Annotated in this window: 53 protein-coding genes (2 of these 53 running past the window's edge); 36 read left to right on the forward strand and 17 right to left on the reverse strand. The window is 64.0% G+C overall.

Going from position 1 to position 57671, the window contains the following annotated elements:
- The 8 genes from carB to ACIPV6_RS01740 form a co-directional block, all read left to right on the forward strand.
- A protein-coding gene (gene carB, locus ACIPV6_RS01705) for a carbamoyl-phosphate synthase large subunit (RefSeq protein WP_400269237.1) crosses the window boundary here: on the forward strand, window positions 1-54 show its 3' end. It extends 3255 nt beyond the left edge of the window; only the last 54 of its 3309 coding nucleotides appear in the window; its start codon lies off the left edge, out of view; it ends in the stop codon at window positions 52-54.
- Window positions 47-916, forward strand: coding sequence for an orotidine-5'-phosphate decarboxylase (pyrF, locus tag ACIPV6_RS01710; protein ID WP_400269238.1), 870 nt, complete (start codon window positions 47-49; stop codon window positions 914-916). The genes carB and pyrF overlap by 8 nt, the downstream gene beginning before the upstream one ends.
- A 70-nt stretch (window positions 917-986) precedes the next feature.
- The gene (gene mihF, locus ACIPV6_RS01715) at window positions 987-1313 is read left to right on the forward strand and encodes an integration host factor, actinobacterial type (RefSeq protein ID WP_400269239.1); all 327 of its coding nucleotides are present in this window, start codon (window positions 987-989) and stop codon (window positions 1311-1313) included.
- A 21-nt stretch (window positions 1314-1334) separates the two neighbouring features.
- Window positions 1335-1907 (forward strand): guanylate kinase, encoded by a 573-nt coding sequence (gene gmk / locus ACIPV6_RS01720; protein WP_400269240.1) that lies wholly within the window; start codon window positions 1335-1337, stop codon window positions 1905-1907.
- Between the two features lie 39 nt (window positions 1908-1946).
- The gene (rpoZ, locus tag ACIPV6_RS01725) at window positions 1947-2207 is read left to right on the forward strand and encodes a DNA-directed RNA polymerase subunit omega (protein ID WP_017197559.1); all 261 of its coding nucleotides are present in this window, start codon (window positions 1947-1949) and stop codon (window positions 2205-2207) included.
- A gap of 27 nt (window positions 2208-2234) precedes the next feature.
- Window positions 2235-3482 (forward strand): bifunctional phosphopantothenoylcysteine decarboxylase/phosphopantothenate--cysteine ligase CoaBC, encoded by a 1248-nt coding sequence (coaBC, locus tag ACIPV6_RS01730; RefSeq protein ID WP_400269241.1) that lies wholly within the window; start codon window positions 2235-2237, stop codon window positions 3480-3482.
- Window positions 3483-3570: 88 nt separating this feature from the next.
- A complete protein-coding gene (metK, locus tag ACIPV6_RS01735; RefSeq protein WP_400269242.1) occupies window positions 3571-4800 on the forward strand; it encodes a methionine adenosyltransferase in 1230 nt (409 codons plus the stop codon).
- Between the two features lie 147 nt (window positions 4801-4947).
- Window positions 4948-7029, forward strand: coding sequence for a primosomal protein N' (locus ACIPV6_RS01740; RefSeq protein WP_400269243.1), 2082 nt, complete (start codon window positions 4948-4950; stop codon window positions 7027-7029).
- On the opposite strand, the gene map is transcribed toward ACIPV6_RS01740, so the two are convergent.
- From map to ACIPV6_RS01765, 5 genes are read right to left on the reverse strand one after another with little or no spacing between them, the layout of a single operon-like run.
- Window positions 7026-7811: a type I methionyl aminopeptidase gene (map, locus tag ACIPV6_RS01745; protein ID WP_400269244.1), complete on the reverse strand. Its 786-nt coding sequence runs from the start codon at window positions 7809-7811 to the stop codon at window positions 7026-7028. The two genes, ACIPV6_RS01740 and map, sit on opposite strands and share 4 nt — an antisense overlap.
- Complete coding sequence (locus ACIPV6_RS01750; RefSeq protein ID WP_400269245.1) at window positions 7808-8911, reverse strand: glycosyltransferase family 4 protein; 1104 nt, start codon at window positions 8909-8911, stop codon at window positions 7808-7810. Before ACIPV6_RS01750 ends, map begins: the two co-directional genes overlap by 4 nt.
- A complete protein-coding gene (locus tag ACIPV6_RS01755) occupies window positions 8908-9852 on the reverse strand; it encodes an alpha/beta fold hydrolase (RefSeq protein ID WP_400269246.1) in 945 nt (314 codons plus the stop codon). Before ACIPV6_RS01755 ends, ACIPV6_RS01750 begins: the two co-directional genes overlap by 4 nt.
- A 10-nt stretch (window positions 9853-9862) precedes the next feature.
- Window positions 9863-10744, reverse strand: coding sequence for an aldo/keto reductase (locus ACIPV6_RS01760; RefSeq protein ID WP_400269247.1), 882 nt, complete (start codon window positions 10742-10744; stop codon window positions 9863-9865).
- Between the two features lie 34 nt (window positions 10745-10778).
- Window positions 10779-11741, reverse strand: coding sequence for a sugar-binding transcriptional regulator (locus ACIPV6_RS01765; RefSeq protein WP_400269248.1), 963 nt, complete (start codon window positions 11739-11741; stop codon window positions 10779-10781).
- A gap of 122 nt (window positions 11742-11863) precedes the next feature.
- On the opposite strand from ACIPV6_RS01765, the gene ACIPV6_RS01770 reads away from it, so the two are divergent.
- The 8 genes from ACIPV6_RS01770 (at window position 11864) to holA (ending at window position 23533) form a co-directional block, all read left to right on the forward strand.
- Window positions 11864-13648 carry a glycerol-3-phosphate dehydrogenase/oxidase gene (locus ACIPV6_RS01770; protein ID WP_400269249.1) on the forward strand — a complete coding sequence of 595 codons (1785 nt, stop codon included), beginning with the start codon at window positions 11864-11866 and terminating at the stop codon, window positions 13646-13648.
- 93 nt (window positions 13649-13741) lie between these two features.
- Entirely contained in the window at window positions 13742-14494 is a 753-nt protein-coding gene (locus ACIPV6_RS01775; protein ID WP_400269250.1) for an MIP/aquaporin family protein, read from the forward strand.
- Between the two features lie 54 nt (window positions 14495-14548).
- Window positions 14549-16063: a glycerol kinase GlpK gene (glpK, locus tag ACIPV6_RS01780; RefSeq protein ID WP_400269251.1), complete on the forward strand. Its 1515-nt coding sequence runs from the start codon at window positions 14549-14551 to the stop codon at window positions 16061-16063.
- 317 nt (window positions 16064-16380) lie between these two features.
- Window positions 16381-18909 (forward strand): leucine--tRNA ligase, encoded by a 2529-nt coding sequence (leuS, locus tag ACIPV6_RS01785; RefSeq protein WP_400269252.1) that lies wholly within the window; start codon window positions 16381-16383, stop codon window positions 18907-18909.
- 8 nt (window positions 18910-18917) lie between these two features.
- Window positions 18918-19952, forward strand: coding sequence for a DegV family protein (locus ACIPV6_RS01790; RefSeq protein WP_400269253.1), 1035 nt, complete (start codon window positions 18918-18920; stop codon window positions 19950-19952).
- Window positions 19953-20017: 65 nt separating this feature from the next.
- Entirely contained in the window at window positions 20018-20836 is an 819-nt protein-coding gene (locus tag ACIPV6_RS01795) for a helix-hairpin-helix domain-containing protein (RefSeq protein WP_400269254.1), read from the forward strand.
- Entirely contained in the window at window positions 20829-22598 is a 1770-nt protein-coding gene (locus ACIPV6_RS01800) for a ComEC/Rec2 family competence protein (RefSeq protein WP_400269255.1), read from the forward strand. Before ACIPV6_RS01795 ends, ACIPV6_RS01800 begins: the two co-directional genes overlap by 8 nt.
- Entirely contained in the window at window positions 22517-23533 is a 1017-nt protein-coding gene (gene holA, locus ACIPV6_RS01805) for a DNA polymerase III subunit delta (protein ID WP_400269256.1), read from the forward strand. Before ACIPV6_RS01800 ends, holA begins: the two co-directional genes overlap by 82 nt.
- Before the next feature lie 114 nt (window positions 23534-23647).
- Here the strand turns inward: holA and rpsT are convergent, their stop codons facing one another.
- Both rpsT and ACIPV6_RS01815 read right to left on the reverse strand, forming a co-directional pair.
- Window positions 23648-23908: a 30S ribosomal protein S20 gene (gene rpsT, locus ACIPV6_RS01810; RefSeq protein WP_347107561.1), complete on the reverse strand. Its 261-nt coding sequence runs from the start codon at window positions 23906-23908 to the stop codon at window positions 23648-23650.
- A 167-nt stretch (window positions 23909-24075) separates the two neighbouring features.
- Window positions 24076-24630: a type II toxin-antitoxin system PemK/MazF family toxin gene (locus ACIPV6_RS01815; RefSeq protein ID WP_400269257.1), complete on the reverse strand. Its 555-nt coding sequence runs from the start codon at window positions 24628-24630 to the stop codon at window positions 24076-24078.
- A 160-nt stretch (window positions 24631-24790) separates the two neighbouring features.
- Between ACIPV6_RS01815 and lepA the strand changes: the two genes are divergently transcribed.
- Both lepA and hemW read left to right on the forward strand, forming a co-directional pair.
- On the forward strand, window positions 24791-26644 hold the full coding sequence (gene lepA / locus ACIPV6_RS01820) for a translation elongation factor 4 (protein ID WP_400269258.1): 1854 nt from the start codon (window positions 24791-24793) through the stop codon (window positions 26642-26644).
- Window positions 26645-27874: a radical SAM family heme chaperone HemW gene (gene hemW / locus ACIPV6_RS01825; RefSeq protein WP_400269259.1), complete on the forward strand. Its 1230-nt coding sequence runs from the start codon at window positions 26645-26647 to the stop codon at window positions 27872-27874. It abuts the gene before it with no gap.
- Window positions 27875-27886: 12 nt separating this feature from the next.
- Here the strand turns inward: hemW and ACIPV6_RS01830 are convergent, their stop codons facing one another.
- Together ACIPV6_RS01830 and ACIPV6_RS01835 are read right to left on the reverse strand one after the other, a co-directional pair.
- On the reverse strand, window positions 27887-28300 hold the full coding sequence (locus ACIPV6_RS01830; protein ID WP_387437228.1) for a DUF4870 domain-containing protein: 414 nt from the start codon (window positions 28298-28300) through the stop codon (window positions 27887-27889).
- 104 nt (window positions 28301-28404) lie between these two features.
- Window positions 28405-29256 carry a DUF3097 domain-containing protein gene (locus ACIPV6_RS01835; RefSeq protein ID WP_400269260.1) on the reverse strand — a complete coding sequence of 284 codons (852 nt, stop codon included), beginning with the start codon at window positions 29254-29256 and terminating at the stop codon, window positions 28405-28407.
- A gap of 216 nt (window positions 29257-29472) precedes the next feature.
- Here ACIPV6_RS01835 and hrcA point away from each other — a divergent pair, with 216 nt between their 5' ends.
- The 3 genes from hrcA to ACIPV6_RS01850 are packed head-to-tail and all read left to right on the forward strand — an operon-like array spanning window position 29473 to window position 32447.
- Complete coding sequence (gene hrcA / locus ACIPV6_RS01840; RefSeq protein ID WP_400269261.1) at window positions 29473-30480, forward strand: heat-inducible transcriptional repressor HrcA; 1008 nt, start codon at window positions 29473-29475, stop codon at window positions 30478-30480.
- Between the two features lie 51 nt (window positions 30481-30531).
- Window positions 30532-31662: a molecular chaperone DnaJ gene (gene dnaJ, locus ACIPV6_RS01845; protein ID WP_400269262.1), complete on the forward strand. Its 1131-nt coding sequence runs from the start codon at window positions 30532-30534 to the stop codon at window positions 31660-31662.
- Window positions 31663-31664: 2 nt separating this feature from the next.
- On the forward strand, window positions 31665-32447 hold the full coding sequence (locus ACIPV6_RS01850; protein ID WP_400269263.1) for a 16S rRNA (uracil(1498)-N(3))-methyltransferase: 783 nt from the start codon (window positions 31665-31667) through the stop codon (window positions 32445-32447).
- 10 nt (window positions 32448-32457) lie between these two features.
- On the opposite strand, the gene ACIPV6_RS01855 is transcribed toward ACIPV6_RS01850, so the two are convergent.
- A complete protein-coding gene (locus ACIPV6_RS01855) occupies window positions 32458-33324 on the reverse strand; it encodes a GerMN domain-containing protein (protein WP_400269513.1) in 867 nt (288 codons plus the stop codon).
- 424 nt (window positions 33325-33748) lie between these two features.
- On the opposite strand from ACIPV6_RS01855, the gene ACIPV6_RS01860 reads away from it, so the two are divergent.
- The 5 genes from ACIPV6_RS01860 to ACIPV6_RS01880 all read left to right on the forward strand — a co-directional run bounded on the left by ACIPV6_RS01860 (window position 33749) and on the right by ACIPV6_RS01880 (window position 39250).
- Window positions 33749-34831 (forward strand): PhoH family protein, encoded by a 1083-nt coding sequence (locus ACIPV6_RS01860; protein ID WP_400269264.1) that lies wholly within the window; start codon window positions 33749-33751, stop codon window positions 34829-34831.
- The gene (gene ybeY, locus ACIPV6_RS01865) at window positions 34828-35301 is read left to right on the forward strand and encodes an rRNA maturation RNase YbeY (RefSeq protein WP_400269265.1); all 474 of its coding nucleotides are present in this window, start codon (window positions 34828-34830) and stop codon (window positions 35299-35301) included. Before ACIPV6_RS01860 ends, ybeY begins: the two co-directional genes overlap by 4 nt.
- Window positions 35298-36629, forward strand: a complete 1332-nt coding sequence (locus ACIPV6_RS01870; RefSeq protein ID WP_400269266.1) for a hemolysin family protein — start codon at window positions 35298-35300, stop codon at window positions 36627-36629. The genes ybeY and ACIPV6_RS01870 overlap by 4 nt, the downstream gene beginning before the upstream one ends.
- Complete coding sequence (gene era, locus ACIPV6_RS01875; RefSeq protein WP_400269267.1) at window positions 36613-37575, forward strand: GTPase Era; 963 nt, start codon at window positions 36613-36615, stop codon at window positions 37573-37575. Before ACIPV6_RS01870 ends, era begins: the two co-directional genes overlap by 17 nt.
- A gap of 196 nt (window positions 37576-37771) precedes the next feature.
- Window positions 37772-39250, forward strand: coding sequence for an LCP family protein (locus tag ACIPV6_RS01880; RefSeq protein ID WP_400269268.1), 1479 nt, complete (start codon window positions 37772-37774; stop codon window positions 39248-39250).
- 66 nt (window positions 39251-39316) lie between these two features.
- On the opposite strand, the gene ACIPV6_RS01885 is transcribed toward ACIPV6_RS01880, so the two are convergent.
- Window positions 39317-41269, reverse strand: coding sequence for a M13 family metallopeptidase (locus tag ACIPV6_RS01885; protein ID WP_400269269.1), 1953 nt, complete (start codon window positions 41267-41269; stop codon window positions 39317-39319).
- Between the two features lie 250 nt (window positions 41270-41519).
- Here ACIPV6_RS01885 and leuA point away from each other — a divergent pair, with 250 nt between their 5' ends.
- The 3 genes from leuA (at window position 41520) to ACIPV6_RS01900 (ending at window position 44922) form a co-directional block, all read left to right on the forward strand.
- On the forward strand, window positions 41520-43259 hold the full coding sequence (gene leuA, locus ACIPV6_RS01890; protein WP_400269270.1) for a 2-isopropylmalate synthase: 1740 nt from the start codon (window positions 41520-41522) through the stop codon (window positions 43257-43259).
- Between the two features lie 68 nt (window positions 43260-43327).
- The gene (gene recO, locus ACIPV6_RS01895; RefSeq protein WP_400269271.1) at window positions 43328-44098 is read left to right on the forward strand and encodes a DNA repair protein RecO; all 771 of its coding nucleotides are present in this window, start codon (window positions 43328-43330) and stop codon (window positions 44096-44098) included.
- Window positions 44099-44100: 2 nt separating this feature from the next.
- Window positions 44101-44922, forward strand: a complete 822-nt coding sequence (locus tag ACIPV6_RS01900) for an isoprenyl transferase (protein WP_400269272.1) — start codon at window positions 44101-44103, stop codon at window positions 44920-44922.
- Between the two features lie 15 nt (window positions 44923-44937).
- Here the strand turns inward: ACIPV6_RS01900 and ACIPV6_RS01905 are convergent, their stop codons facing one another.
- Genes ACIPV6_RS01905 through ACIPV6_RS01915 form a run of 3 tightly spaced genes read right to left on the reverse strand, consistent with a single transcriptional unit; the run spans window position 44938 to window position 48722 of the window.
- Entirely contained in the window at window positions 44938-46011 is a 1074-nt protein-coding gene (locus ACIPV6_RS01905) for an alpha/beta hydrolase (RefSeq protein WP_400269273.1), read from the reverse strand.
- On the reverse strand, window positions 46008-47033 hold the full coding sequence (locus tag ACIPV6_RS01910; protein WP_400269274.1) for an alpha/beta hydrolase: 1026 nt from the start codon (window positions 47031-47033) through the stop codon (window positions 46008-46010). The genes ACIPV6_RS01905 and ACIPV6_RS01910 overlap by 4 nt, the downstream gene beginning before the upstream one ends.
- 9 nt (window positions 47034-47042) lie before the next feature.
- Window positions 47043-48722 (reverse strand): FAD-binding dehydrogenase, encoded by a 1680-nt coding sequence (locus ACIPV6_RS01915; protein WP_400269275.1) that lies wholly within the window; start codon window positions 48720-48722, stop codon window positions 47043-47045.
- A gap of 67 nt (window positions 48723-48789) precedes the next feature.
- Here ACIPV6_RS01915 and ACIPV6_RS01920 point away from each other — a divergent pair, with 67 nt between their 5' ends.
- Window positions 48790-49866: a quinone-dependent dihydroorotate dehydrogenase gene (locus ACIPV6_RS01920; protein ID WP_400269276.1), complete on the forward strand. Its 1077-nt coding sequence runs from the start codon at window positions 48790-48792 to the stop codon at window positions 49864-49866.
- Between the two features lie 89 nt (window positions 49867-49955).
- Here the strand turns inward: ACIPV6_RS01920 and ACIPV6_RS01925 are convergent, their stop codons facing one another.
- On the reverse strand, window positions 49956-50549 hold the full coding sequence (locus ACIPV6_RS01925; RefSeq protein WP_397321692.1) for a DUF3043 domain-containing protein: 594 nt from the start codon (window positions 50547-50549) through the stop codon (window positions 49956-49958).
- Between the two features lie 113 nt (window positions 50550-50662).
- Here ACIPV6_RS01925 and ACIPV6_RS01930 point away from each other — a divergent pair, with 113 nt between their 5' ends.
- The 5 genes from ACIPV6_RS01930 to ACIPV6_RS01950 all read left to right on the forward strand — a co-directional run bounded on the left by ACIPV6_RS01930 (window position 50663) and on the right by ACIPV6_RS01950 (window position 55828).
- On the forward strand, window positions 50663-52117 hold the full coding sequence (locus ACIPV6_RS01930; protein WP_400269277.1) for a dipeptidase: 1455 nt from the start codon (window positions 50663-50665) through the stop codon (window positions 52115-52117).
- A 138-nt stretch (window positions 52118-52255) separates the two neighbouring features.
- Window positions 52256-52645, forward strand: coding sequence for a HesB/IscA family protein (locus ACIPV6_RS01935; RefSeq protein WP_387437248.1), 390 nt, complete (start codon window positions 52256-52258; stop codon window positions 52643-52645).
- A 183-nt stretch (window positions 52646-52828) separates the two neighbouring features.
- On the forward strand, window positions 52829-53698 hold the full coding sequence (gene coxB / locus ACIPV6_RS01940; protein ID WP_397321694.1) for a cytochrome c oxidase subunit II: 870 nt from the start codon (window positions 52829-52831) through the stop codon (window positions 53696-53698).
- A 10-nt stretch (window positions 53699-53708) separates the two neighbouring features.
- On the forward strand, window positions 53709-55430 hold the full coding sequence (gene ctaD / locus ACIPV6_RS01945) for a cytochrome c oxidase subunit I (protein ID WP_387437250.1): 1722 nt from the start codon (window positions 53709-53711) through the stop codon (window positions 55428-55430).
- Window positions 55427-55828 (forward strand): cytochrome c oxidase subunit 4, encoded by a 402-nt coding sequence (locus ACIPV6_RS01950; RefSeq protein ID WP_400269278.1) that lies wholly within the window; start codon window positions 55427-55429, stop codon window positions 55826-55828. Before ctaD ends, ACIPV6_RS01950 begins: the two co-directional genes overlap by 4 nt.
- 110 nt (window positions 55829-55938) lie before the next feature.
- Here ACIPV6_RS01950 and ACIPV6_RS01955 read toward each other — a convergent pair whose 3' ends face one another.
- A complete protein-coding gene (locus ACIPV6_RS01955) occupies window positions 55939-56232 on the reverse strand; it encodes an HPr family phosphocarrier protein (RefSeq protein ID WP_400269279.1) in 294 nt (97 codons plus the stop codon).
- 160 nt (window positions 56233-56392) lie between these two features.
- Here ACIPV6_RS01955 and ACIPV6_RS01960 point away from each other — a divergent pair, with 160 nt between their 5' ends.
- Window positions 56393-57181 carry a GntR family transcriptional regulator gene (locus ACIPV6_RS01960; protein ID WP_397321697.1) on the forward strand — a complete coding sequence of 263 codons (789 nt, stop codon included), beginning with the start codon at window positions 56393-56395 and terminating at the stop codon, window positions 57179-57181.
- A gap of 98 nt (window positions 57182-57279) precedes the next feature.
- On the opposite strand, the gene ACIPV6_RS01965 is transcribed toward ACIPV6_RS01960, so the two are convergent.
- Window positions 57280-57671, reverse strand: partial view of a cytochrome bc complex cytochrome b subunit gene (locus ACIPV6_RS01965; RefSeq protein WP_400269280.1) — the 3' end only. The gene runs 1282 nt beyond the window's last position; the window shows 392 of its 1674 coding nt (coding positions 1283-1674); the start codon falls outside the window, past its right edge; its stop codon occupies window positions 57280-57282.

A 57671-nucleotide genomic window follows, 5' to 3' on the forward strand; every position in this document is an offset into this window, starting at 1 on the left:
CTGCAGGAGCATGCGACCAACCTGGCTGCTTCCTATGAGGCCGCCCATGCCTGAGTCCGGCGTAACACCCGAACAACAGTCTGTCCGGGAGCCGTTCGGCTCCCGGCTGGCTGCGGCCATGGACACCTGCGGGCCGTTGTGCGTGGGCATTGACCCGCACCCGCAGTTGCTGGCGGACTGGGGACTGAACGACGACGCCGCCGGGCTGGAACGCTTTTCCCTCACGGTGGTGGAGGCGGTGGCTTCCCTCGCTGCCGCGGTCAAGCCGCAGGTGGCGCTGTACGAGCGTCACGGATCCGCCGGCATGGCAGTCCTGGAACGCACCCTGGCGGCCGCTGCGGAGGCCGGAGTCTTGAGCATCGCCGACGCCAAGCGCGGAGACATCGGCTCCACCATGGCAGCGTACGCGGATGCCTGGCTCCGTGACGGCTCCTCCCTGGCAGCCGATTCAGTCACGTTGAGCCCCTACCTGGGCTTTGAGTCCTTGCGGCCTGCCCTGGATCTCGCGGCCGAGTACGGCAGGGGAGTGTTCGTGCTTGCCCTGACGTCGAATCCGGAAGGCAAGAGCGTCCAGCATGTTGGCGGAGATGACTCGGTAGCCCGGCGGATTATTGCTGCGGCTGCTGAAGAAAATGCACGCTACGCGGGTGCGCTGGGATCGGTTGGCCTTGTGGTTGGCGCCACGATCGGTTCCGCCCTTGAGGATCTCGGAATCGATCTTGGGCCTGTCAGGGGTGCGATCCTCGCCCCCGGCCTTGGTGCCCAGGGAGCCACCCCGGCGGACCTGCGCGCAACCTTCGGTTCTGCTTACCCGGCGGTCCTTGCAACGTCCAGCCGCGGAATCCTCGCAGCCGGACCCACAGTGGCTGCCTTGCGGGCCGCAACAGAGGAAACCCTGGGCGGCTTGCGCGCCTAGGCTGCTGCCGGTAGGTTCAGCATCAGTCGCGTGATCCGTGTCACAGTTCCTTTTGAACGGGAGTTTGGCCATGGCTTTGAAAGAACTCACCCCGCAGGAGCGTTCCGACGCTTTGGAAAAAGCTGCCAAGGCACGGGCTACCCGTGCCGCAGCCAAGGAACGGCTCAAGCGGGGTGAGGTCAGCATCGCCGAACTGATCTCATCGGGCGCCACGGATGAGGCCATAGCGCGGATGCGTGTCATCGAGCTGCTTGAGGCACTCCCGGGCATTGGCCCTGTCCGGGCCGCCGCGATCATGGCCGATATAGGTATTGCGGGATCGCGGCGGATCAGGGGCCTGGGAATTCACCAGGCCCGCGCGCTGGTAGATTTTATGGATACCCAACAAAGCGATTGACGCATCTCCCCGAAGGAATCCGTGAGCACGAAACCTGGACTGACTGTCCTTGCAGGCCCAACTGCTGTTGGCAAGGGAACCGTATCCACCTACATCAGGGACAACTATCCAGAGGTTTGGCTGTCAGTATCAGCCACCACCCGCGCGGCCCGGCCCGGCGAGAAGGATGGCGTCCACTACTTCTTCAAGTCCGCCGAGGAGTTCGATTCCCTCATCGCGGACGGTGAATTGCTGGAGTGGGCAGTGGTCCACGGACACAACCGCTACGGCACATTGCGCAGCACCGTCAACGCCGCCATCGCCGAGGGCAAGTCTGTTCTCTTGGAGATCGACCTCCAGGGTGCACGCCAGGTCAAGAAAGCCGTACCGGATGCCAATTTCGTCTTCCTGGCACCCCCGAGCTGGGACGAAATGGTCCGGCGCCTGGTGGGCCGCGGCACCGAAACTCCCGACGAACAGCAGCGCAGGCTGGAAACCGCTAAACTGGAACTTGCTGCTGAACCGGAGTTTGACCACACCGTCATCAATGACGACGTTCGCCGGGCAGCGGACGAGCTTGTTTCACTCATGGGGCTTACCCCGCACCAGCGCTAAGCGCTTGCACTTGTCGGCCCGCTAGAATTTGGAGATTTCGTGTCCACGAACCTTGAAGGCATCATCAACCCGCCGATCGACTCGCTGCTTGAGGCTGCCGATTCCAAGTACGGCCTGGTGATCTTCGGCGCCAAGCGTGCCCGTCAGATCAACGCCTACTACGCCCAGCTCCACGAGGGCCTCTTCGAGTACGTCGGCCCCTTGGTCGACACCAAGCTGAACGAGAAGTCGCTCTCCATCGCCCTGCGCGAGATCAACGAAGGCCTCCTGGTCTCCACCCCGATCGAGCCCGCAGAGTAAGACAGACTGCCTGTTGACGGAGGTCACGTGCGCATAGTCCTCGGAGTCGGGGGAGGGATCGCAGCCTACAAGGTTGCATCGCTCCTCCGGCTTTTTACTGAAGCCGGCCACAAGGTAACCGTCATCCCAACGGAGGCAGCCACCCGATTTGTGGGCGTGGCCACCTGGGAGGCGCTCTCCGGCAATCCCGTCAGCAACAGCGTTTTCGACGATGTCGAGAAGGTCAACCATGTCAGGCTCGGCCACGAAGCCGATCTGATCGTCGTTGCACCGGCTACCGCCGACCTCCTGGCCAAGGCGGCAACGGGACAGGCGGGGGACCTCCTGACGAACACCCTCCTGATGGCCCATGGCCCGGTCCTCTTCGCGCCGGCCATGCACACGGAAATGTGGCAGCATGCAGCCACGCAGGCGAACGTCGAAACCCTGCGAAGCCGTGGCGTGACCGTCCTGGAGCCAGCCAGCGGCCGGCTCACCGGAGCGGACTCCGGCCCTGGAAGGCTGCCGGAGCCGGAGGCGATCTTTGATGCCGCCATGGCGCTTGCAGGCACTGAGGCGTCAGCTGCCGCGCGTGTCGGAGCTGGTCCTTTGTCAGGACGGGTCGTCACCATTTCTGCCGGCGGTACCCGCGAAGCGCTTGACCCCGTCCGGTTCCTCGGAAACCGTTCCTCGGGCAAGCAGGGCGCGGCCTTGGCTGCCGCTGCCCTTGGGGCCGGTGCCACTGTGAGATTCCTCGCAGCGCACATGGACGTCGAGCCGCCTGCCGGCGTCGAACTGGTCCGCGTCGAGTCGGCCCTGGAACTGCGCGAGGCGGCGCTTCAAGCGGCAGCTGATTCCGACGTCGTCATCATGGCAGCTGCCGTTGCGGACTTCCGCCCCGCGGATGTTTCGGACACCAAAATCAAGAAAGTCGACGGCGAGGATGCCCCGCTGGTGCGCCTGGTGCGCAATCCGGACATCCTCCATGAACTCGTGGAACGGCGCAATGCCGCGGGTGGCCGGCAACTCATCGTAGGTTTCGCCGCGGAAACAGGCGACGCCCAAGGCGATGTCCTGGAGCATGCCACCGCCAAGCTCAAACGCAAGGGCTGTGACCTCCTTGTGGTCAACCAAGTGGGCGTGGGCAGGGTCTTTGGACAGGATGACAATTCCGTGGTCATCCTCTCCGGCCACGGGGCCGAACCCCAATCGGCCTCCGGCTCCAAGGCCGATGTCGCGTCCGCCGTCGTCGACCGCGTCGGCGCGGAACTGGCCAAGGTGTTTCCCGCACCCTAGCTGCCGGCGACGCAAGCCGAAGCAAAGAACACTTAGCATAGGGACACACGGCAAATGCCTCCGCCCCGTAACCCAGTAAGGTGGTCGAGTGACTTTACCGCTTCACCATGAACACCATGGCACCCCGTCCAAGCTCCGGCTCTTCACTTCCGAGTCGGTCACCGAGGGACACCCGGACAAGATCTGCGACCAGATCAGCGACTCCATCCTTGACGCGCTGCTGGCTGCAGACCCCGAGTCGCGCGTGGCCGTTGAAACCATGGCCACCACCGGCCTGGTGCACGTGGCGGGTGAGGTCACCACCGACGCCTACGTGGAGATTCCGCAGATTGTCCGCGAGACCATCCTCGGCATCGGCTACGACTCTTCTGCCAATGGCTTCGATGGCGCACGGTGTGGCGTTTCCGTTTCAATCGGCCAGCAGTCCAACGACATCGCCGGGGGCGTGTTCAACTCGCTGGAGGCCCGTGAAGGGCGCCAGGAAGACGACTATGACCTTCAAGGCGCCGGCGACCAGGGCATCATGTTCGGCTATGCAAGCGACGAGACCGCCTCCTACATGCCAACGCCCATCTGGCTGGCGCACCGCCTGTCCGAGCGGCTTACCGAGGTCCGCAAGAGCGGTGAACTCGCATACTTGCGGCCCGATGGCAAGACCCAGGTCACTGTAGGGTACGACGGCGACCGGCCGGTTTCCGTTGAAACGGTGGTCATTTCAAGCCAGCACGCAGAGGATGCGAGCCTGGAACAGTTGCGTGCCGATCTGGCAAGCCACGTCATCGATCCTGTCCTGGCGGCATCCAACCTTGACCTCTCCCGTGCGGCGAACATCCTGAACCCTGCCGGCGCCTTCGTGATCGGCGGACCCGTGGGTGACGCCGGATTGACCGGGCGCAAGATCATCGTTGACACCTACGGCGGATTCTCCCGCCACGGCGGCGGTGCCTTCTCCGGCAAGGACCCGTCCAAGGTGGACCGTTCCGCGGCGTACGCCATGCGCTGGGTCGCGAAGAACGTGGTGGCCGCGGGCCTTGCCAAACGCGCCGAAATCCAGATCGCCTACGCGATCGGGCAGGCGCGGCCGGTTGGTACCTACGTGGAGACCTTCGGCACGGAGACTGTCGATCCCGCACGAATCAGCGAGGCCATCAACGAGATCTTCGACCTCCGCCCGCGTGCGATCATCGACGCCTTGGACCTCAAGCGCCCTATCTACGCCAAGACGGCAGCCCACGGCCACTTCGGTCGCGACGAGCCTGACTTCACGTGGGAACGCCTGGACCGTGTAGCGGACCTCAAGGAGTTCTTCAACGCCTGACCTCCGGCGCCGACGCTGATTGCCTTAATGTCGGTGGCCCGTGATTGGCTTGAGCCAGAGATGCCCGCAGTGGGTCGATCCCACTGCGGGCATCCTGCGTTTGACCGGCCGACAGGCAGAACTGACCACAGGATGGAGGTGGAGTACATGGCGGAACAGGATATCCAGCCGTCCTTGCTGCAGCCTTCGTTGCTGCAGGGCTTTCCGGCGAAGCCAGCAGTCAAGGGGCCGCCACTCGCCGCCGTTGACCCGGTGGCGCAGGTGGTCCTGGAGTCTCCCTTGCCGCACCTGGACCGGACCTTCGACTACGCCGTTCCCATCGAGCTCGCAGGGACGGCCGTCCCCGGTGTGCGGGTCAAGGTGAAGTTCAACGGGCAGGAACTGAATGGCTATGTTGCCGAAAGGCGGCAAGTCTCCGACGCGGGGCATGGGCTGATCCCCCTCCACAAGGTGGTGTCACCGGTGGCGGTGATGACACCGGCCATCAGCCGCCTCGCCGCCGCGGTGGCTGCCCGCTATGCCGGAACCCTCAGCGACGTCCTGCGGACGGCTATCCCGCCACGGGTAGCGAAGGTGGAGAAGGAAGCTTTGGAGAGCCCGGAGCAGGATGTCACCGCAACCGCCCCGGTAGTGGACGCCCGGTCTTGGACCTCCTACACCAACGGGACGCCGTTCCTGCGGCACCTGGCCGCGGGCGGCACGCCCAAGGCCGTGCTGACCGCGCTCCAGGGCTTCGGTCAGGATGGTTGGCCGGCCATGCTGGCCTCGGCCGTGGCTGCTGTCCGCAGTTCCGGCCGCGGCGCCGTGGTGGTAGTTCCGGACTACCGGGACCTGGAGCGACTGGAAGCGGCGCTGGCGGAGGTCTTGCCCGCCACCGATATTGCACGTTTGACCGCCGACGACGGTCCAACGCCACGGTACCGGAACTTCTTGAGGCTTCTGGCGGGCCAGGCGGGAGTGGCCATCGGAACCCGCTCGGCCGCCTACGCTCCAGTGCGCAATCCCGGGTTGATGGTGTGTTGGGACGATGGCGATGACCTGCATATCGATCAACGGGCGCCGTACGCGCACACGCGCGAGATCCTGTTGCTGCGCTCGGAACAGGAAGATACCGCCTGCTTGCTGGCATCGCATAGCCGCAGCACCGAGCTGCAACGGCTCGTGGAGCTTCAGTGGGCGGTGCCCATCGAGGCCCCGCGGGGAGCCATCCGCGCCACGGCGCCGCGGGTCCTTAACACCGCAGACAGCTTCGAGCAGGAACGCGACCCCTTGGCGCGGGTTGCCCGCCTTCCCGGGGCGGCCTGGAAAGCCGCGAAGGAAGGCCTGGAACGGGGCCCGGTCCTGATCCAGGTGGCCCGGGCAGGCTACGCTCCGTCCCTGGTGTGCCAAACGTGCCGCGAGCCTGCCCGTTGCAATGTATGCCAAGGCCCTTTGGCAACATCCAGCGGCTCAGCCCTGCCGGCCTGCCGCTGGTGTTCAACCCCGGCTCCGCAGTGGCGTTGTGCGCACTGTAACGGCGTCCACCTGAGGCGCGGTGCCACGGGTGTCATCCGGACCGCCGAAGAACTTGGCAGGGCCTTTCCCGGGCACGCAGTCATTACCTCATCCGGCGAACACATCAAGGCAACCGTGCCGGGATCGCCCGCTTTGGTTGTGGCCACAGTGGGTGCCGAACCGGTAGCCCAGGACGGTTACGCGGCGGCGTTGCTCCTCGACGGGAATTCCCTGTTGCGCCGCGAAAACCTGCGGTCCGGCGAGGACACGGTTCGCCGGTGGTTCAACGCGGCCGCCCTGGTGCGTCCAGCGGGCCAAGGAGGACTGGTAGTCATCACCGCCGACGACACCACGGCTACAGGGGCCCTGCTCCGATGGGATGCTCCGGGTTACGCGTCCCGTGAACTTGCCCTGAGGAAAGAGCTGCAGTTGCCTCCGGCAGTGCGGGTGGCTTCAGTCACCGGCCCTCGGACTGACGTCGTGTCTTTTTCGGAAACACTGGCCGCCGCGCTCAATCGGGCAACAGATTCCTTGCGGAGCGTTGGTCCTGCCCCGGTGCAGCTGAACGGCGCCGGTGCATCGGAGCCCGACGCCGATGTCCGCACGCTTTTCTTCATCCCGTATGGTGAAGCTGCCGTAGTCACCCAGGCGATGCGCGCGGTCAAGGCCGCCAACGCCGCCAAGCGCATGCATGGGCCAGTCCAGTTGCGGCTTGACGGAGTGGATGTCCTCTAGGACTTGGACGGACCTGTGGGAAGCGTCAGGATTTCCGCGCCGGTCTCTGTAATGGCGATGGTGTGCTCTGTGTGGGCCGTCATGCAACCCGTGGCGCTCCGGAGGGTCCAGCCGTCGGCATCGGTCACGAGCTTCGCCGTGTCCTGCATCACCCACGGCTCAAGGGCCAGCAGCAGTCCCGGACGGAGCTCGTAGCCGCGTCCCGGCCTGCCGGTATTGGGAACGTGTGGGTCCTGGTGCATGGTTGATCCGATGCCGTGTCCACCGAACTCGACGTTCACGGGGTAGCCGGCGTCTTTGAGGACCGAGCCGATCGCGTAGGACAGATCGCCGATCCGTGCCCCGGGACCCGCGGCTGCAATGCCCGCTGCGAGGGCACGTTCTGTCGCGTCGATCATGGCCAGGCTTCCGGGACTCTCCGAGGCGCCGACCACGAAGCTGATGGCCGCGTCTGCTGCGATTCCGTTCTTCGTTACCGCGAGGTCCAAAGTGAGGAGGTCGCCGTCGGCAAGCGCGTAGTCGTGGGGCAGGCCGTGGAGCACTGCGTCATTGACGCCGGTGCAGATGTAGTGGCCAAAGGGACCCCGGCCAAACGAGGGGGCGTAGTCGACGTAGCAGGATTCGGCCCCGCCCTCGACGATCATGTCCTTGGTCCAGCGGTCGATGTCCAACAGGTTGGTGCCAACTGTCGCCCTTTTCTTCAGGGCGTGAAGGATGTCGGCAACCAGTGCGCCGGTGACTTTCGCTTTGGCCACTTCGGAGGGGCTCATGATTTCAATCATTGGTGATCTTTCGCTTTTGGGGCATTGCGCTTGCGCAGGGTGACGGCTTCCTCCGCTGCGGCAAGCAACTGCCGTGCGGATTCGTCCCATTTGAAATCGGCGGCCCGTTCAACGGACCGGCGTGACCGATGCTGCCACAATGTGTCATCGTCCAAGGCAGCTACGGCCGCGGCAAAGTCATCGGGGGACCCGGGATCCACGTAGCTGGCGGCGTCAGCACCGACTTCCCGGAAGATGGGGATGTCGCTCGCCACCACCGGCGTTCCCAAGGCCATCGCTTCCACTAGCGGCAGACCGTAGCCTTCAGCACGGGACAAACTGATCAATGCCGTGGCCCTGCGCAGGAGCTCTTCGTATTCGGCGTCGGTGACCCCGTTGTGGAACTCCACCTTGGCGCCGTCCGGAATCAGTGTTTCCAGTTCCGCCCTGCGCTGGGAAGTGATACGGCTGAGCAGGTGCAGGGTGTAGTCGGGGAGACCGGCCATGCCGCGGATCATGGTCTCCACGTTCTTGTACGGCATGAACGAGCCCATGTAAAGCAGGGACTTGTCCGCGCCGCCTGCCGGATCCCGCGGCGTCTGTCCCGGCTGCGGGGCGTTGCCGACAATCCGGACAGGGCGTCGCGTAAGCCGGTACTTCGCCATCAACGCCTCGGTGGTCCGGCTGATGGTGGCCACCACTTCGGCCCGGTTCAGCAGCACGCGCTGCGGCCAGAATGCCTTGTGGTAGAGCCTCCACAGCAGGCGGACCGGCGCCGGAAGGAAGCCCGGGGGAGCAGGGTGCTCATAGTAGATGAGGTCGTGGAGGGTCAGGATCAGGCTGTACTGCCGACCCCACGAGCCCATGGTCTGCATGGGGCACACCACAACATCGGCGCCCAGTGGATTGACTTTCCGCGCCACGAACAGCTCCATGGGGGACAACGGGCTGTTCACCAGGACCCACGGAACATCGGGCAACAGCGCAAGCTGCCTTTTGTCATTGATGAGCATGGTCACGTCGGCGATCTTCGCGGTCGCCGCGATGAGGCTTGAGCCGTAGCGGCTGATGCCGTCGTGGTGGTCTGTCCTGGTAAAGCGGGCGTCGATGACGATTTTCACGCGGGATGTTCCTCCAGGAAGGTTCGGATGGAAGCAGCTGCCGGTTCGGGCGTTTCGTAGTGGATCAGATGCCCTACGCCGGGAATCACTTCCAGCGTCCCGTCCGGCAGGCGTTCCAGCAGTTTGTGCTGGTTGGGCAAGGTGGCGATCTCGTCCTTTTCGCCGGCGACCAGCAGCACAGGGAGGTTGAGCTGTTCAGCCACGTCCGCAACGGTGCCGGAGACGGAGGCCTTGAACGATTCCAAGAGGCTGTTCCGATCGGCAAAGGCGCTGAAGTAGGCGTCGTGTTGGCCGTGGATGAAGCGTCGCAGCTGCTTGTCCTTGGTCTTGGCCATGGTGATGCTCATGATCCGGACAATGGCGCGGTTCCGCAGGATGGCAAGGCCCAGGGGCCGGGGAAGTTTGGCGGAGATCTGGTAGTAGAACACCGCCAGCTTGGTCATGACGCCTTTGGGTCCCTCCAAGGCCGGCGCGGCTATGGGATTGACCAGCACCAGGGGAGTCACCGCGCCCGGATGGCTGGCAACGAAATGGCTTGCCACGATCGAACCGAAGGAATGTCCAAGAAGGACGGTTTCCGGTCCCAGATCCAGGGCGGCCATGAAGCCTTCAATGAAGTGACCGTAACGCTCTACGCTGTGTTCGTCGTCCACGAATGGCTCGGAGCTGCCGAATGCCGGGAGGTCCGGCATGATGACCCGCATCTCCGGGAGCAGGTCGGCCACCCGCAACAAGCCGTGGTGGTCGCCCCGGAATCCGTGGATGACCAGGATGGTCCGTGTCTTGTCGGTTTCCCTGACTGGCTGGTACGTCCAGTAGGCCACCGTGCTGCCATCGACGTCCACATCGGAAGCGGCTGTGCGGGCTGCCAAGGACTTGCTGAAGAATTCGACGGGGGCCTGTGCACCCCCAACGGGATGCGCGGTGTCCACTTTTTCCATTCAGTTATTCCTAATTCACGTTATCCGGATGCGAGCCCGTCCGGTGATGGCGTTCCAGGCCCGCCATGCCGTCCAGGTCCTCGCCGTCCAGTTCGAAATCGAAGACGTTGAAGTTCTCCTTGATGCGTCCGGCCGTGCTGGCCTTCGGGATGACCAGGTTCCCCAGCTGCAGGTGCCAGCGAAGGATGACCTGCGCGGGAGTCCTCTTGTACTTTTCCGCCAGGGCAACTATTGCCGGATCCCCGAGGACCTGCCCGCGGCCAAGGGGGCTCCATGCCTCAGTCCGGATGCCGAGCTGACTGTGCAGTGTCCTGAGCCGGGCCTGCTGCAGCCACGGATGCAGTTCCACCTGGTTCACGGCGGGGACCACTTCTGCGGACTGCATGAGCTGTTCAAGATGGTCCGGCTGGAAGTTTGATACGCCAATGGCCCGGACCTTGCCCTCACGGTAAAGGGTCTCCAAGGCCTTGTACGTCTCGGCGAACAGTCCACGGGCCGGGCAAGGCCAGTGGATGAGGTACAGATCCACGTAGTCCAGGCCAAGGTTGGCCATGGAGGTGTCGAAGGCGCGGAGCGTCGCATCGTAGCCATGGTGGTCGTTCCAGACCTTGGTGGTAACGAAAACGTCCTCGCGGGTCAGCGCGTGGACAGATTCACCGGAGCCGCCCGTGCCCAGGTTGGCGTCCCGCGCATCGCCGATGGCCCCGCCGATCGCCCGGCCCACGCCGACTTCGTTTCCGTACATGGCTGCGGTGTCGAAGCGCCGGTATCCTTCCCCCAGTGCAGTACTGACCAAGGCGTCGGCATCAGCCGGGGGGACCTTGTACAGGCCATAGCCCATCTGGTCCATCATGACGCCGTTGTTCAGGCTCAGCCGTGCCGGGAATCTCATAGCAACGACTCTACCCATTCCGGGGCGGATTGCCTTAGGAGTGGCCAGTGAAACTCACCAGCCTCCGCGCAGATGCTTCATCGAGGATCAGGTCCGTAGCCAGCCCGGCAGCCAACGCCCCCTGGAGCCCATTGATCTTCGAAGCACCGGAGACCACGCAAATCCGGCGCCTGACCTGGCGCAGTTGTTCGTGGCTGGGGCCGGTGGACCGTTCGTTCAAGGTGATGCCGTCCGATGATCCGTCGCTGCGGAAGAAGACCGTGGCAACGTCGCCCACCACGTCGTCCTCTGCCAGCGCCACCAGGTCCTGCTCATCGAGGTACCCGCCGGCGTAGACGTGGCTGGGGTAGTCGGAGTCCACTGAGCCCACGCCGAAGATGGCGATGCTCATGCGGGCCTGCACATCGAGGATCCGCTGCACGCTGCGCTCGTTCCACATGGCCGTCTTGGTTGCGGCGTGGTCGAAGAACGCCGGAACGGGGAATTGCTCCACCCGTGCACCGTAGGCGCTTCCGAAGCGCCGCATGATGTCGCTGGCGTAGGTAATACCGGTGGTCTGCATGTTTCCAGCCCCATTCAACTGCACCACGATGCTGTCGTGCGTTACCTTGCGGGTGAGGTGCCGGCTGACCGCGCTCAAGGTCGCTCCCCAGGCCACGCCGATGATGGCGTTCGAGTCCACCACGGGGCCAATGGTCCGGGCTGCCTGCATGGCAACGCGGTCCAGGGTCTCGGCTTCGTTCAAGGTGTCCAGTACCGGAACAACGTGCACGTCCACTCCGAAGCGGTCGCGGATCTGGCTCTCCAGTTCGGGCGCCGTATCAAAGGGGCTCCTGATCTGGACCTGAACCAGGCCGGTTTCCCGGGCCGAGGACAACAGCCGGGAAACCGTTGAACGCGAGGTCCTCAACTCACGGGCGATCGCGTCCATGGTCAGGTCCTGGAGGTAGTACATCTGTGCGGCCCTCAGCGCGTCCGAATGGCGTGATCGTCCCATCTCATTTCCTTGCTGCACGTTTGTGCAAATAGCTTGACTCCATTTTCCACCTTCGCCAGATTAGTGGTGAAAGGTGCAGCGGCGGGGAGCGCCACGCACGAACCAAGCCCAAGGGAGCAGTTTTGGGAAACAGGATTTCCGGTACCTCGTCCGAGGCACATCGGCGTGAATCGACAGCGGCCTTGAAGGAGCGCCCCTCAGCCCAGGTACTCATCATCGGTGGCGGCATCAACGGAGTGGGGACGTTCCGGGATCTGGCACTGCAGGGCGTGGACGTGGCACTCGTGGAACGCGGAGACTACTGCCAGGGTGCCAGCGGCGCGTCGTCGCACATGATCCACGGCGGTATCCGCTACCTGGAAAACGGCGAGTTCCGCCTGGTGAAGGAATCCGTGGTGGAACGCAACCGCCTGCTGCGGATCGCACCCCACTACGTCAAGCCGCTCCAGACCACCATCCCGATCTTCAGCACCTTCTCCGGCATTCTCTCTGCCCCGGTGCGCTTCCTGACACACAAGCAGGGAAAGCCGAAGGAACGCGGCGCTTTCCTCATCAAGCTCGGTTTGGGCATTTACGATTTCTTCTCCCGCGATGGCGGCAGTGTTCCGAAGCACCAGTTCCATGGCCGCGACAAAGCCCTGGCTGAGTTACCGCACCTGCACCAGGGCATCAAGTACACCGCCACCTACTTCGACGCTTCCGTGCACAACCCGGAGCGGCTCACGCTGGATGTCCTCCAGGACGGCGAGAAGGCAGGACACGCGGCAAGCGGAGCAGCAGGGGGCAGCGCCCGTGCCAGCAACTATGTTTCACTGGTCTCCATGGGGGCCAACGGGGTGCGGCTTCGCGATGAGCTGACCGGTGGGGAATTCGATTTCCAGGCAGATGTCATCGTCAACACCACTGGTGCGTGGGTGGATCTCACCAACCAGGCCATGGGTGCTGCCAGCACGTTCATGGGCGGCACCAAGGGATCGCACATCGTCCTGGACCACCCGGAACTCCTCGCCGCCTGCAACGGCAGGGAAATCTTCTTCGAGCACACTGATGGCCGCATCGTCCTCATCTACCCCATGGGCGACCGCGTGCTCGTGGGAACCACCGACGTCGACGCGGACATGTCCCAGGATGCGGTGTGCACGGAAGAAGAGGTGGACTACTTCTTCGACTTGGTGGGCCACGTCTTTCCCACCATCGTCGTGGACCGCAACCACATCGTCTACAGCTTCTCCGGCGTCCGTCCCCTCCCGCGGCATGACGCCACCCAGCCCGGCTTCGTCTCCCGGGACTACCGGATCGAACGCTCGGTCCGCACCGGCGAAGGCGCGGCGGCGACGCCAAGCGGCAAGGCCGCCGTCATACTGAGCCTGGTGGGCGGCAAGTGGACAACTTTCCGTGCGCTGGCCGAACACATGACCAACGATGTCCTCCGGGAACTCGGCAAAGAACGCAAGGTCTCGACGGCGAAACTCGCCATCGGCGGTGGTGCTGGCTTCCCCGTGACCGCCCAAGGCGAACAGGAATGGATCAAGGAGCACATGGGACCGGGCCTGGACGCCAGCCGCGTCGAAGGGCTCTTGACCCGCTACGGCACCCGCGCCGGGGAAGTCATTGCTTTCCTGCAGGCCGGCGAGGACGCCCCGCTGCGGTCCACCCGCGAACTCAGCGTCAGGGAACTGGAATTCATGGCACTGAACGAGCAGGTAGGGCACTTGGTTGACGTGCTGGTCCGCCGCACCTCGCTCGCTTTCCGAGGCCTGGTCACCGGCGAACTGCTCAATGAGATTGCCGAGGCGCTTGCTGGTCCCCTCGGTTGGGACGCGACGAAACGGCAGGCGGAAGTCCGCCTCGCGCAAGAGGTCCTGCACCGATACCACAAGGTCAACGTGCACAGCCTGGTGGACTGAAAGCCACCACCGGAACGGCACCGGCGACGGTGCCGTTCCAACGGCCCCTTCCACCCGCGAGGGGGCTGATAACAGAAGAATGAGGAGTCAAAGATGTCTCTTGGAATTGTTTTCCTTTCCGAAGTATTCGGAACCATGATGCTGACCCTTCTGGGTTGCGGCGTTGTGGCCAACGTTGCGCTCAAAGGCACCAAGGGCAATAACGCTGGATTCTTGATGGTGACCTGGGGCTGGGGAATTGCGGTCTTCGCGGGCGTCTTTGTGGCCGCAAAGTCCGGGGCCCATCTCAACCCCGCCGTCACCCTGGGCCTGCTCGTCAAGGGCAGCAGGGAATACGCCCCCGACGTCGCAGTCACGTTTGGATCCACGCTGACCTACTTCGGCGGCGAACTCCTGGGCGCTTTCCTTGGTGCCGTGGTGTGCTGGCTCGCGTACAAACAGCACTTCGACGCCGAGCCCCTCCCGGCCAACAAGCTGGGCACCTTCTCCACCGGCCCTGCCATCCGCTCCACCCCGTGGAACCTGATCACCGAAATCATCGGCACCTTCGTGCTGGTCTTCGTGATCCTGACCTTCGGCGGTACGCCTTCGGGCCTTGGACCTTTGGCCGTGGCCCTGCTCGTTGTCGGCATCGGCGTTTCGCTCGGCGGACCCACAGGCTACGCCATCAACCCCGCACGTGACCTGGGCCCGCGCATTGCGCACGCGGTCCTCCCCATCCAGGGCAAGGGTTCCAGCGACTGGGCCTATTCCTGGATTCCCGTAGTGGGACCCCTTGTTGGTGGCGCCCTCGCCGGCCTCGTGGCCGTCTGGGTTCCGGACATCATGCCCGCCGTCGCCGGCTGATCCCTTTCCATACAGGCAATACCCAACCACCCAACCACAGACAAGGACGTCACCATGAACCAATACGTCATCGCCATTGACCAGGGCACCACCAGTTCCCGCGCCATCGTGTTCGACCACGCGGGAACCATCGTTTCCACGGGGCAGATGGAACACGAGCAGATTTTCCCGCAGGCAGGATGGGTGGAGCACAACCCGGCCGAAATCTGGGACAACACCCGCGAGGTCATTGCCTCAGCCCTCTCCAAGGCGAACCTGACACGGCACGATATTGCCGCCGTCGGCATCACCAACCAGCGCGAAACCGCGGTGGTCTGGGACAAGAACACCGGCGAGGCCGTCTACAACGCGATCGTCTGGCAGGACACCCGGACCCAGCCGATCGTCGACGAACTGGCCAAGGACGGGGGAGTGGAGCGGTTCAAACAGAAGGTAGGCCTGCCGCTGGCAACCTACTTCTCCGGGACCAAGATCAAGTGGATCCTGGACAACGTCGAAGGAGCGCGGGAGAAGGCCGAAGCGGGAGACCTCCTCTTCGGAAACACCGACGCCTGGGTGCTGTGGAACCTCACCGGCGGGACCGATGGGGGCGTGCACGTTACCGATGTCACCAACGCCTCACGCACATTGTTCATGGACCTGGAGACGCTTCAGTGGGACCAGGAGATCCTGGACATCTTTGGGGTTCCGGCCTCCATGATGCCGGCCATCAAGTCCTCCTCCGAGGTCTACGGCCAGGTCCACACGTCCCAGTTGCTCCGGGAAACCCCGGTTGCCGGCATCCTGGGCGACCAGCAGGCAGCCACGTTCGGCCAGGCGGCTTTCCAGCCCGGCGAAGCCAAGAACACCTACGGCACCGGCTGCTTCCTGATCTTCAACACCGGCGAGGAGATCGTCCACTCGAAGAACGGTTTGCTGACTACGCTCGGCTACAAGCTCGGAGACCAGAAACCGCATTACGCACTGGAAGGGTCCATCGCTGTCACGGGCTCGCTCATCCAGTGGCTCCGGGACAACCTCGGCATGATCAGTTCGGCCCCGCAGGTGGAAGAACTCGCCGCCGCGGTGGAGGACAACGGTGGCGTGTACATCGTGCCCGCCTTCTCCGGCCTCTTCGCCCCGTACTGGCGTGCCGACGCGCGCGGCGCGATCGTGGGCCTTACAAGGTACGCCAACAAGGGGCATATTGCCCGGGCAGCCCTTGAAGCCACGGCTTTCCAGACCCGCGAGGTGCTGGACGCTGTCAACGCGGACTCCGGCGTGCCGCTCACCGAGCTGAAGGTCGACGGCGGCATGGTCGCCAACGATTCGCTCATGCAGTTCCAGGCGGACATCCTGGGCGTGCCGGTGGTCCGGCCGAAGGTCATTGAAACCACCGCCCTCGGTGCGGCCTACGCTGCCGGCCTGGCTGTGGGATTCTGGAACGATCTCGGCGAGCTGAGTGCCAACTGGGGCGAGGACAAGCGCTGGGAACCGCAGTTGGATGCGGCGGAGCAGGAGCGGCAGTTGCGGTTGTGGAAGAAGGCCGTGACCAAGTCCATGGATTGGGTGGACGAAGATGTGAAGTAGTTCAAAAAAGCGGCCGATGACTCCCGCCTGTACGCTTCGAGGTGCCCACCACACCATGGCGGGGAGTCATCGGCCCCTTTTTTGACGTGGGGCGCCGTGCCGCCAACCATGTTCTGTCGGTGAGTGGAATGATGATGGTGCGCTATTGTAGATCTATGCGTGCGAACCTTCTGCTTAGTTAGCCGCCCGGCAATCTTCGCCGTGCGGCCGCCCCTCCATTGTCGAGGGGCTTTTGTGTGTCCGGGGGTTTTGAGCTCCTGGGATCGCGCGACAACAGCAGAAGGTAATTCCGCCATCGAGAACAGAAGAGGGCAGCAGTGAGCGTTCAGCCGGAGACAGAAACCGGAACAGCACAGGCAACGGCAGCCGGAGCACCCGAAGAGGGCGTCTACAGCTTCGCAGCCATGGAAGGCAAGTGGCCGCAGGTCTGGGACGACCTCAAGGTGTTCACCCCCGTTGATGACGGTTCGCGGGAGCGCCGCTATGTGCTGGACATGTTCCCCTACCCCTCGGGCGACCTCCACATGGGCCACGCCGAGGCTTTCGCCATGGGCGACGTCGTGGCGCGCTACCTCCGGCAGAAGGGCTACGACGTCCTGCACCCGATCGGCTGGGACTCTTTCGGCCTGCCCGCTGAGAACGCAGCCATCAAGCGCAATGCCCACCCCAGTGAGTGGACCTACGCCAACATCGATACGCAGGCCGCGTCCTTCAAGCGCTATGCCATTTCAGCCGACTGGTCCCGCCGCCTGCACACGTCCGATCCCGAGTACTACCGCTGGACGCAGTGGCTGTTCAAGCGGTTCTACGAACGAGGGCTGGCCTACCGCAAGGACTCACCGGTCAACTGGTGCCCCAAGGACCTCACCGTGCTGGCCAACGAACAGGTGGTCAACGGTGCCTGTGAACGCTGCGGCACTCCCGTCACCAAGAAGTCGCTGAACCAGTGGTACTTCAAGATCACGGACTACGCCGATCGCCTGCTCGAAGACATGGACCAGTTGCAGGGCCACTGGCCCGAACGGGTCCTTGCCATGCAGCGGAACTGGATCGGCCGCTCGGAAGGCGCCCACGTCCGCTTCGTCATTGAAGCCGAAGGAAGCCGCCCGGAACGTGAAGTCACGGTCTTCACCACCCGGCCGGATACCCTGTACGGCGCAACTTTCTTTGTTGTCGCAGCAGACGCCCACCTGGCACTGGACCTGGTCACCCCGGAACAGCACGACGAACTCATGGCGTACCGCGAAAAGGTCAAGGCGCTCTCGGAAATCGAGCGCCAGTCCACAGAGCGGGAAAAGACCGGTGTCTTCACTGGCCGCTACGCCATCAACCCGCTCAATGGCGAAAAGCTGCCCGTGTGGGCGGCGGACTACGTCCTGGCCGACTACGGGACGGGCGCCATCATGGCTGTTCCGGCACACGACCAGCGCGACCTCGATTTCGCCAAGGCCTTCAACCTGCCTGTCCGTGCCGTACTGAACACGGGCGAGGACGATCCTGCGGAATCCGGCGTAGCCACCGCAGGCGAAGGCACCCTGCAGAACTCCGGTGCGCTGGATGGCCTGAGCAAGGCAGAGGCCATCCCGGCTGCCATCGACATCCTGGAAAAGCAGGGCACCGGTGAGAAGTTCGTCAACTTCCGCCTCCGTGACTGGCTGCTGAGCCGTCAGCGGTTCTGGGGCACGCCGATTCCGATCATCCACTGCGGTGAATGCGGCGAAGTGCCGGTACCGGACGATCAACTGCCCGTCAGGTTGCCGGAGGACTTGCGTGGTGAGGCCTTGGCCCCCAAGGGCACATCCCCACTGGCCGCCGCCGTCGAATGGGTCAACGTCGAGTGCCCCAACTGTGGCCGCGCCGCGCAGCGCGACACGGACACCATGGACACGTTCGTGGATTCGTCCTGGTACTTCCTGCGTTTCGTCTCGCCGAACTTCACCGAAGGTCCGTTCGACCCCGCGAAGATCAACGACTGGATGCCGGTGGGTCAGTATGTGGGCGGCGTGGAGCACGCCATCCTGCACTTGCTGTACGCCCGTTTCTTCACCAAGGTCATTAAGGACATCGGCCTGATCGAAGCCAACGAGCCCTTCAGCGCCCTGCTCAACCAAGGCCAGGTGCTCAACGGCGGGAAGGCCATGAGCAAGTCCCTGGGCAACGGCGTGGACCTCGGCGAACAGCTGGACAAGTTCGGAGTGGACGCTGTCCGCCTGACCATGGTCTTTGCTTCTCCGCCCGAGGACGACGTTGACTGGGCTGACGTTTCGCCCGCCGGGTCCGGCAAGTTCCTGGCCCGTGCATGGCGCCTTGGCCAGGACGTCACCAGCGAACCCGGCACCGATCCGGCCACGGGCGACCGCGCCCTGCGGACCGTGACCCACAAGACCATTGCCGACGCCGCGGAACTGCTGGACAACAACAAGTTCAACGTGGTTGTCGCGCGCCTCATGGAGTTGGTCAACGCAACGCGCAAGACCATCGACTCCGGCGCTGGTGGAGCCGATCCCGCGGTCCGTGAGGCCGTTGAGGCTGTTGCCGTGATCCTCAGCCTCTTCGCTCCGTACACTGCGGAGGATCTGTGGAACGCCCTTGGCCACCCTGCCTCCGTGGCCAATGCAGGTTGGCCCGCACACGACGAGTCCTTGCTGGTCCAGGAAACCGTCACTGCCGTTGTCCAGGTGCAGGGGAAAGTCCGTGACCGGCTGGAAGTCTCCCCGGACATCAGCGAAGACGAACTGCGTGAACGCGCGCTGGCTTCGGAAAACGTCCAGCGCGCTATGGACGGCCGTGGCATCCGCACCGTTATCGTGCGGGCACCTAAACTGGTGAACATCGTTCCTGCCTAGCGGGGATTGTGCGGCCGCCGGCACTGTGCCGGCGGCCGGCCATCATCTTTGGAGGTTGCGTGCCTGAGCGAGAACCACCCGCGTGGATGTGGCTCAAGGAAAGAGTGGCGCGCCTCCGGCAACCAGCGGCACCGGTTCCTGTCGCTGAAGAGCCGCTGGCCGCCGTCGTCAGGACTGCCGTGGTCACCGATTCGGCAGCCGCGTTGCCCGCCGACTGGGTTTCCGCCTTCACGGCCGACGGTCGTTTGGCTGTTGTTCCCATGCCCGTGATGGTGGGCAACGAAATCTACGGTGAGGGTGAAGACGACATCACCCAGACGTTGTCGTTGGCACTTGCCTCTGGCGCCTCGGTAAAGACCTCACGGCCATCGCCCGGCCAATTCGAGCAGGCGTACCTGGCAGCCCAACGTCGTGGATTTGAGGCAGTAGTCTCCATCCACATCTCATCCGAACTGTCCGGAACCGCCGATGCGGCCCGCCTGGCTGCGGCCCGCGTGACGATACCCGTGGAAATCGTTGATTCCCGGACAGTAGGAATGGCGCAGGGGATGGGTGTTCAGAGCGCGGTGGTTGCCGCGGCCGACGGCCGGGGAGCTGCCGAGGTCCGGGAATTCGCCGTGGAGCGCATGGACCGCACCAAGGTCTACTTCTACGTCCCCAGCCTTGAGCAGCTTCGCCGCGGCGGCCGCATCGGTGCCGCCGCTTCGCTCCTGGGAACGGTGCTTTCCATCAAGCCGATCCTCGCCGTCGACGGCGGCAAGATCGTCCCGCTGGAAAAGGTCCGGTCCGCCGTGAGGGCCATCGCCCGATTGGAAGAGATCGTTGCCGCCGATGTAGCGTCCCGCGCGGCCGGACAGGCCCGCCTCGCCGTTCACCACTTCGGGAATCCAGCCGAGGCAGAGTCACTTGCCGCACGGCTGGCCGAAAACTGTCCCGGTTCTCCGCTTGCCCAGATCAGTTCCCTCCCTGCTGTCCTTGCCGCACACGCCGGTTTGGGTGTGCTGGCCGTCATTGTGGGAGAAAGCAGCACGCCGGGCAATTGACGGCTTTATCCACATAGTCCCGGTGGGCAACAGCGCCCGTTCGGACCCGGCCATAGGCTCGATTCATGCCACGCCGGACCCAGGACGCCTCGTCCGACGCCGCAACCGCGGCGTTCAGGCGGCGGCTGTCACGGCATGTCCGGCCCGCTGCGCAGACTGAACCGCTGCTGGCGCTTGCGGTGGATGGGCAGGACTCCGACGGCGGTGATGGTGCCGCGGTGCCGACGGCCGTCCCTTCCCGTTTCCGGTGGCGGAGCCCTCGCGCCGTGGTGTTCGTGGTCGCTGCGGCCGCCGTAGTGGCGGCCGTTTGCTTTGTCTGGCAAAACGGACAGGACCAACCATCGATCGAACCGCTCGCCCCCGCTGCAAGCTCCGAGGCAGCAGTTCCCGGCGGGGATGCCGGACAAGACCCGGCGCCCGCTGAGACGGTGGTCATCCACGTCGCCGGTGCCGTGCAAAAACCCGGAGTGGTCTCCTTGCCGGAGGGCAGCAGGGTTTTCCAGGCCATTGACGCGGCCGGGGGTGCGGCCCAGGATGCCCGTCTTGACGGACTGAACCTGGCCGAAGTGGTGGCTGACGGGGCCAAGATCGTGGTTCCGCGCGCCGGGGATACGCCCGTCCCGCTTCCAGGGCAGGAACAGCCTGAACCCTCCGTCGGAGGTGCCGCCATGCCGGGAGGTTCGGCGAAGATCAACATCAACACCGCCAGTGTCGAGGAGCTCGGCACGTTGCCCCGCGTAGGACCCGTCATGGCGCAACGCATCGTGGACTGGCGAAAGGACCACGGCCCCTTCACCTCCGTAGAGGAATTGGACGCGATCGACGGCATCGGCCCCAAACTCATGGAATCGCTCAAGGGCCTTGTGACGGTGCAGGGTGGTTGAGTCCGACGGCGGAACCCCGGCCAGGCGGCTGGACGTGCGCCTTGTCCCAGCAGCCCTCGCAGCCTGGGCGGCCGCCTTGGCGGGAACGATGGCTCCCCAGCCGTGGCCCGCCACGATCTGCGTTTTGTTGGTACTGGGTGCCTTGGGGTTGATGGTATCGGGACGGAAACGCCGACGCCTGGGGAAGCGGGCACGGACCATGTCGTCAACCTTCGCGCTGGCCTGCATTGCCGGCGCCGCCGTGGCCCTGCACTGTGCCCTGGACACGGCCGGGCGGGAGCACGGTCCGCTTGCCTCCGCTGTCGCCCGGAGTGATGGAGTGGTCATCACCATCCGCGTTACCGGTGCTCCGGCGGCGCTGTCGGTTCCAGGGCATTCCGGCGAAAGCCGCTGGTCCGTCCCGGCACAAGTGGAACACTTCACGTCCCAGGGCAACACCGTGACAGAATCGGCCGCGGTGTTGGTCATCGGTGGGGAGGCCTGGGGGCGCGTGCAGCCGGGACAATCGCTGAGAACCACAGGAACCCTCCGGGAAGGCAAGCAGGGCAAGCCCGAAGCCGCTGTCCTGTCCGCGTCAACGGCGCCCGTGCTGGTGGCTGATTCCTATGATCCCCAACAAACCGCGGCCCGGGCCCGGGAGCAATTCCGCAAAGCATCGGCTTGGTTGCCTGCCGACGCGGCAGGCCTGCTGCCGGGAATGGTTACCGGCGACACCTCCGCGTTGCCCGAGAGCCTCGAAGCGGCCATGAAAACTACGGGCATGACCCACCTGACCGCGGTCAGCGGTGCAAACTGCAGCTTGGTCCTGGGTGGATTCATCCTGCTGGCCCGGACCTTCCGCCTCCCGCGGCCCGTCGCGGCGATCAGTGGAGCTGCGGGTCTGTCGGCCTTCGTGGTCCTCGTCGGACCGGATCCAAGCGTCCTGCGTGCTGCGGTCATGGGCACGGTGGGGCTGGCGGCCCTCACCGCTGGGCGTCGTGGCAGGTCACTGTCATATCTCTGCATCGCGAGCACCTCGCTCCTGCTCGTTGACCCAACCCTGTCTGTGTCTTTTGGCTTCCTGCTCTCCGTCCTGGCCACCCTCGGTATCGTGCTGCTCGCCGGCCGCCTGGCGTCATGGTTTCCGGCATGGGTTCCCTCGTGGTTGGCCACGGGCATCGCCGTTCCACTGTCCGCGCAGATCATGTGTGGACCCGCCATCGTTGCTCTGCAGCCCCAATTCTCGCCCTACTCACTCGTGGCCAATGTGCTGGCTGGGCCGCTCGTAGCTCCAGTCACCATCCTCGGAACCATCTCGGTGCCGTTGGCTTCGGTGTCCTGGCTGGCTGCGGCTCCCGTGGCCGTGGCCGGGACCAGCGCCGGAATGGTGGCAGCAGTGGCACGGTTTTTCGCTTCCCTGCCGGGTGCAGTGATGCCTTGGGCGGAGGGGCCGGTGGGGATCGCGTCAATGCTTGCCTTCTCCGCGCTTGCCATCTTGATAACGTGGAGCCTGCTCCATCCGGCGGGCTTCCTCGTCGCGGTGCTGACCTTCCACAGCAAAACCATGAAGTGCCTGGAATACCTGGAGCGACGTGCCCCGCGCCGGGCTGCGCTGCGGGGTGGCGGTCGACGCCATCAGCGCCAACGCCGCGGACATGGCAGACTTAAACCCTGCGCAAACCCGTCCGGAAGGAACCACCAGTGGCTGCTGCCCAAAACACCCGGGCCAAGAACATCCCGGCCAACAACGCCGGGTGGCGCGACGCGACGCCTGCCCCCGTAGTGCTGGTCACAGGACCTGAAGAGTACTTGGGAATCCGTGCGATGGACCGCATCAGGTCCCTGGTCCGCTCCTCAACCCCCGACGTTGAACTGACCAGGCTCAACGCGGGATCCTATGAGGGCGGCTCCTTGGCCATGACGGTAACCCCGTCGCTTTTCGGTGAAGGAAAACTCGTTGAGGTCGAAGGCCTCGAGTCGATGAACGACGCCTTCCTGGCTGACGCCCTGAAGTACCTCCCGCAGCCGGAGGAGGACGTGGTCCTTGTCCTGCGGCACGCCGGGGGAGTCCGGGGCAAGAAGTTGCTCGACGCCGTCAAGGCCGCGGGCTGGCCTGTGATCGACTGCCAGCCGCTCAAGAAAGACGCCGACAAGACGGCCTTCGTGGTGGCGGAGTTCAAAGCCGGTGGGCGGCGGATCGAGGGCGAGGCGGTGCAGGCCCTCGTCAACGCGGTGGGAGCCAATCTCTCGGAGCTTGCGGCCGCCTGCAACCAACTCATCGCCGACGCCACCACTGCCGTCACCGCGGAAACGGTGGACAAGTATTATGGCGGTCGCGTCGAAGCCACGGCATTCAAAGTAGCGGACGCGGCCATGGCGGGAAATGGTCCGTTGGCCCTCTCCACCCTGCGGCATGCGGTGTCCACCGGAGTAGACCCCGTTCCCTTAGTAGCGGCACTGGCGGCCAAACTGCGGACCATCGCAAAAGTGGCAGGCGCCAAGGGGTCCTCAGCCACCATCGCGAAGAACCTGGGCATGCAGCCTTGGCTCGTGGAGCAGGCGCAGCGGGATGTCCGCCGTTGGACTCCCGAAGGGCTCATCCGTTCCATCCAGGTCATTGCCGAGGCCGACGCCCAGGTCAAGGGTGAGTCGAGGGATCCGGTCTACGCCGTGGAGCATGCCGTGACGGTCATCTCGACGTCCGCCCAACGCAAATGAGGACGCTGTCATTGGGCAGGGCGTTGGGCTGGGCCTTGGGCTGGACTTAAGAGCCAGGAGGCCGGCACCCGTGGGTGCCGGCCTCCTGTTCAGCTCAGTCGAACTGGAAAAACCTTAGAGTGCGTTGACCTTCTTGGAGATCGCCGACTTGCGGTTAGCAGCGTTGTTCTTGTGAATAACGCCCTTGCTGACAGCCTTGTCCAGCTTACGGCTGGCAGCAGCAAGTGCAGTTCCAGCAGCATCCTTGTCAGCAGACGCAACGGCGGTGTTGACGGCGCGGATGGCCGTCTTCAGCTCGGACTTGACTGCGTTGTTGCGCAGGCGAGCCTTCTCGTTGGTGAGGATGCGCTTCTTCTGGGACTTGATATTAGCCACGTATGAACTCTCTTTTTAATGCGGAAATGGTCTAGAGGGTTGTCAGGTTGGCCATCGACTGAGCGGCGTGGGGATGCCTATGGCAGCCAACCATGTGTGGCCGTCGACCTGCACGGACACACAGCTATAAAGAATAGCAGAAAGACGGGCGAACTGCGGAACAGGCCTCAGTTCCTGGTGGATTGCCCGTGCAGGGCCCGTGCTACCTCACCAAAGGCGGCTTTTCCGAGTACCGCACCTTCGCGCCGGACGACGCCCGGATCCAGCCGGATGACGCGGTCCACTTTGACCTCGCTGGGACGGCCCTGGCGGTCCCACGGGCCTGCGCCGATGTCCACGTAGTCGTCCGCCCGCATCCCGTTGTCGTGGTCCTTGGACGTCAGCATCAGTCCGAGAAGCCACTTTCCGTCACGTCCCACCAGCAGCACGGGCCGGTCCTTGCCCTGCGTGTGGTCCTCCTCGTACGGCACCCAACTCCATACGATCTCGCCCGGATCCGGCTTCCCGTCCGGTTTGGGGGAATAGCGTGCTGTGACCCGGCCATGGTAGTCGCCGGGATAAACGCCTTGCGGACGTTCGACGCCGGCGGGCTGGCGCTGCTGCCCCGTGGACGCACGCCGCTGTGGGGTACCGCTGCGGGGAGCGGCTTTGGTGCCGGCACCTCCCAACGCCTTGAGGGAACGAAGGATGAAGGTGCCGAGGGGTCGCAAGTCCAAAGCCATGGGACAAAGCTACCCCTTGACCACGGCGTGCGTCGGACCGGAATGTACGTGGAACGGCCGGTTCATGGGACACTGGAGGATCAGATATGCGGTATGTCCTGCGCTGGCCCCTGCCCAGTGAACGGTGCAGCCGCGTGAATGCCGACAGTTAGGACCCTGCGTGTCTCCCATGGCCCGCACCGCACCGGTGCCCGCCGCAACAGATCCGGCCATCATCCGGAACTTCTGCATCATCGCCCACATCGACCACGGCAAGTCCACCCTGGCCGACCGCATGTTGCAGTTCACCGGCGTCGTTCAGCAGCGCGACATGAAGGCCCAGTATCTGGACCGCATGGACATCGAGCGTGAGCGCGGCATCACCATCAAGTCCCAGGCCGTCCGGATGCCGTGGGAGGTCGAAGGCACCGCGTACGCCCTGAACATGATCGACACCCCGGGCCACGTGGACTTCACGTATGAGGTTTCCCGTTCCCTCGCGGCCTGCGAAGGCGCCGTGCTCCTGGTGGACGCCGCCCAGGGCATCGAGGCGCAGACCCTGGCCAACCTGTACCTGGCCATGGAGAACGACCTCACCATCATTCCGGTCCTGAACAAGATCGACCTTCCCGCCGCCCAGCCGGAGAAGTACGCCGAGGAACTGGCGAACCTCATTGGCGGCGACCCGGAGGATGTCCTCAAGGTTTCCGGCAAGACCGGCGTGGGCGTCGAGGCCCTGCTGGACAGAATTGTCCGCGACATCCCGAACCCCGTGGGCAACGCGCAGGCACCCGCCCGCGCCATGATTTTTGACTCTGTCTACGACACCTACCGCGGCGTGGTGACGTACGTGCGGGTTGTTGACGGCCAACTGAGCCCGCGTGAGCGCATCCAGATGATGTCAACCAGGGCGAGCCATGAACTCCTGGAGATCGGTGTCAGCTCTCCTGAGCCGGTCCCGTCCAAGGGGTTGGGCGTCGGCGAAGTGGGTTACCTGATCACCGGCGTCAAGGACGTCCGCCAGTCGAAGGTGGGCGATACCGTCACCAACCTTGCCAAGCCGGCCACGGAGATCCTTGGCGGCTACCAGGACCCCAAGCCCATGGTGTTCTCCGGCCTCTACCCGTTGGATGGAACGGACTACCCCAACCTTCGCGAGGCTTTGGACAAGCTCAAGCTGAACGACGCCGCCCTGGTCTACGAGCCGGAAACGTCCGCCGCTTTGGGCTTCGGGTTCCGTGTCGGCTTCCTCGGCCTCCTCCACTTGGAGATTGTCCGGGAGCGCCTTGAACGCGAATTCAACCTGGACCTCATCTCCACGGCACCGAACGTCGTCTATGAAGTCACCCTCGAAGACAAGTCCATTGCCACCGTGACCAACCCTTCGGAGTTCCCCACCGGGAAGGTCAGCGAGGTCCGTGAACCGATGGTGGCGGCCACCATCCTGGCTCCCAACGAATTCGTGGGCGCCATCATGGAACTCTGCCAGAACAGGCGGGGCCAGATGCGGGGGATGGACTATCTGTCCGAGGACCGCGTTGAGATGCGTTACTGGATCCCGCTGGCTGAAATTGTGTTCGATTTCTTCGACCAGTTGAAGTCCAAGACGCGTGGCTACGCTTCCTTGGATTGGAAGGCCGACGGCGAACAGGTTGCCGACCTGGTGAAGGTGGACATCCTGCTGCAGGGTGAACAGGTTGACGCGTTCAGCGCCATCACGCACCGTGACAAGGCCTACGCCTACGGTGTGATGATGACCGGGAAGCTCCGTGAACTCATTCCCAGGCAGCAGTTCGAGGTTCCCATCCAGGCTGCGATCGGTTCCCGGATCATTGCCCGCGAAAACATCCGGGCCATCCGCAAGGATGTCCTTGCCAAGTGCTACGGCGGTGACATCACCCGTAAGCGCAAGCTGCTCGAGAAGCAAAAAGAAGGCAAGAAGCGCATGAAGATGGTTGGCCGTGTGGAAGTTCCGCAGGAGGCCTTCATCGCTGCCCTTACCACGGACGAATCGAAGGACAAGGCAAAGAAGTAGATGCCCAGCGTCCTGCCCCTGGGCGACCCCGCACCTGCGGACGGCATACTGCCTCCGCAGGTGCTGGACGGAATCGGACAGCGCGCGTTCGGCCTGTACGTCCACATTCCCTTCTGCGCGGTCCGCTGCGGTTACTGCGATTTCAACACCTACACCGCCACCGAACTGGGTGGCGGTGCGTCGCAGGATGCCTATGCCGGCACAGCCGTTGCCGAGGTGGATTTCGCGGTCCGCGCGCTGGAGGCTTCCGGCGTTCCATCCCGGCCCCTCAGTACCGTCTTCTTCGGCGGTGGCACCCCTACGCTGCTCCCGGCGGAAGACCTGGCACGGATCCTGCGTGCCGCCGTCGGGCACTGGGGAATTGAGCCGGACGCAGAGGTGACCACCGAGGCGAACCCGGATTCCGTCACCCCCGAGTCCCTCCAAGTGCTCGCGGATGCCGGGTTTACCCGCGTGTCCTTCGGCATGCAGTCCGCTGTGCCGCATGTCCTCAAGGTCCTTGACCGCACCCACACCCCCAGCAGGGTCCCGCTGGTGGTCCAGTGGGCACGGGAGGCGGGCCTCGCGGTAAGCCTCGACCTGATCTATGGCGCCCCGGGCGAATCCATGGACGACTGGCGGCTGTCCTTGGAAACCGCCCTTTCCTACAATCCGGACCACATCAGTGCGTACGCGTTGATCGTTGAGGACGGCACCAAACTCGCTGCCCAGATCCGGCGCGGGGAAGTGCCGGGAATCGACGACGACGACCACGCAGCAAAGTACGAGCTCGCCGACCAGCTGATTTCAGCGGCGGGCCTCACCTGGTACGAGGTCAGCAATTGGGCCCGGACTCCCGAACAGGCCTGCCGCCATAACCTCGCCTATTGGCGGGGCGATGACTGGTGGGGGATCGGACCCGGAGCCCACTCCCACGTTGGCGGTGTCCGGTGGTGGAACGTCAAGCACCCCACCGCCTACGCTTCACGGCTGGCAGCTGGAACGTCGCCTGCTGCGGGCAGGGAAACCCTCGACGCCGGTACGCGGGAGGTGGAGCGCATCATGCTTGAGGCGCGCCTCGGTTCGGGATTGGACGTGGATGCCTTGGACAAAGTGGGCAGGCACGCCATGGCCGGGCTGATTGCCGATGGCCTGGTGGATCCCGCTGCCGCCTTCAAGGGTCGTTTGCTGCTGACCCTCAAGGGCCGCTTGTTGGCGGACGCAGTGGTGCGCAGGATCCTGCCGGACTGACCGGCCCGGGCGCTATTTGATCCAGCGCAGGTTGAAGCGGTAGCGGTGGGGTTGGCCGTGGTTGACCCGGATGCCTGCGGAAACGGAGAAGCACGTAAGGGCCACCCAGATGGCCGTTGCGATGACCGCGAAGATGTTGCCCACAACCGGCAGCAGCACCAGGATGTTCGCCAGGACAGCGGCGATGGTGGGCGGAAGCGTGAAGTTCAAGGCTTCCTTGGACTCCTGTGCCGTGAATGGCCCACGCTCGCGGAAGATCAAGTAGATGAGCAATGACGGAAGGCAACCGAGGATTCCACCGAAGTGCGCCAACGTGGCCCACTGCCGGTCTTCGCTTGCCGTGAGGGGCAGTGCATTCGCAGGTGCACCATGGTACTGGGGCTGGCCTGCGGCCCTGCCCTGTTCTTCTGGAGCGTTCTCTGCCACGGTGTCTTCCCTTTGCTGTAAAAATGCGGTGTTGCTGTCCCAGAATACTGGGTCCGGACTCCCTGCAGGGACCATCCGCCCCCGAAACGGGCAGGTGTCCCGGCTCAGGGGGCGGTCAGGAAGTCGATGACTTCCTCCACGCGCCCCAGAAGGGAGGCTTCCAGGTCCGCGTAGGTACGTACTGCCCCGAGCAATCGCTGCCAGCCGAGCCCGATGTCCTCCGCCGTTTCGTGCGGCCAGCCGAAGGCCCGCAGGATTCCCGTCTTCCAGTCCGTGCCGCGAGGCACGGCAGGCCACTGTTCGATGCCCAGTACCTTGGGGCGGATCGCCTGCCACACATCGACGTAGGGGTGTCCCACGATCAATACGTTTCCCGCGGCTCCCGGTACCTGCATGGCCTGGGCGGCAATGCGGGACTCCTTCGAACCGGCCACCAAGTGGTCAACCAGGATACCGAGCTTGCGCTGCGGACCGGGTCCAAAGGCGGCGATGGCGGACCGGAGGTCGTCCACGCCATGGAGCGGCTCCACGACGATGCCTTCCACCCGGAGGTCGTCACCCCAGACCTTTTCCACGAGTTCGGCGTCGTGCTTGCCTTCCACCCAGATCCGGCTTGCCTTTGCCACTTGTGCGCGTTGGCCTTGGACTTTGACAGAGCCCGACGCCGTCCTGCCGGGCTGCACAGCGCCGGCCGGCTGCCTTGCGGCCGGAGGGAGCAGGCGGATGGCCTGGCCTTCCAGAAGGAAACCGAACCCCAGTTGGAAGGACCGGGTCTTGCCCCGTCGGTCCTCAAGCGACACGATGTGCATTCCGCCGGACTTCTCTACCCGGACGACCTCGCCCACCCACCCGGATTGGACGTCTTCCAGGACCATCCCGCGCTGGACAGGCACTTCGGGAAGCTTCTGTTTGACGGGTGCGGAAAGGTCCTGCGGACCCCAAGTGTCGAAAGCCAAGGACTTCATACCTCTTCGCGCTGGGTTTGATGGGCCGGTAACGGGTGGAGCCGGCTCCCCGGACGTCATCCGCGGGCGTTTTCAATGCTAGCAACGGGGTGGCCCATACTAGACTTGTTAGCACTTAGGCATGTTGAGTGCTAAAAGCCATGGTCAATCCGGGTCCATCCCACGCTGGGCAGCCCGGATTCGGAGCGTCGACAGGAGGTGTTGCACATGAGTGAGCCACGCAAGCTGGAAGTGTTGCGTGCCATCGTCGAGGACTACGTGCACTCACGGGAACCTGTCGGCTCCAAGGCACTGGTGGAGAGGCACCACCTCGGCGTTTCAAGTGCCACCATCAGGAACGACATGGCCGTCCTTGAAGAGGAAGGCCTCATCGCCGCCCCGCACACCAGCGCGGGCCGTATTCCCACGGACAAGGGCTACAGGTTGTTCGTGGACCGGATCTCCCAGGTGAAGCCGCTTTCGGCCGCCGAGCGTCGGGCCATCCATTCCTTGCTTGAAGGCCCCGACGATCTTGACGACATCCTGGAGCGGACAGTCCGGCTCCTGTCGCAGTTGACCAACCAGGTGGCAGTGGTGCAGTACCCGCACTCCAAGCGGGCCTTGGTCCGGCATGTGGAGTTCGTGCTGCTGGCACCCAAGCAGGTGCTGGTGGTCATGATCGCGGACACCGGCAGCGTGGGACAGAAAGTCATCGATGCCGGAACCGAGGTCACCAACGAGTCGTTGCTGGCCCTGCGGGCAAGGTTCCTGGGCAGCATTGCCGGCACCCCGCTGGAGCTGTTGCCGCAGGTGCTGCCCTCTGTTGTGGCCCTGTGCCGGCCGGAGCTTCGCGGGGTGGCGCAGGTCCTCGCCGCCGGACTCCAGTCCCTCAGCGATACCAGCCGCGAAGAGCGCATCCTGATGGCGGGCACGGCCAACCTGGCCCGCTCCAACGTGGACTTCCCCTTAAGCATCGGCCCGGTACTCGAGGCCCTTGAGGAACAAGTCGTGATGCTTCGGTTGTTGTCGGACATGGGCGATGATCCGCGAGGGGTCACCGTGAGCATCGGCCGGGAGAACCCGTACGACGGGCTCTCCGAGGCTTCAGTGGTCGCGACGGGTTACGGCTCCGGTGCCAAGGTAGGCATCCTGGGGCCCACCCGGATGGACTATCCCACCACCATGGCCGCTGTGCGCGCCGTGGCCCGTTACCTTTCCCGTATTCTCGGCGGCTGACACCAGCCACCGACGCAAGAACCGCAGGACAACAAGGAAGAGATACTGACTTTGAGCAGCCACTATGACGTTTTGGGAGTCTCCCCGGAAGCCACCGGAGAAGAGATCAAAAAGGCGTACCGCAAGTTGGCGCGAAAACTGCACCCGGACGTGAACCCGGGCGAGGACGTCGCTGAGCAGTTCAAGGCCGTGACGCACGCTTACGAAGTGTTGTCCGACCCGCAGAAACGCCGCGTGTACGACGCCACCGGCAATGAGAATGGAACCGACAACGGCTTCGGTGGCGGGTACTCCGGGCAGGGCTTTGCCTTCCAGGACATCTTCGATACCTTCTTTGGCGGTGGCGGCGGGGGACACGCAGGCCCTGCCTCACGGGTCCGGCGCGGCCAGGATGCCCTCATCAGCGTCCGCATCGATCTCAAGGACGCAGTCTTCGGCGTCAACAAGAAGCTCGAAGTCGATACGGCGGTTGTCTGCCCCACCTGTGATGGCAGCTGCTGCCGTCCCGGTACTCACCCTGAACGCTGCGACATCTGTGGTGGCAGCGGCCAGGTCCAGCGGGCAGTGCGCTCCATCCTGGGCCAGGTCATGACCACGGCCCCGTGTGGGTCCTGCGAAGGCTTTGGCACCATCATCAAGGACCCCTGCAACGAATGCAGTGGCCAGGGCCGCATCCGCAGCCGCCGCTCGCTGACCATCAAGGTGCCGGCGGGCGTGGCAACGGGAACGCGCATCCAGCTGTCCGGCCAGGGTGAGGCAGGTCCTGCCGGCGGCCCCGCCGGCGACCTCTACGTTGAGATCCGCGTCAACAGCGATTCCACGTACATCCGCGAAGGCGACGACCTGCACGCCACCCTGAGCGTGCCCATGACGGCCGCCGCCCTGGGAACGGAACTGACCCTGGAGACCTTCGATGGTGCCCAGGAAATCGACGTCAAGGCCGGTACGCAGTCTGGTGAAATCATTACCCTGCGCGGGCTGGGGGTTACCCATCTTCGTGGCTACGGCCGGGGAGACCTCAAGGTGCACTTGCATGTTGAGACGCCGGTCAAGCTGGATGCCGCGCAGGAAGACCTGCTGAGGCAGCTTGCGAAATTGCGCGGTGAGCAGTTCACGGAAGGCAAGCTCGTGGCCAGTGGCGGCATGTTCGCCAAGCTCCGGGACAAGCTCGGTAACCTGTAGCGGTGAGCAACCCCGTCTTCTTCACCCCTGCCGGGAGCCTGGACGGCCTGGGGCCCGGATCCGTGTTCATCCTCGAGGGTCCGGAAGCCCGCCACGCCGTGACAGTGAAGCGGTTGGCCGTCGGCGAATCCGTGGATCTCGCGGACGGGTCGGGCGCCCGGCTCACTGGCAAGGTGTCCGACGCCGGCCAAGGCTCGCTTTCGGTGACGGCAACGGACGTGGTCTTCGAGGAACAACCGCGGGTGCGGCTGGTGTTGGTGCAGGCACTGGCCAAGGGAGACCGGGACGAGCTCGCCATCGAGACCGCCACGGAACTCGGCATCGACGCTGTCATTCCCTGGCAGGCGGAACGTTCCATCGTGCGGTGGAAGGGCGACCGTGCGGCCAAGGCCCATGCAAAGTGGCAGTCAGTGGTCACGGCCGCTGCCAAGCAGGCCCGGCGCGCCTGGATCCCCGAGGTCAGGTCCATCGTGGACTCCGTATCGCTGGCCAAGGCAGTGGCTGGGGCAGACGTGGCCGTCATCCTCCATGAGGATGCAAAGAACGGATTACGGTCCGTCCTGGAAGACGCGGCCCAGCTGGCTGTTGCCGGCCCCGACGCGCCCCGGGAAGTCCTGCTGATCGTTGGACCGGAGGGTGGCATATCGCCGCGCGAAGTGACGCGCCTTAGTGATGCGGGTGCTGTGACGGCCCTGTTGGGCCACCATGTCTTGAGGTCATCGACGGCCGGGCCTGCCGCCGTCGTGCTGGCGAGCGATGTCCTGGGGCGCTGGCAGGAGGCTTGACCGAGGGCCGTCAGTTGACGTTGAAGAGCCTTGTGTCCAGCGTCGATTCGTCGGCCTGCCCGGAACTGTCCACCTGGGTCACGCGAAGCTCGTAGCGGCCGGGCTTCAGCGTGGCGCTGAAGGTGAAGACGCCGAATTGTCCCGGTTCACCGGTGGATTTCACCTGGCCGGTGAGCAGGCTGGTCCTGGTGCCGCCGTTGTCCTGCAGGATTTGCCAGTTCACGGGCATGGAGCTGTCCGTGCTGCGCCCGTTGAACTTGACGGCGCCCGCTGGCAACGTGGTGTCCTCCTGGGGGTCGATGATCCACAGGGGAGCCACCATCGAGGCGTCCCTGGCCATGGGTTGGCCGAGTTTCACTTGGCCGAAGGCCATGAAATCGGTGTGTCCATCCACCAGGATGACTACCTGGATCTGTTGCCCGGAGTTGATCAGTCCGGATGACGAGGCAGCGGCAGTGGCCGTATAGACCAACTGCTGGACCGCACGTTGGGCCATGCCGGCGTCGAGGTTCGAGTTGAAGGCGTCCCGCGAAATGTCCACGGTGATGACGTTCTTGCCGGAGATCGATGTGGCCAGGCTGCCGGGTTCCTGCCATGGGGTGAAGAAATCGTGGTCCAGCGGCTTCTCGGCCATCATGATGCGCAAGGCCGTGGTGACGGGGTTCTCGTCGCCGGAGATGTCCCGGAACTCGCGGTAGAGGTAGACGTTGTCCTTGCTGCGCCCGATCCAATAGACGGGGATCTTGGTGGAGGCCTGGGTGGTCTCCAACGGCGCGTTGCTCGCCGGGGCGTCCTGGACGCTGATGGCCGGGCTCGAGGTGGGCGCGGTGGTGCCGCCGTTGGCGATGCAGCCGGTCAGGAAAAGGACGGCAGCCATCGCGGGCGCGGCAACAGCGGACTTTGTCCGCTTGCGGGCGCCTTGCTGTGGGGTGGCTGACTGCGTGATGTGGGGTTTCCTTGCCTTGCTTCCGCCGGAGTGGGCGTCCGGTCCTGCGCGGGCGGACGTTTCACCCCGCCCTGCCAGCTTGGCACACGTCCGACGGCGGCTGGCCGGGTTTTGCCGGACCGGCACCAACTGAAACAGGATTGATACCGGCTTGATGCCGAGTTGAGACAAACTGCCGACGGCGCGGCGGCCACGTCCGGCCCATCGCGCGGTGGTGGCGTGGCAGTTCGGAGGGCGGCCTGCTGGCGTAGGATTGAAGGCATTCCGGCATATGGCCGGACCACGGTGGGCCCGGCGGCTGACCGGGGCAATGGCGTAAACCAACCGGAGGAGAACAGGCCGTACGGCCAGCACTATGAGTGAATCCCTGAATGGGCGGCTGCGGACCGGCAACGGGAACCCGGCGGCTACAGAGTTCCCGCACACCTTGCCGGGCACGCGCACGGAAATCGTCACGTTCGACAATTCAGACCAGATGGTTCACTCGCTGGGCAGCCACGACGAAGCCCTGCGTTACATCGAGGACCAGTTCCCGGACGTCAACTTCCATGTTCGGGGCAACGAGTTGTCCATGTCCGGTCCTTCAGCGGTGATCCCGCGGATCATGCGGCTTCTGGAAGAAGTGCGCGGACTCGTCGCAAAGGGCACCACCGTCACTCCGGACATCCTGCAGCAGCTCGTTTCCTTGCTGAGGGCGCAGTCCGTCCAGAACCCTGTCGACGTCCTGACGCACAACATCCTGTCCAGCCGGGGCAAGACCATCCGACCCAAGACGCTGAACCAGAAGAACTACGTCGACGCCATCGACGGGAACACCGTGATCTTCGGCATCGGTCCGGCCGGTACGGGCAAGACGTACCTGGCCATGGCAAAGGCCGTCCAGGCCTTGCAGAACAAGGAGGTCAGCCGGATTATCCTGACGCGTCCGGCCGTGGAAGCAGGGGAGCGGCTGGGCTTCCTTCCCGGTACCCTCAGCGACAAGATCGATCCCTACCTCCGTCCGCTGTACGACGCCTTGCACGACATGATGGACCCCGAGTCGATTCCCCGCCTCATGGCCGCCGGCACCATCGAAGTTGCCCCACTGGCCTACATGCGTGGCCGGACGCTCAACGATGCCTTCATCATCCTGGACGAGGCGCAAAACACCACTCCGGAGCAGATGAAGATGTTCCTGACGCGCCTTGGTTTCGGTTCCAAGATGGTAGTGACGGGAGACGTGACCCAGATTGACCTTCCCTTCGGGGCAACGTCCGGCCTGCGGATCGTCAGGGAGATCCTGACGGGCATCGACGACGTCAACTTCTCGATCCTGGAGGCGGCCGACGTCGTCAGGCACCGCCTCGTGGCAGACATTGTTTCTGCGTACAGCAAATGGGACGACGCCCACCGCCCGGCGACAGCGGGCACCCAGCACAAACGCGGAGAACACAAATGAGCATTGAGGTCAACAACGAATCCGGCGTGGTGGTGGACGAGGCCCGGTTGGTCACGTTGTCGCGCTTCATCTTCGAGCGTTTGTACATCCACCCCCAGGCCGAGTTGTCCATCCTGCTGGTGGACGAGGCGGCCATGGAGAAACTCCACATCGAACTCATGGATGAGCCAGGGGCCACGGATGTGCTGTCCGTGCCGATGGACGAGCTGACGCCGGGCACCCCGGACCGGCCCACACCCCAGGGCATGCTCGGCGATATTGCCATTTGCCCGCAGGTGGCCGAAGTCCAGGCGCGCAATGCGGGACACCCCACGCAGGACGAGATGCTGCTCCTGACCACCCACGGGATCCTGCACCTGCTCGGCTTCGACCACGCCGAGCCGGACGAGAAGGAAGAAATGTTCGGCTTGCAGCGCGAACTGCTGTCTGAGTTCCTGGGCAAGGATGCCCCCATGGAGACCATGCAGTGACCTCGCTCCTCCTGGTCGGCATGGCGCTGGTCTTCCTGAGCTTTGTCGCCCTACTGACGGCGGCCGAGGCCGCCTTCAATTTCCTGCCCCGGCACGAAGCTGAACAATCCGTGCACCGGAGCAAGGGCAAAGCGCTGGGGAGCATCCTCAAGAACCCCGTGGCGCACATCCGGGCGCTGCGCTTTTGGCGCGTATGGTTCGAAATGGCAGCTGCGGTGGCGGTCGCCGTCGTACTTCACAGCCTTCTGGACAACGTATGGCTCGCCGGGCTCGCAGCTACGGGCATCATGGCAGTCATAGGTTTTGTCCTGGTAGGGGTTTCGCCGCGGCAGCTGGGGAGGGCGCACTCAGGTCCGGTGGTGCGGTTCACGGCCCCGCTGATCCGGTTCCTCTGCTGGATACTTGGACCGATTCCCGGGTGGCTCGTTGCACTGGGCAGCGCGGTGGCCCCCGGCGCTCCAGGCGGCGACGATGCTTTCGTCAGCGAGGAAGAATTCCGCGAGTTCGTGGACCGCGCGGCCGAGTCGGACATGATCGAGGACAACGAGGCCGAACTCATCCACTCGGTGTTCGACTTTGGCGATACCTTGGTGCGGTCGGTCATGGTTCCCCGAACGGACATTGTCAGCATCGGTACCGGTTCCGGGCTGGAAGCGGCAATGGCCCTGTTTCTCCGCTCCGGCTATTCGAGGATCCCGGTCATCGGCGAGAACACCGACCAGATCCGCGGCATCCTCTACCTCAAGGACGTTGCGGCTGCGCTCCATCGCAGAGAGCACGGCCTGCAGCCGCACGACGTCGACTCGCTGGCCCGCGAGGTCCGGTACGTTCCGGAGTCCAAACCGGTAAGCGACCTCCTGAAGGAACTCCAGCAGGAATCGACGCACGTAGCCATCGTGATCGACGAGTACGGCGGCACGGCCGGCCTGGTGACCCTTGAGGACCTCATCGAGGAGATCGTTGGGGAAATCGTGGACGAGTACGACGCCGCTGCAGAAGAGGCTGTTGACCTTGGCGACGGGACCTACCGCGTCAGCGCCCGCATGAGCATCGACGATCTCGGCGAACTCTTCGACATGGACCTCGACGACGACGAGGTGGACACGGTGGGTGGACTCCTGGCGAAGGCGCTGGGCCAGGTGCCGATCGTGGGAAGTTCAGTGGAGGTGAACGGGGTGTCGCTCAGGGCCGATAGGCTTGAGGGTCGGCGAAACCGGGTCAGCCACATCATTGCGGCAGCAATGCCAAAAGAAGAAACTGACCTTGAAGACCTTCTCGACGAGGCCGGCACAACGCAACAGGGAGTTCCACGTGAGCAAGCAAAATAAGAAATTCGACGCCGAGGACGCATTCGGCGGCTTCCACGCCGGTTTCTCCGTCCTGGTTGGCCGCCCCAACGCCGGCAAGTCCACCTTGACCAATGCCTTGGTGGGGCAGAAGGTGGCCATCACATCGGCCAAACCGCAGACCACCCGGCACACGATCCGCGGCATCGTGCACCGGGAAGATGCCCAGCTCATCCTCGTGGATACTCCGGGACTCCACCGTCCCCGCACCCTTCTGGGCAAGCGGCTCAACGAGCTCGTGGCGGATACCCTGGCCGAGGTTGATGCCATTGGTTTCTGCCTTCCCGCGAACGAGAAGATCGGGCCTGGCGACAAGTACATCGCCGCCCAATTGGCGGGAGTGGGCCGCAAGCCCATCGTGGCGATCGTGACCAAGACCGATCTGGTGGACCGTCAGGCCCTGACCGAGCAACTGCTTGCTGTCGCCGAACTCGGAAGGGAAGTCCTCGGAGACCAAGGCTGGGCAGATATTGTCCCTGTCTCTGCCGCTGACGGATTCCAGGTCAGCACGGTGGCGGACGTCCTCATCGGGCATATGCCGCCGTCTCCGCCGCTCTACCCGGACGGCGAACTGACCGACGAACCTGAAGCAGTCATGATTGCCGAACTGATCCGCGAGGCCGCACTCGAAGGTGTCCGCGACGAACTTCCACACTCGTTGGCCGTGGTGGTTGAGGAGATAGTTCCCCGTGAGGGCCGGACTGAGGACAATCCCCTGCTGGATGTCCGCGTTAATCTCTACGTGGAGCGTCCCTCGCAGAAGGCCATCATCATTGGCAAAGGCGGTAGCCGGTTGCGCGAGGTGGGCACCAACGCACGCAAGGGTATAGAAACCCTGCTGGGCACTCGCATCTACCTGGATTTGCATGTCAAAGTCGCCAAAGACTGGCAGCGGGACCCCAAGCAATTGGTGAAGCTGGGCTTCTGATTGGCTCTACGCTTCGGCGTGGTCCGTGCATGGATAAGCAAGTTCACAGAAACGGCCACTATGATTGCGGAGATTCACCTGTTTGAGGAAAGGTAACCGAATAGTGCGACGTCGTGAAGCCCACGCCCAGGGCACCGGCACCGCTGCTCCCGGTGAGGCGCGCCATGGTGGGGGTCCCGAAGGAACTCCCCGCCACATGAACGCGCCCAAAGGGCTGCCCGTGTGGCTGAAAATCGTCACCGGAGTTGTTTCCGTGGCTTTGGTGGCCGGCGTAGCTTTCGCGGCATTCTGGTTTATCCGGCTCCAGAGCAACATCACCAAGGCCCCGCTGAGCGCCGGCGACGAGCGGGTTTCCGGCGACGCCACAGTCAACGACAAGTCCGACAGGCTCCAGATCCTCATCCTGGGATCCGACACCCGGGACGGCAAGAACGCGCAATACGGCACGTCTGAGGATTCCACAGGCTACGGCCACTCGGACGTCATGATGTTGCTGGACATTTCCGCCGACAACAAGCGGGTCAGCGTCATGAGCTTCCCGCGTGACCTGCTGGTCGACGTGCCGCAATGCACCGACCGCACCAACAACCAGACCTTCCCCGCGCGCAGCGGCGTCATGATCAATGCCGCCATGGCGGAAGCCGGGATCGGTTGCGCCGTGGATACGATCAACAAGCTCACGGGCCTCACCGTGGACCACTTCATGATGGCAGACTTCAACGCGGTCAAGGAGTTGTCCAAGGCCGTTGGCGGAGTGGACGTCTGTGTGAGCGACCCCGTCTTCGACCCCGACTCCGGCCTTCGCCTGGCCAAGGGCAACTCGCAGGTTGAAGGGGAGCAGGCACTGGCCTTCCTCCGCACCCGCCACGCCTTCGGTGACGGCGGTGACCTTGGCCGCATCAAGGGACAACAGGCCTTCCTTTCTTCCTTGACCCGGAAGTTGAAGTCCGAAGGCACCTTGGCCAACCCGCAGCGCCTGCTGCAGATTGCCGACGTGGTGACGCAGAACCTCACGGTGGACGAAGGCTTGGCCTCAGTCCCCACGTTGCTGACCATCGGCGGCCGATTGAAGGACATTGATGTCTCCAAGGTGGCGTTTGTGTCTGTCCCCACGCAGCCGGCGGCCCTTGATCCCAACAGGCTTGAGTTGGTGGAACCACAGGCCTCGCAACTCTTCGCTGCCCTCCGCGCGGACCTTGACCTGACCAACCCGGGAGCTACATCGAGTCCTTCGGCAACGCCTTCCGCGACGGACACGGCGTCGGCCGCACCCACTACGGTTGCGCCTCCGGCGCCGGCGTACAACAAGGCCATCCAGCCTGTTTCCGTGGCTAATGGCAGTGGCGTGGGTACGCGGGCCCAGGAAATCATGTCCGTTATGACCGGCAACGGATTCACCCAGGCGGTGTCCTACCTGGCGAACCCGGTGGAACAGACGGTCGTCTACTACGGTGCCGACTTCGCCGACGTGGCTACGGACGTGGCGGCGCTGTTCGGGATCCCTGCAACCCAGGTCAAACAAGCCGCGGGCGTTTCCGGAGTGCAGGTTTACGTGGGTACCGACTTTGCAAGTGGTACCGCGTATGGTGCGGCTTCGGTTCCCACGGATGTTGTGAACCAGACGGCCAAGGATGCCGTGTGCCAGCAGGTGAACCCCCTCTACATCACTCAATAGCTTCCGCCAGCAAAATGGCAGTGGCCGGGCCCCTGGTGGGGCCCGGCCACTGTGCTTCGCAGACGGTTACCAGATACTGACGCGCTCCGCGGGTTCCATCCACATGGTGTCCTGCTCCCGGACATCGAAGGCTTCGTGGAAGGCGTTGAGGTTCCGGGCGATCGCGTTGGTCCGGAATTCGTTGGGGGAGTGGGGATCGGTGGCGAGGCGTCGGATGGCTTCCTCGGTACGGATCACTTGGCGCCATCCCGCTGCCCAGGACATAAAGAAGCGCTGCTGCCCGGTGAAACCATCGATCACCTCCGGCTCGGTACCGTCGAGGCTGAGAAGGTAGGCCTTGTAGGCGATGGTGAGTCCGCCGAGGTCGCCAATGTTTTCGCCCAGCGTCAGTTTGCCGTTCACCTTGTGGTCCGGTGCAGCGTATGGGGACAGGGCATCGTACTGCTCTACCAGCTTGGCGGTGCGGGTCTCGAACGCGGCCCGGTCCTCTTCGGTCCACCAGTTGCGCAGGGCGCCACTGCCGTCGAACTGGGACCCCTGATCGTCAAAACCGTGGCCGATCTCGTGGCCGATCACTGCACCGATGCCGCCGTAGTTCACAGCGTCGTCGGCGTCCGCGTTGAAGAATGGCGGTTGCAGGATGGCTGCGGGGAAGACGATTTCGTTCAGCATCGGGTGGTAGTAGGCGTTGACCGTCTGCGGCGTCATGAGCCATTTGTTGAGGTCCACCGGCTTGCCGATTTCATCCAGGTGGCGGTCGATGTCTGCGTCGTGTGCGCGCTCCACATTGCCCAGGAGGTCATGGGGGTCGATCTCAACGGCGGAGTAGTCGATCCACTTCTCGGGGAAGCCAATCTTGGGGCGGAAGGCTTCCAGTTTCTTCAGGGCCTCCGCCTTGGTCGCCTCGCCCATCCACTCAAGGGAGGAAATGCTGGTGCGGTAGGCCTCGATCAGGTTTGAAACCAGGGTTTGCATCCGTGCTTTGTGGCCTTGCGGGAAATGCCGTTCAACGTAGATCTGGCCCACCGCTTCACCCAGAGCGGACTCCACCACCGCCACGCCACGCTTCCAGCGTTCCTTGTTTTGCGGAGTGCCGCTGAGCGTGGTGCCGTAGAAGTCGAAGTTCGCATCAACGAACTCAGCGGACAGGTAGGGCGCAGCCGAGCCGAGGACACGTAGGGTGAGCCATTCCTTCCACGTCCCAAGCTCGGCCGACTCCAGCAGTCCGGCGGCGCCGGCAAAGAAGTCGGGCGTGCTGACCACGATTTCCGTGCGTTTCCCTTCGTCAATGCGGGCTGCTTCGAACCACGTATTGAGCAGGGGGAAGAGGTCGGCCGCCTCTTTGGCGGTCTTGAGGTTGTAGGTTTTCTGCGGATCCCGCAGCGTGACGTTGTCCCAGTGATGGGAGGCGAGCGATGTCTCCAGGGCAACGATTCGGCCTGCGGCCGCTTCGGCATCCGGTACGCCGGCCAGGCTGAAGAGCTTCGAAATGTACTCACCGTAGGCGGTGACGATGGGGGCGAATTTCCCGTCACGGTAGTAGGACTCGTCCGGCAGGCCCAAGCCGCCCTGGCTGATGTACAGGACGATGCGCTCGGGATTGCCGGCATCCGGGGCGGGGTAGATACCGAAGAGCCCCGAGACATCGGAGCGGAACAACCGTCCGATCAGGGCAACGAGGTCACTGCTCGAGGACACCGCGCGGACATCCTCGAGGCGGCCGCGAATGGGGTCCAGCCCCTTGGCCTCAGCGGCCGCCTCGTCCATGAAGCTTGCGTAGAGTCCGCCGACTTTCCGTTCGACGCCGGTCGCGGCCTCGCCCTTGCCCGCAGCTTCTTCGATGATCGCCTTTACTGCCAGTTCCGCTTCATCGCGCAGGGCGGTAAAAGTGCCTTCCAACGGGCGGTCGTCCGGAATGGTTGTGCTGTTAAGCCAGGCTCCGTTGACGTGCTGGTAAAGATCGTCCTGCGGCCGGACGTTGTGATCGATGTTGGAAAGAGTGATCCCCGACTGTGGCACTGTGGCTCCTTGGATGGACGCTGCAGCCGGCGTTGCCACCGTCGCGGCGTCTGCATAGTGGACGTTGCATTGGGTGTTGCAATGTCATCATACGCACCGTGTTACTGTGAACTTGTGCGTGCGGAGATGCTTCTTCTTAGCTGCCGCGGCGAGGCCTGATAGCTGATTGAAAGCTGGGCCATCCTCGCCGCGGAGTTTCGGTGTGCCCGGCTAAGCTTTCACTTAGTTCTTAGAGAAAAGGCCACACGTCATGCGCAACGCACAAAAGCCCTCCGGTATGCCGATTCACCGCTACCTGCCGTTCCAGGACCAGATCACCGTTGAAGTCCCGGACCGCACGTGGCCGGACAAGGTCATTACCAAAGCTCCCCGCTGGTGCGCCGTCGACCTCCGGGACGGCAACCAGGCCCTGATCGATCCCATGAGCCCGGCCCGCAAGCTGAAGATGTTCCAGTTGCTGGTGAAGATGGGTTTCAAGGAGATCGAGGTCGGATTCCCTTCGGCCTCGCAAACCGACTTCGACTTTGTCCGCCAGCTGATCGAAGGCGGACATATTCCGGACGACGTCACCATCCAGGTGCTGACCCAGGCGCGCGAGCACCTCATCGAGCGGACGTACGAATCCCTGGTTGGCGCCAAGCAGGCGATCGTGCACCTCTACAACTCCACGTCCGTGCTGCAGCGCCGTGTGGTTTTCAACCAGGATGAGGACGGAATCCTGGACATCGCCTTGCAGGGCGCGCGGCTGTGCAAGAAGTACGAAGAGACCCTCACGGATACGCACATCACCTACGAGTACTCGCCTGAGTCCTTCACGGGAACCGAGCTGGAGTACGCGGCCCGCGTGTGCAATGCCATCGCGGATGTCTTCGAAGCCTCGGCGGACAAGCAAGTGATCATCAACCTGCCGGCCACGGTAGAGATGGCAACGCCGAATGTCTACGCCGATTCGATTGAGTGGATGCACCGGAACCTGCACCCGCGTGAGGGCATCATTATTTCGCTGCACCCGCACAACGACCGCGGCACTGGCGTGGCTGCGGCCGAGCTGGGCTACCTGGCCGGCGCGGACCGGATTGAGGGTTGCTTGTTCGGCAACGGCGAACGGACGGGCAATGTGGACCTGGTGACGCTGGGCTTGAACATGTTCGTCCAGGGGATCGACCCCATGATCGATTTTTCCGACATCGACGAGGTGCGCCGCACGGTCGAGTACTGCAACCAGCTGCCGGTTCCGGAGCGCGCGCCCTACGGTGGCGACCTCGTGTTCACGGCTTTCTCCGGTTCGCACCAGGATGCCATCAAGAAGGGCTTCGAAGCCCTGGAGAAGGACGCCGCCGCAGCGGGGGTTCCGGTCAAGGATTTCACGTGGCAGGTTCCGTACCTGCCGATCGATCCCAAGGACCTCGGCCGCAGCTACGAGGCCGTTATCCGCGTCAACTCCCAGTCCGGCAAGGGCGGCGTAGCCTACCTGCTGAAGAACGAGCACAACCTCGACCTGCCACGCCGGGCGCAAATTGAGTTCTCGGGTGTGATCCAGCGTCGCACCGACGCTGTTGGCGGCGAAGTCAGTGGTGCCCAGCTGTGGCAGATTTTCCAGGACGAGTACCTGCCCTCGGACGAGGAGCAGTCGCAGTGGGGCCGTTACTCCCTGGGCAGCGTCAGCACGGAGACGGACGAGTCCGGCGCCATGACCATGAACGCCAACCTGCGCATTGACGGCGTCGAAGTACGACGGACCGGGCACGGCAATGGCCCCATCGCCGCGTTCCTGGACATCCTGCACCATGACGGCGTGGACGTCCGCGTCCTGGACTACAGCGAACATGCATTGTCCGAAGGCGGCAGCGCCAGCGCCGCTGCCTACGTTGAGTGCGCAGTGGGCGAGCGGGTCCTGTGGGGTGTGGGGATCGACCCCAGCACCACCACCTCCTCGCTCAAGGCCCTGATTTCGGCAGTGAACCGGGCTGTCCGGGACGCGCAGGCCTAACCGGATCCGTGGGGTGACGGGAAATACCGTCACCCCACGGCTTGGCGGTGCTCCCGGAAGCCGCCGCAATGCGAAGATTAGATGTGGCCAATCCATCGTCTTTCGCAGCCCGGTCGTACCGGGACGATGCTGTGGTGCTCCGTACCCACAAGCTCGGTGAGGCTGACCGGATCATCACGCTGCTCACCAAGCACCATGGGCAGGTCCGGGCGGTGGCCAAGGGCGTGCGCCGGACCAGCAGCCGATTCGGAGCCCGGCTTGAACCCTTCATGGTGGCCGACCTGCAGTTGGTGTCCGGCCGTACCCTGGACATCGTGACGCAAGCGGTGGCCAAGGGTGCCTACGGCAGCAGCATCGCTTCGGACTATGGCCGCTTCACGGTGGCCGCTGCCATGACCGAGACGGCAGAGAAGCTGACCGACGTCGACGCCGAATCAGGCACAGCCCAGTACAACCTGCTGGTGGGTGCCTTGGCAGCGCTGAGCCGTTCGGAGCATCCTCCGGAACTCATCCTGGACTCCTACCTCCTGCGGGCCTTGGCCACGGGCGGCTGGGCGCCCAGTTTCACCGATTGTGCCCGGTGTGGAACCCCGGGTCCGCATACGGCCTTCGCCGCGCCCTTGGGCGGGATGGTCTGTGGCGACTGCCGTCCGCCGGGATCACCGGCGCCTGCCCCTGAGACGGTGGTGCTTCTCGGTGCCCTGTTGACGGGGAACTGGGGTGTGGCCGACGGCTCCGACCCCCGGCACCGCAGGGAAGCGGCAGGCCTGGTGGCGGGCTATCTGCAATGGCATTTGGAACGCGCCGTGAAATCCCTCAAACATGTGGAGCGAAGCTAGCAGTGGTACTTGGTAAGAAGAGCAAAACACCCGCCCGGACCGCGCCGGTCACGGCACCCTACGCCCACCCCTCGGGAGCAGTTCCACCGGAAATTCCACAAGAGCTCGTTCCGCAGCACGTGGCCATTGTCATGGATGGAAACGGCCGTTGGGCGAACCAGCGCGGGCTTCCCCGCATCGAGGGGCACAAGGCCGGAGAACCGGCCCTCCTCGACGTTATGGCCGGAGCGATCGAGCTCGGCATCAAATACGTCAGCGTCTACGCTTTTTCCACGGAGAACTGGCGGCGGTCGCCCGAAGAAGTCCGCTTCCTCATGGGATTTAACAAGGACGTGCTACGGCGCCAGCGGAACCAGCTCGACGAATGGGGAGTCAGGATCCGCTGGGCGGGACGCAAGCCTAGGCTCTGGGGCTCGGTGATCCGTGAATTGGAAGAAGCGGAGGACTACACGCGGGGCAACGACACCTGCACGTTGACCATGTGTGTTAATTACGGTGGCCGGGCAGAAATTGCCGACGCCGTATCCGCCATCGCCCAGGACGTGGCGGCGGGCGTCCTGAAGCCAGGCTCCGTGACCGAAAAGACCATCCAGAAGTACCTGGATGAGCCGGATCTCCCCGACGTGGATCTTTTCCTGCGCAGCTCCGGCGAACAGAGGTTGTCCAACTTCCTGCTGTGGCAGTCGGCCTACGCAGAGTTCGTCTTCATGGACACACTCTGGCCCGATGTGGACAGGCGGACCCTCTGGGACGCCGTGGAGATCTATGCCAAGCGCGATCGCCGCTACGGTGGTGCAGTGGATGCGGCACCCTCGGCTACGTAGCGGGGTTGTGCTATTTCAATAGGGATAGGACGCCAACCACACAGCCACATCCCGGTATGCCTGTTGTCGGATGGTCCTGCGCGACAGGAAAACATCGTGGAGCGCACCGGGGTACCGGAACACCGCCGTGCGCCGGCCGAGGCCCAGGGCGCGCCTTGACGTTTCCTCCACATCGATCACGGCGTCGGCGCGCATGAGCTCGGCTGTCCATTCGGCCTGGATCCTGGTGCGCCCGGACAGCAGGACCAGGACGGGTGCGTCGATGTTGAGTTTCCGCTCCACCGCACTGTGCCCGGCCAGGACGGCCTTGGTCCAGCCTGCCCTGATCGGGAACGATGCCCGGGGGCGCCACACAGGATCCAACAGCCACTCTCCGTGGGCATCGCTGCTGACACTTTCCCAGTAGGCGGGCATATCAGGGAACCGGAAGGGCCGCTTCGGGTCCGTGCGCGCGAACGGCTCAATCAGGTGCATGGCTATGCTGCGTACCAGGCTGCTGCCCTGGAGCTCCAACCATGGGGAATTCAACACGAGCGTCCCGATGCGGCCCGGATTGCGGTCCGCCCACAATGCCGCGATCAGGCCGCCCAGGGAGTGGGCGATCATATGCACGGTTGGCGGAACAGGGTTGCCGGTCCGCGAGGCCACGTCAACTTCGATTTCGTCCAGCGCGGCACTGATGTCGTTGTCGTAGACAGCCAGGTCCGATGTGTACCCGGGAGTTTGACCCGGAAGCAGGCTCCGGCCGAACTTGCGGAGATCGAGGGCGTAAAAGTGGAATCCCGAGGCGGTGAGGTACTCGGCCAATTCGGTTTGCAGAAAGTAATCGGCCCAACCGTGCAGGTAAAGGATCGCGCGTGGAGCCGCTGAAGGATCGGGTAGGACGTGGCGGCGCTTGCGTCGCGCGAAGCCCTGGAAAAAGTCCAGGATGCCGTGCGGCAGGGGCGCGGCCGGCTCCGGAAGATAGCGGACCAGGGTTGCTTTGACCTCGCCTTCCTCGTCCGTCCCCAGGGGAAGGTCGAGGCGTTGGTAGCCACCGCCGAGGATGTCCGGTTGCCAGGTGCCTACTGATTCTTCCGTGGTGGTCATGTATCCCCTTCCCCCTGGCTGACAGATGTGTTCTCCTCCATGAAACCGTGGATCCACCGTGCCAGCCGTGAGTACGCCTCGGCGCGTACCTTCGGCGCGGAGAGGAAGACGTCATGGAGTCCGCCGTCCACCCGTTCCAACGTGACGCTCTGTCCAAGTGCCATGGCCCGCACGGCGATGATGTCCACGTCCAGGACGGCATCTGAGCGGCGCATCGACTCCTGCCACACCATGCCGTTGGCGCTGGCGGCAGACGTGAGGACCAGCACAGGAATATCCAGCCCCAACCCGCGGGCCACCCGTGTATGGCCGTCGAGGACGGCCCGGAGCCATCCTGCGCGGACCGGAAAGGCGAGTGGCGGCCTGTACTGTTCGTCAAGGGGCCATTCCCCCTCGGCAGTACTGCTGATGCTCCGGAAGTAGAAGCCCCGCTCCGGGAGCTTCAACACCATTTCAGGGCGCAGCCGGGCCAGTGGATGCACCATGGCCTGCGCGGCCCGGCGCACCACCGAATTCCCGTGCATCTCCAGCCAGGGGCTATTGAGGATCAAGTACTGTATCGCGCCGGGATGCCGGCTGGCCCACAGCGCGGCGATGAGGCCACCGGTCGAGTGGCCCATGAGCGCCACGTTGTGCCCATTCCGGGCCGCGGGGTCGTTGTGGATGACGTCCAGGGCCTGCTGGATCTCGGCGTCGTAGTCGCAAAGGTCGGCAACGTAGCCGCCGGTGGTATCGGTCCCCAGGCTTCGGCCGTGGTTGTGCATGTCAAGGGCATAGAACCCGTATCCCAGGCGGGCCCAGAACTGCGCCAGTTCAACGTTGAAGAAGTAGTCACTCCACCCATGCAGGAAAAGCACGGCCCCGCGACCCTCCCGGGCAGCGGCCTGCCCCGTACCGTCGTCGGGAACCGTATCCGGCCTGTGACGCACCAAGGTGGCCCGTCGGCTTACGCCGCCGGGTCCGTGGGCCTGGATGCTGCAGGACTGGAAGTCCGGGCCGAGGATGTCCGTTGACCACTCCATGGCTTCAGCTTAGACACTGCCTGCTGCGTCGCGGCCGGCCGCCCTGCCGGTGAAGAGGCACCCACCCAGGAACGTCCCCTCAAGCGCCCTGTAACCGTGGATGCCACCACCACCGAATCCGGCAGCTTCTCCCACGGCATAGAGCCCCGCGATGGCAGATCCGTCACTGCCCAGGACACGCGAACGCAGGTCCGTTTGCAGGCCTCCGAGGCTCTTCCGGGTGACCACCGACAAACGGATGGCAAGGAGCGGTCCATGGGCGGGGTCCGTGAGGCGGTGCGGGGGAGCCGCCCTCATGAGGCGGTCCGTCGCAAAACGCCGGGCCGCGCGGATTGCGGCCAGCTGGGGATCCTTTCCGAGCCCGCTGGAAATTTGGAGGTCGCGTGCATGAATGAGCGCTGCCAGGGAGCCAGGGTCGATCAGTTCCGTACCCGCCAGCCCGTTCATGCGGGCTGCCAATTCCCGGGGCGAGCTTCCCTGGACGAAATCGGCGCCCCGTTCCAGGAACCGTTCGATGGGCGTGTCGCCCCGCGGCTTGAGGCGGCCCAGCAACAACGGGATGTCCTTGCCGGTCAGGTCCGGGTTCTGCTCGGATCCGGAGAGGGCCAGTTCCTTCAGGGCGATGGTGCGGTTCAGGACGAACCACGAGTACCCGTGGCCGGTTCGTACGATGTGGCGGAGCGCGCCCTGGGAGTCAAAGCCCGGAAACAAGGGCGCCGGCAGTTGCCTGCCCTCGGCATCCAACCACAGCGACGACGGCCCAGGCAGGATCCTGATTCCGTGCTTTGGCCACACAGGATCGTAGTTGTGGATGCCCTCGGGATAGTGCCACATGCGGTCCCCGTTGACCAGCGTCGCACCGGCGGTCTCCGCGACCGCCAGGAAGGCGCCATCAACGGAGGCAGGCACACCGCTGAGCATTTCCGGAGGTGCCAGGCCACCGGGCCACTGGCGGCGCACCGTGTCGTGGTTGCCGCCGATACCGCCGGTGGCTACCACCACGGCTCCGCCCGCCGCTTCGAAAGGCCCGACGACGGCACGCGAGGAAGCCTGGCCGCGCGCCGCCGTCGTGGGTTCCAAGACGTCACCGCCAACACCGGTGACGGTGCCCGAGGCGACGGTCAGGGATGTTGCGCGGTGCCGCAGGTGCAGCGTGATGCGTCCGACGGCAACTCCCTCTTGCACCTTGGCGGCGAAGGGTTCGACGACGGCGGGACCGGTTCCCCAGGCGACGTGGAAGCGGGGGACGGTGTTTCCGTGGCCTTGGGGACCGTAGCCGCCCCGTTCTGCCCACTGCACGAGTGGGAAGATGCCAACGCCCAGGCTCTTCAGCCACGAACGCTTTTCACCGGAGGCGAAGTCTACGTAGGCCTCGGCCCACCTTCGCGCGTGGGCATCGTTGTCGCGATCGAATCCTGCAGAGGCGAGCCAGTCCTGGAGGGCGAGTTCAGCGCTGTCCTTGACGCCCAGGCGCCGCTGCTCGGGGGTGTCCACCATGAACAAGCCACCGAACGACCAGTGCGCCTGGCCACCCAGCGATGCGGATCCTTCCTGGTCCAGGATGGCCACAGACTTGCCTGCTGCATAGGCCGTGGCGGCAGCAACCAGGCCCGAAAGGCCGGCCCCGACCACCAGCACATCTGATTCGATGCGGTTTCCATGATGTCCGTCACGATCCTGAAGCGGCATGGGTACATGCTAGCCCCAGGCAGGTCACGGGTTTGGTGAGTCGTGCGGAAACCGGAAAACTAGGATCATGCGTGTTTACCCCACCTTCTTCAAGCTTGCCTTCTCCTGGATGGATGCCGAGAAAGCACACAAGATCGGTTTCCAGGCCATCCGGGCAGCCCACCGCAGTGGTGCCGGCCGGATCCTGGCCAGGATCACCGCCCCTGATGCATCGCTCCGCACCGAGGCGCTGGGCTTGACCTTCCCCTCTCCCTTTGGCCTGGCCGCGGGATTCGACAAGGAGGGCCACGGCATCTTGGCGCTCTCCGAACTGGGTTTCGGACACGTCGAGGTGGGCACCATTACGGGGCAGGCCCAGCCCGGCAACGACAAGCCGCGGCTGTTCCGCTTGGTCGAGGACCGCGCGGTCATCAACCGTATGGGCTTCAATAACGACGGCGCCGCGGCAGTGGCTCCGCGGCTGAAGTCCGCGCGGGCCGCCTTGCAGCGTGCACACGCGGGAGTGCGGCCGGTGATTGGCGTCAACATTGGCAAGACCAAAGTGGTGGAGCTCGATGCTGCCACGGAGGACTACCTGGTCAGCGCACGCGGGCTCGCACCAGCAGCCGACTACCTTGTGGTCAATGTCAGCTCTCCCAATACGCCGGGGCTGCGGCTGCTCCAGAACGTCGAGACACTGCGTCCCCTGCTGCGCGCCGTCGGTGACGCGGCTGACGAATCCGCGGGACGCCACGTTCCGCTGCTGGTCAAGATCGCTCCTGACCTCAGCAACGCAGACATTGACGACGTCGCCCGGCTGGCATTGGACCTCAAGCTGGACGGCATCATCGCCACGAACACCACCATTGGCCGCGAAGACCTTTCCAGCGATGCCGCCAAGGTGGAAGCGCTCGGCGCCGGGGGACTGTCAGGTGCACCGCTGAAGCAGCGTTCTTTGGAGGTGCTGCGCCGCCTGAAGGATGCCGTGGGGGACCAGTTGGTGCTGATCGCCGTTGGCGGCGTGGAAACAGCGCAGGATGTCCAGGAGCGGCTGGATGCCGGCGCCACTCTGGTGCAGGGTTACACGGCGTTCCTCTACGAGGGTCCGTTCTGGGCATCACGCATCAACAAAGGACTTGCCAGGATCCGGAAGCGCGCTGCCTAAGGGACGCGGTGCCTAAGGGAAGGGCCCAGGCAGGCACGAAGGCCCCGGACCAAGTGGTCCGGGGCCTTCGCATTAAGGTTGGTGTGCTCTTAGGACGGGTACTGGCCGCGCTTGACCAGGGGCTTGGGGAGGCGGAGCTTGCGGAACTGCAGGGCGCGCATGCAGCCATACCATACGGTTCCGCGTTCCACTTCGCCGAACTTGGCAGTAAGCCGCTTGCGGAGCTGGCGGGAGAGGATGAAGACATCCACGAAGACTGCCAGGAACATGATCCAGAAACCGATCAGGACATACGTGATCTGGGCGCTGTTGGACGGAATGATGAACGACACCACCACGAACAGGAGCGCACCGAACATCAGGTACTCGCCCAGGGTGAACCGGGCATCGACGTAGTCGCGGGCAAAGCGCTTCTGCGGACCCTTGTCCCTGAGGGGCAGGTACTTTTCCTCGCCGGTATCCAAGGCCTGCCGCATCTTCTGCCGCTGGTCCTGGATGGCCACCCGTTCTGCTTCCTTGGAGGCTTTGCGGTCCGTTGGCACCAAGGGGCGCTTCCGTGCCGCTTCCTGGGCCTTCCGTTTGGGCGTGGGCGCGCCCTTCCCAATGACGGGATCCTGGGCGGCGGCGTGGGCCTGGTCAACTACTGATTGAGCGCTTGGCTCTTCCTTTTTGCGTCCGAACACCACTACAGAATACAGCGCGGGCTGGTGGCGCACGTTACGCACTGGGCTGAAGCGAGGGCGTGGGGTGCCGTGCCTCACCATGCGGGGAGCTACCCGGCGGTAAGGTGTGGGGCATGACTTCAGCACGTGCGGGGAACCCGCAGAACACGCCAGGGAACTCCGACACCACCCCGGTCGCGGGCCAATCCGTGGACGGTGTGGATACCGCTGCACTCAACGCGGCCGTCAACGAGCATTTCGACCGGACGGTCTCAGCCCTCAAGGACCTGGTGGCCATCCCGGGCATCGCGTGGGCCAGCTTCGACCCCGCGGAACTTGACCGCAGCGCCGAAGCCGTCGCGGCACTGGTCCGCGAATCGGGCATGGAGGACGTCCGGATCCTGCGGGCCGCAAAAGCCGACGGCACGCCAGGCGGGCCGGCCGTCGTCGCCCACCGGCCCGCGCGGGACGGAAAGCCGACCATCCTGCTTTACGCCCACCACGACGTCCAGCCTCCGGGTGACCGTTCGCTCTGGACGTCCGAGCCGTTCCTGGCAGAGGAGCGCAAGGGCCGCCTCTATGGGCGGGGTGCTGCCGATGACAAAGCCGGCATCATGGCGCACCTTGCGGCCTACAGCGCCGCCGTGAAAGTCCTGGGCGAGGACTTTGGCCTTGGCGTGACCTTCTTCTTCGAAGGTGAAGAGGAAGCCGGCTCGCCTACGTTCCGCACGTTCCTTGAGGAACACAAAGAGCTGCTGCACTCCGACGTGATCGTCGTGGCTGATTCCAGCAACTGGAAAGTGGGCGTCCCTGCCCTCACCACCAGCCTCCGGGGACTCGTTGACGGCACGTTTGAAGTACGGGTCCTGGAGCACGCCGTTCATTCGGGAATGTTTGGTGGGCCTGTGCTGGATGCGCCCACCCTGCTCTCCCGCCTCATCGCAACCCTCCACGACGAGCACGGCAATGTGGCCGTCGAGGGGTTGGTGGCCCGTGACGAGGTTGCCGTTGACCTCGCCGAAGCCGACTACCGCGCCGATGCGTCCGTGCTCGACGGCGTGCAGCTGGCCGGCAGCGGCACCATCGCCTCGCGCCTGTGGACCAAGCCGGCACTGTCCATCATCGGCATCGATGCGCCGGCGGTGGCCGTTGCCTCCAACACGCTGATTCCAGCAGCCCGGGCAAAATTCAGCATGCGCCTGGCGCCTGGTCAGGATCCGGAAGCAGCCATGGACGCCCTGGAGCGGCACGTCCATGCCCACGCTCCGTTTGGCGCAAAGGTCACCTTCACCCCGGGGGAGCGGGGCAACGCATTCTCAACGGACACGAGTTCCGAAGCAGCGCAGGTGGCGCTGTGGGCTCTCGGCCAGGCCTGGGGAGTGGAACCCGTTGAAATGGGCATAGGTGGTTCCATCCCGTTCATCGCCGACTTGATGGAGGTCTATCCGGAGGTCCAGATCCTGGTCACCGGCGTGGAGGATCCGGACAGCCGGGCCCACAGCGCCAACGAATCCCTGCAGCTCGAGGACTTCCGGCACGCCGTATTGGCCGAGGCGCTGATGCTGGCCAGGTTGAACGGGAACAAGTAACTGCGGGCCGTGGTTACGTCAGGAGTTATAGCTGAGCGTCTGCGCGACGTAGCATGGAGCTATAACCCGTACGTAATTGGGTAAGGGCAGGCAGCGTCCCCGGCGCAGCCGCCAAGCGCGTTATAAGAAGGTAGGCCAATGAGCACTGCAACCAACGAAAACAGCACTGGAGCACAGCTCGCCGAGAGCGAAGAGCTTCCCACGCACGAGGTCAACCTGACCGACGTCGCAGCAGGCAAGGTCCGCAGCCTCCTGGAACAGGAAGGGCGTACTGACCTGCGCCTGCGCGTTGCAGTCCAGCCGGGCGGTTGCTCGGGCCTGATCTACCAGCTCTACTTCGATGAGCGCCTGCTCGACGGCGACGCTGTCCGGGACTACGACGGCGTCGAAGTTGTGGTGGACAAGATGAGCGTCCCTTACCTCAGCGGTGCGAGCATCGACTTCGAGGACACCATCTCGAAGCAGGGCTTCACCATTGACAACCCGAACGCCGGCGGCTCGTGCGCTTGCGGCGACTCGTTCCACTGACGTGAGCCATCGCCGCATGTCGGCGCCGTCCCGGACGTGTTTGACCGCGTTCGGAGCCACGGCGCCGACATGTGCGCGAAAACCGCCTCATAGCGGTAAGCTCTACATCGGGTAGTAAAACTTTTAGTGTGCCCGGTGGGCCTTCGGCCTGCCGGGCGACAGCAACAAGAGGAAGGGCCGTCTGTGAGTTCGCAGAACCGAACCGGCAGCCGACGCATAAAGATCACCTCGATCACTGGCTTGGCACTAGCCGGCGCGTTGGTTTTGACCGGATGTTCACCAGAGGTAGAGAAGGGTTGGCTGCCTACAGAGCGCGGCACCACCAACCACACTGACCGGATCATGGACCTCTGGGTCAACTCATGGATCGCCGCCTTGGCAGTCGGTATCATCACGTGGGGCCTGCTGGTCTGGTGCATCATTGCCTACCGCCGCCGCAAGGGCACCACCGGTTTCCCGAAGCAGCTCAGCTACAACCTGCCGCTCGAGGTCTTCTACTTGACCATCCCGCTGTTCATGGTGCTGGTGTTCTTCTACTTCACCGACCAGGACCAGCGTGCGATTGATGACCGTTCGCAGCCTGCAGACGTCGTCGTTGACGTCCGTGGCAAGCAGTGGGCATGGGACTTCAACTACAAGCAGGGCCAGGTTATTTCCGAGGACCTCCACGAGGCCGGCGTCCAGGCCCACCTGACAGGCAACGAGGTCAACAAGGATCTCCTCCCCACCCTGTACTTGCCCGTCAACAAGTCGGTTGACCTGGAGCTCAACTCCCGCGATGTCATCCACTCCTTCTGGGTACCCGCCTTCCTGCAGAAGCGCGACATGATCCCCGGCAAGACCAACTACATCCGTTTCACCCCCACCAAGGAAGGCACCTTCGACGGTAAGTGTGCTGAACTTTGCGGTGAATACCACTCCGAAATGCTCTTCCGCGTCAAGGTTGTCTCCGAGTCCGAATTCCAGGCTCACATGGACCAGCTTCGCCAAGAGGGCAACACGGGCCTGCTCGGTGCGGAATACGACCGCAACCCGAACCTGAACGAGAAGTAAGGGGAGCGACGTGGCTACATACACTCAATCCGCCGGGACCCTCGAGGCTCCCGTAGTTCCTAAATCCAAGGGACGCATCGTCGTCAACTGGATCACCTCCACGGACCACAAGACCATCGGGTACATGTACCTCATCGCGTCGTTCGTGTTCTTCTGCCTCGGTGGCGTCATGGCGCTGCTCATCCGTGCTGAACTGTTCGAACCCGGTATGCAGATCCTGCAGACCAAGGAACAGTACAACCAGATGTTCACCATGCACGGCACGGTCATGCTCCTCATGTTCGCGACGCCGCTGTTCGCCGGCTTCGCCAACGTGATCATGCCGCTCCAGATCGGCGCGCCGGACGTCGCGTTCCCGCGTCTGAACGCGCTGGCCTTCTGGTTCTTCCTCTTCGGTTCCACCATCGCCGTCTCCGGCTTCATCACCCCCCAGGGTGCTGCGTCCTTCGGCTGGTTCGCCTACGCTCCGCTGTCCAACACGACGTTCAGTCCCGGTGTTGGTGGTGACTTGTGGGTCTTCGGCCTCGCCCTGTCAGGTTTCGGAACCATCCTTGGTGCGGTCAACTTCATCACCACCATCATCTGCATGCGTGCTCCCGGCATGACCATGTGGCGGATGCCGATCTTCACCTGGAACACCCTGGTTACGGCCATCCTGGTGCTGATGGCCTTCCCGCCGCTCGCGGCTGCGCTCTTTGCACTCGGTGCCGACCGCCGCTTCGGTGCGCACATCTTCGATCCCGAAAACGGTGGCGCGGTCCTGTGGCAGCACCTGTTCTGGTTCTTCGGACACCCCGAGGTTTACATCATTGCGCTGCCGTTCTTCGGCATCGTCTCTGAAATTTTCCCGGTGTTCAGCCGCAAGCCGATCTTCGGTTACAAGGGCCTCGTCTACGCAACCATCGCCATTGCTGCCCTGTCTGTCACGGTGTGGGCCCACCACATGTACGTGACCGGCTCCGTGCTGCTGCCGTTCTTCGCGTTCATGACCATGCTCATCGCAGTCCCCACCGGCGTGAAGTTCTTCAACTGGATCGGAACGCTGTGGCAGGGTTCCATCACCTTCGAGACCCCCATGCTGTGGAGCATCGGCTTCCTGGTGACCTTCCTCTTCGGTGGCCTCACCGGCATCATCCTTGCTTCGCCGCCTCTGGACTTCCACGTATCCGACTCCTACTTCGTGGTGGCACACTTCCACTACGTCGTGTTCGGCACCGTCGTCTTCGCAATGTTCGCCGGCTTCTACTTCTGGTGGCCCAAGTGGACAGGAAAGATGCTCAACGAGCGCCTCGGCAAGATCCACTTCTGGCTGCTGTTCCTCGGCTTCCACGGCACGTTCCTGATCCAGCACTGGCTGGGTGTTGAGGGCATGCCCCGCCGTTACGCCGACTACATGCCGCAGGACAACTTCACCTGGATGAACCAGTTCTCCACGATTTCCTCGTTCGTGCTGGGCGCGTCGCTGCTTCCGTTCTTCTGGAACGTCTACATCACCTGGCGCAGCAACAAGAAGGTTGAAGTTGACGATCCCTGGGGCTTCGGTGCCTCGCTTGAGTGGGCAACCTCCTGCCCGCCTCCGCGTCACAACTTCACCTCCCTGCCCCGGATCCGTTCGGAGCGTCCGGCCCTGGACCTCCACCACCCGGAGCTTGCACAGGTGCACACCGCTGAAGCCCCCTCGCCCGCAGCTGCCGTTCTCGGCAACGCAGACCAGAAGGACGTCCGCAAGTGAAAATCGAATCATGGCTCTTCGGCGCTGGAGTTTTCTTCTTCGTCCCCGTCACCATCGTCTACGGCGTCCTGACCGAATGGTCTGAATGGGTTGGCGTCCTGGGCATCCTGCTGGTGGGTGGCCTGGCTGGCATGATCGGTGCGTACCTAGGCTTCACCGGTCGCCGTGTTGGCATGCGTCCCGAGGACCGTCCCGATGCTGAAATCCATGAAGGTGCCGGCGAGCAGGGTCACTTCAGCCCCTGGAGCTGGTGGCCGCTGGTTCTGGGCCTTGCCTGCGCAGGGGGCTTCCTGGGCCTGGCAATAGGCTTCTGGGTCACGTTCGTTGCTGCTGGTCTTGCCGTCGTCGCACTCGTCGGCTGGGTCTTCGAATACAGCCGCGGCGATCACGCCCACTAAGCAATACAGGCATTACGACGTCGGCCCCCACCATATGGTGGGGGCCGACGTCGTTTTCGTGTCTTTATAACTGCAGCCCCGGTAATTCACCCAAGGGGCCTGGCAGTCGCTCAGTGGGCCTCTGAAGCTTCAAGTATGGCGGACAGCGCTGAGAGTGCCTCTTCGGCTTCCAACGCCGTCTGCGGGCCTCCAGGGGTGTCCTGGGTGACTTCCAAGACGACTTCGCAACCGTGGGCAAAGTCTTCGGTCATGACTTCCAAAAGGGACCTGGCATCCACCGGCTCGCCGTCGATCTTTCGGATGGTCACTGGAAGTCCCGTTTCCGTGACGGCGCGGACAAAAACGGCTGCCGCCCGTGCGTGTAGCCCGATTTCGGCGGCGACAAAGGATTTCAGCTGCGGCAAGCCAGCTCCTAGCGTTGGGCGATAGACCCGTTGGGTATGGGATTCATCCAAGCCTAGCGGTCGCAATTCCCTTTCCCGATATTGCGACCGCAACTGGTCTAGACCTCCGCAGCTCTGTTTTACCCTTGATGTATGAGCCAAACATCGGTTGGGACACGTTGTGCCTGAAGCGGCCAACATCGCCGGCGAGATCGACCGCACCAGCAGTACGCCCATTTACATTCAGCTCAGGGAGATCCTCCGGGCCTTCATTGGGCAATCCTGCCCGCCCGGTTCTTCCTTGCCATCGGAGCGGGATCTGTCGCTGCGCTTCGGGCTCGCCAGGATGACCGTGCGCCAAGCCATTGACGCCTTGGTGGGTGAAGAAGTCCTGGAACGGGTAGTGGGCTTGGGGACCTTCGTCAAGAAACCCAAACTGGATCTCCAAGTGAAGCTGACTTCCTACAGCGAGGAAATGCAGCGCCGCGGCATGGTGCCGGCCGCCAAAGTGCTCAGCTTCGAGCAGATCGCGGCCAGTGCCTTCCTTGCGAGGGAACTGCAATTGGAGGAGGGCACACCCCTGGTGCGCTTCCGCCGGTTGCTCCTTGCGGACAATGAGCCCATGAGCGTGGATGAGAACTTCATCCCCGCGCACCGTGTCCCCGGGCTGTTGGACGATGCTCCACCAACGTCCCTCTACAACGTCCTCAGCGAACGTTTCGGCTTGGTCATGGAGTGGGGCGAAGACATGATCGAGGCGACGGCGGCCTCCCCATCCACGGCACGGCTCTTGAACGTCGACGTCGGCTCGCCGCTGTTGAAAATCCAGCGCCACGCCTTCGTGGCGCGGGCCATGGTGGACTACTCGGTCTCCTACTATCGTGCGGACAGGTACAAGTTGTGGATACCTCTGCAGAGGCCCGGTGTGCGGCCCACAAGGAACTATTCGTCGGGCTACCGGACTCAATAGCAGCATGACTGGGGTCCGGCATGCAGGGTAGCGGCGGGACATGCTGAAAGGGCGGGCCCGATCCCCAGGGATCGGGCCCGCCCTTTCAGCGGTTTCAGCTAGTGGCTGAGGCTCTTCTGGTCGGCACCGGCTTCAATGGCTTCGTGGTGGCCATGAGCATGTGCGGCCTCGAGTTCGGCAGGTGTTGCCGGGGCAACCCTGTCCTCGAAGAACCACTTGGAGAGGGCGGCGCGACGCTTTTCCTTGCGGGTAACCACGCCGTGCTCGTTCGGTTCCGCAGGCAGCGGAGCCGGGGACTCGAAACCAACGAGCTTGTAGCGCTTGTACTCGTCCAGCGGCGCGTGGACCTCAATGAACTCACCATGGGGGAGCCGCACGATACGGCCGGTTTCGCGGCCGTGGAGCGCGATTTCGCGGTCCTTGCGCTGCAAGGCGAGGGCGATCCGCTTGGTCACGATGAATGCGATGACCGGACCCACGAAGAACAGTG

The sequence above is a fragment of the Paenarthrobacter sp. NPDC089988 genome (assembly GCF_044748465.1).
Classification (GTDB): domain Bacteria; phylum Actinomycetota; class Actinomycetes; order Actinomycetales; family Micrococcaceae; genus Arthrobacter.

What these genes read in the sequence shown, in the direction of transcription:
- ACIPV6_RS01855 (WP_400269513.1), bottom strand. Translation starts at nt 33,324, where the DNA reads ATGGCTGCCGTCCTTTTCCTGACCGGCTGCATCGCCAACGGCGGCACC.
- hrcA (WP_400269261.1), top strand. Translation starts at nt 29,473, where the DNA reads ATGAGTGAGCCACGCAAGCTGGAAGTGTTGCGTGCCATCGTCGAGGAC.
- ACIPV6_RS01920 (WP_400269276.1), top strand. Translation starts at nt 48,790, where the DNA reads ATGCGTGTTTACCCCACCTTCTTCAAGCTTGCCTTCTCCTGGATGGAT.
- ACIPV6_RS01760 (WP_400269247.1), bottom strand. Translation starts at nt 10,744, where the DNA reads ATGAGATTCCCGGCACGGCTGAGCCTGAACAACGGCGTCATGATGGAC.
- ACIPV6_RS01755 (WP_400269246.1), bottom strand. Translation starts at nt 9,852, where the DNA reads ATGGAAAAAGTGGACACCGCGCATCCCGTTGGGGGTGCACAGGCCCCC.
- ACIPV6_RS01880 (WP_400269268.1), top strand. Translation starts at nt 37,772, where the DNA reads ATGAACGCGCCCAAAGGGCTGCCCGTGTGGCTGAAAATCGTCACCGGA.
- hemW (WP_400269259.1), top strand. Translation starts at nt 26,645, where the DNA reads ATGCCCAGCGTCCTGCCCCTGGGCGACCCCGCACCTGCGGACGGCATA.
- ACIPV6_RS01905 (WP_400269273.1), bottom strand. Translation starts at nt 46,011, where the DNA reads ATGACCACCACGGAAGAATCAGTAGGCACCTGGCAACCGGACATCCTC.
- ACIPV6_RS01765 (WP_400269248.1), bottom strand. Translation starts at nt 11,741, where the DNA reads ATGGGACGATCACGCCATTCGGACGCGCTGAGGGCCGCACAGATGTAC.
- ACIPV6_RS01775 (WP_400269250.1), top strand. Translation starts at nt 13,742, where the DNA reads ATGTCTCTTGGAATTGTTTTCCTTTCCGAAGTATTCGGAACCATGATG.
- map (WP_400269244.1), bottom strand. Translation starts at nt 7,811, where the DNA reads ATGATTGAAATCATGAGCCCCTCCGAAGTGGCCAAAGCGAAAGTCACC.
- ACIPV6_RS01795 (WP_400269254.1), top strand. Translation starts at nt 20,018, where the DNA reads ATGCCACGCCGGACCCAGGACGCCTCGTCCGACGCCGCAACCGCGGCG.
- ACIPV6_RS01915 (WP_400269275.1), bottom strand. Translation starts at nt 48,722, where the DNA reads ATGCCGCTTCAGGATCGTGACGGACATCATGGAAACCGCATCGAATCA.
- ybeY (WP_400269265.1), top strand. Translation starts at nt 34,828, where the DNA reads ATGAGCATTGAGGTCAACAACGAATCCGGCGTGGTGGTGGACGAGGCC.
- ACIPV6_RS01815 (WP_400269257.1), bottom strand. Translation starts at nt 24,630, where the DNA reads ATGGCTTTGGACTTGCGACCCCTCGGCACCTTCATCCTTCGTTCCCTC.
- ACIPV6_RS01910 (WP_400269274.1), bottom strand. Translation starts at nt 47,033, where the DNA reads ATGGAGTGGTCAACGGACATCCTCGGCCCGGACTTCCAGTCCTGCAGC.
- ACIPV6_RS01930 (WP_400269277.1), top strand. Translation starts at nt 50,663, where the DNA reads ATGACTTCAGCACGTGCGGGGAACCCGCAGAACACGCCAGGGAACTCC.
- pyrF (WP_400269238.1), top strand. Translation starts at nt 47, where the DNA reads ATGCCTGAGTCCGGCGTAACACCCGAACAACAGTCTGTCCGGGAGCCG.
- mihF (WP_400269239.1), top strand. Translation starts at nt 987, where the DNA reads ATGGCTTTGAAAGAACTCACCCCGCAGGAGCGTTCCGACGCTTTGGAA.
- ACIPV6_RS01740 (WP_400269243.1), top strand. Translation starts at nt 4,948, where the DNA reads ATGGCGGAACAGGATATCCAGCCGTCCTTGCTGCAGCCTTCGTTGCTG.
- leuA (WP_400269270.1), top strand. Translation starts at nt 41,520, where the DNA reads ATGCGCAACGCACAAAAGCCCTCCGGTATGCCGATTCACCGCTACCTG.
- ACIPV6_RS01935 (WP_387437248.1), top strand. Translation starts at nt 52,256, where the DNA reads ATGAGCACTGCAACCAACGAAAACAGCACTGGAGCACAGCTCGCCGAG.
- glpK (WP_400269251.1), top strand. Translation starts at nt 14,549, where the DNA reads ATGAACCAATACGTCATCGCCATTGACCAGGGCACCACCAGTTCCCGC.
- recO (WP_400269271.1), top strand. Translation starts at nt 43,328, where the DNA reads ATGCGAAGATTAGATGTGGCCAATCCATCGTCTTTCGCAGCCCGGTCG.
- ACIPV6_RS01860 (WP_400269264.1), top strand. Translation starts at nt 33,749, where the DNA reads ATGAGTGAATCCCTGAATGGGCGGCTGCGGACCGGCAACGGGAACCCG.